This is a genomic window from Citrobacter sp. Cpa228, from assembly GCF_030333085.1.
Lineage (GTDB): Bacteria > Pseudomonadota > Gammaproteobacteria > Enterobacterales > Enterobacteriaceae > Citrobacter > Citrobacter pasteurii.
Map to the genome: position 1 here is coordinate 115344 of NZ_JAOWGQ010000055.1, position 57058 is coordinate 172401.

The 57058-nt window shown below is 54.9% G+C and carries 56 protein-coding genes and 1 pseudogene (2 of these 57 only partly in view); 44 read left to right on the forward strand and 13 right to left on the reverse strand.

Translation table 11 applies throughout. From position 1 onward, the window contains the following. Positions 1–120, forward strand: the 3' portion of a protein-coding gene (gene uraA, locus OGX91_RS19080) for a uracil permease (protein ID WP_003037932.1). 1170 nt of this gene lie to the left of the window's left edge; 120 of the gene's 1290 nt are visible here — the last part of the coding sequence; the start codon falls outside the window, past its left edge; it ends in the stop codon at positions 118–120. A 95-nt stretch (positions 121–215) separates the two neighbouring features. Beyond that, entirely contained in the window at positions 216–917 is a 702-nt protein-coding gene (locus OGX91_RS19085; RefSeq protein WP_211924219.1) for a DnaA inactivator Hda, read from the forward strand. Between the two features lie 34 nt (positions 918–951). On the opposite strand, the gene arsC is transcribed toward OGX91_RS19085, so the two are convergent. Both arsC and bepA read right to left on the reverse strand, forming a co-directional pair. Beyond that, positions 952–1311, reverse strand: coding sequence for an arsenate reductase (glutaredoxin) (gene arsC, locus OGX91_RS19090; protein WP_005121875.1), 360 nt, complete (start codon positions 1309–1311; stop codon positions 952–954). A gap of 122 nt (positions 1312–1433) precedes the next feature. Continuing rightward, positions 1434–2897, reverse strand: a complete 1464-nt coding sequence (gene bepA / locus OGX91_RS19095) for a beta-barrel assembly-enhancing protease (protein ID WP_040233490.1) — start codon at positions 2895–2897, stop codon at positions 1434–1436. 226 nt (positions 2898–3123) lie between these two features. Between bepA and OGX91_RS19100 the strand changes: the two genes are divergently transcribed. From OGX91_RS19100 to iadA, 4 genes are all read left to right on the forward strand, one after another. Continuing rightward, on the forward strand, positions 3124–4188 hold the full coding sequence (locus OGX91_RS19100; protein ID WP_005121878.1) for an AI-2E family transporter: 1065 nt from the start codon (positions 3124–3126) through the stop codon (positions 4186–4188). A 166-nt stretch (positions 4189–4354) separates the two neighbouring features. After that, positions 4355–5014: a nucleoside recognition domain-containing protein gene (locus tag OGX91_RS19105; protein WP_040233492.1), complete on the forward strand. Its 660-nt coding sequence runs from the start codon at positions 4355–4357 to the stop codon at positions 5012–5014. A gap of 1 nt (position 5015) precedes the next feature. Further along, positions 5016–5477: a YjiG family protein gene (locus OGX91_RS19110; protein WP_003037948.1), complete on the forward strand. Its 462-nt coding sequence runs from the start codon at positions 5016–5018 to the stop codon at positions 5475–5477. A gap of 11 nt (positions 5478–5488) precedes the next feature. Further along, entirely contained in the window at positions 5489–6652 is a 1164-nt protein-coding gene (gene iadA / locus OGX91_RS19115; protein ID WP_286627200.1) for a beta-aspartyl-peptidase, read from the forward strand. A 153-nt stretch (positions 6653–6805) separates the two neighbouring features. Here the strand turns inward: iadA and bcp are convergent, their stop codons facing one another. Continuing rightward, positions 6806–7276 carry a thioredoxin-dependent thiol peroxidase gene (bcp, locus tag OGX91_RS19120; protein WP_005121883.1) on the reverse strand — a complete coding sequence of 157 codons (471 nt, stop codon included), beginning with the start codon at positions 7274–7276 and terminating at the stop codon, positions 6806–6808. Next, a complete protein-coding gene (locus tag OGX91_RS19125; protein WP_005121884.1) occupies positions 7276–7848 on the reverse strand; it encodes a glycine cleavage system transcriptional repressor in 573 nt (190 codons plus the stop codon). Before OGX91_RS19125 ends, bcp begins: the two co-directional genes overlap by 1 nt. Before the next feature lie 145 nt (positions 7849–7993). On the opposite strand from OGX91_RS19125, the gene dapA reads away from it, so the two are divergent. The 6 genes and pseudogenes from dapA to ypfH all read left to right on the forward strand — a co-directional run bounded on the left by dapA (position 7994) and on the right by ypfH (position 14547). Beyond that, complete coding sequence (dapA, locus tag OGX91_RS19130) at positions 7994–8872, forward strand: 4-hydroxy-tetrahydrodipicolinate synthase (protein WP_005121885.1); 879 nt, start codon at positions 7994–7996, stop codon at positions 8870–8872. A 16-nt stretch (positions 8873–8888) separates the two neighbouring features. Next, positions 8889–9923, forward strand: coding sequence for an outer membrane protein assembly factor BamC (gene bamC, locus OGX91_RS19135; protein ID WP_149692243.1), 1035 nt, complete (start codon positions 8889–8891; stop codon positions 9921–9923). Positions 9924–10034: 111 nt separating this feature from the next. Then, positions 10035–10748 carry a phosphoribosylaminoimidazolesuccinocarboxamide synthase gene (purC, locus tag OGX91_RS19140; RefSeq protein ID WP_003835086.1) on the forward strand — a complete coding sequence of 238 codons (714 nt, stop codon included), beginning with the start codon at positions 10035–10037 and terminating at the stop codon, positions 10746–10748. 129 nt (positions 10749–10877) lie between these two features. Further along, positions 10878–11744: pseudogene (gene ypfJ / locus OGX91_RS19145) on the forward strand (KPN_02809 family neutral zinc metallopeptidase). Between the two features lie 15 nt (positions 11745–11759). Then, positions 11760–13775: a tRNA(Met) cytidine acetyltransferase TmcA gene (locus OGX91_RS19150; RefSeq protein ID WP_286627201.1), complete on the forward strand. Its 2016-nt coding sequence runs from the start codon at positions 11760–11762 to the stop codon at positions 13773–13775. Positions 13776–13848: 73 nt separating this feature from the next. Continuing rightward, positions 13849–14547: an esterase gene (gene ypfH, locus OGX91_RS19155; RefSeq protein WP_005121890.1), complete on the forward strand. Its 699-nt coding sequence runs from the start codon at positions 13849–13851 to the stop codon at positions 14545–14547. A gap of 103 nt (positions 14548–14650) precedes the next feature. On the opposite strand, the gene OGX91_RS19160 is transcribed toward ypfH, so the two are convergent. From OGX91_RS19160 to OGX91_RS19170, 3 genes are read right to left on the reverse strand one after another with little or no spacing between them, the layout of a single operon-like run. Further along, a complete protein-coding gene (locus tag OGX91_RS19160; RefSeq protein WP_003037974.1) occupies positions 14651–14851 on the reverse strand; it encodes a membrane protein in 201 nt (66 codons plus the stop codon). A gap of 27 nt (positions 14852–14878) precedes the next feature. Beyond that, complete coding sequence (gene dapE, locus OGX91_RS19165; RefSeq protein WP_286627202.1) at positions 14879–16006, reverse strand: succinyl-diaminopimelate desuccinylase; 1128 nt, start codon at positions 16004–16006, stop codon at positions 14879–14881. A gap of 3 nt (positions 16007–16009) precedes the next feature. Further along, entirely contained in the window at positions 16010–16366 is a 357-nt protein-coding gene (locus tag OGX91_RS19170; RefSeq protein ID WP_005121894.1) for an ArsC family reductase, read from the reverse strand. Positions 16367–16752: 386 nt separating this feature from the next. On the opposite strand from OGX91_RS19170, the gene ypfM reads away from it, so the two are divergent. Beyond that, positions 16753–16812, forward strand: coding sequence for a protein YpfM (ypfM, locus tag OGX91_RS19175; RefSeq protein WP_001386977.1), 60 nt, complete (start codon positions 16753–16755; stop codon positions 16810–16812). 75 nt (positions 16813–16887) lie between these two features. Here the strand turns inward: ypfM and acrD are convergent, their stop codons facing one another. Together acrD and narQ are read right to left on the reverse strand one after the other, a co-directional pair. Next, on the reverse strand, positions 16888–20001 hold the full coding sequence (acrD, locus tag OGX91_RS19180) for a multidrug efflux RND transporter permease AcrD (protein ID WP_155021405.1): 3114 nt from the start codon (positions 19999–20001) through the stop codon (positions 16888–16890). Between the two features lie 184 nt (positions 20002–20185). Continuing rightward, on the reverse strand, positions 20186–21883 hold the full coding sequence (gene narQ, locus OGX91_RS19185; RefSeq protein WP_005121896.1) for a nitrate/nitrite two-component system sensor histidine kinase NarQ: 1698 nt from the start codon (positions 21881–21883) through the stop codon (positions 20186–20188). 263 nt (positions 21884–22146) lie between these two features. On the opposite strand from narQ, the gene aegA reads away from it, so the two are divergent. From aegA to OGX91_RS19200, 3 genes are all read left to right on the forward strand, one after another. Then, positions 22147–24126 carry a formate-dependent uric acid utilization protein AegA gene (gene aegA, locus OGX91_RS19190; protein WP_286627203.1) on the forward strand — a complete coding sequence of 660 codons (1980 nt, stop codon included), beginning with the start codon at positions 22147–22149 and terminating at the stop codon, positions 24124–24126. Between the two features lie 164 nt (positions 24127–24290). Next, positions 24291–24866 carry a GDP-mannose pyrophosphatase NudK gene (gene nudK / locus OGX91_RS19195; RefSeq protein ID WP_005121900.1) on the forward strand — a complete coding sequence of 192 codons (576 nt, stop codon included), beginning with the start codon at positions 24291–24293 and terminating at the stop codon, positions 24864–24866. 124 nt (positions 24867–24990) lie between these two features. After that, entirely contained in the window at positions 24991–26034 is a 1044-nt protein-coding gene (locus OGX91_RS19200) for a DUF1176 domain-containing protein (protein WP_286627204.1), read from the forward strand. Positions 26035–26116: 82 nt separating this feature from the next. Here the strand turns inward: OGX91_RS19200 and tkt are convergent, their stop codons facing one another. Next, positions 26117–28111 (reverse strand): transketolase, encoded by a 1995-nt coding sequence (tkt, locus tag OGX91_RS19205; RefSeq protein ID WP_286627205.1) that lies wholly within the window; start codon positions 28109–28111, stop codon positions 26117–26119. Positions 28112–28390: 279 nt separating this feature from the next. Between tkt and maeB the strand changes: the two genes are divergently transcribed. From maeB to eutR, 18 genes are all read left to right on the forward strand, one after another. Continuing rightward, positions 28391–30670 carry an NADP-dependent oxaloacetate-decarboxylating malate dehydrogenase gene (gene maeB, locus OGX91_RS19210; protein WP_005121903.1) on the forward strand — a complete coding sequence of 760 codons (2280 nt, stop codon included), beginning with the start codon at positions 28391–28393 and terminating at the stop codon, positions 30668–30670. Positions 30671–30829: 159 nt separating this feature from the next. Then, positions 30830–31165 carry an ethanolamine utilization microcompartment protein EutS gene (gene eutS / locus OGX91_RS19215; protein WP_003037995.1) on the forward strand — a complete coding sequence of 112 codons (336 nt, stop codon included), beginning with the start codon at positions 30830–30832 and terminating at the stop codon, positions 31163–31165. Between the two features lie 12 nt (positions 31166–31177). Continuing rightward, on the forward strand, positions 31178–31657 hold the full coding sequence (eutP, locus tag OGX91_RS19220) for an ethanolamine utilization acetate kinase EutP (protein WP_005121904.1): 480 nt from the start codon (positions 31178–31180) through the stop codon (positions 31655–31657). Beyond that, on the forward strand, positions 31635–32348 hold the full coding sequence (gene eutQ / locus OGX91_RS19225) for an ethanolamine utilization acetate kinase EutQ (RefSeq protein ID WP_005121905.1): 714 nt from the start codon (positions 31635–31637) through the stop codon (positions 32346–32348). Before eutP ends, eutQ begins: the two co-directional genes overlap by 23 nt. Positions 32349–32357: 9 nt before the next feature. Continuing rightward, positions 32358–33161: an ethanolamine utilization cob(I)yrinic acid a,c-diamide adenosyltransferase EutT gene (gene eutT, locus OGX91_RS19230; protein WP_005121906.1), complete on the forward strand. Its 804-nt coding sequence runs from the start codon at positions 32358–32360 to the stop codon at positions 33159–33161. Further along, positions 33158–34174 (forward strand): phosphate acetyltransferase, encoded by a 1017-nt coding sequence (gene pta / locus OGX91_RS19235; RefSeq protein WP_005121907.1) that lies wholly within the window; start codon positions 33158–33160, stop codon positions 34172–34174. Before eutT ends, pta begins: the two co-directional genes overlap by 4 nt. 41 nt (positions 34175–34215) lie before the next feature. Beyond that, a complete protein-coding gene (eutM, locus tag OGX91_RS19240) occupies positions 34216–34509 on the forward strand; it encodes an ethanolamine utilization microcompartment protein EutM (RefSeq protein WP_005121908.1) in 294 nt (97 codons plus the stop codon). Positions 34510–34630: 121 nt separating this feature from the next. Beyond that, the gene (gene eutN / locus OGX91_RS19245) at positions 34631–34918 is read left to right on the forward strand and encodes an ethanolamine utilization microcompartment protein EutN (RefSeq protein WP_005121909.1); all 288 of its coding nucleotides are present in this window, start codon (positions 34631–34633) and stop codon (positions 34916–34918) included. Positions 34919–34929: 11 nt separating this feature from the next. Beyond that, on the forward strand, positions 34930–36333 hold the full coding sequence (locus tag OGX91_RS19250) for an aldehyde dehydrogenase family protein (RefSeq protein WP_005121910.1): 1404 nt from the start codon (positions 34930–34932) through the stop codon (positions 36331–36333). 12 nt (positions 36334–36345) lie between these two features. Beyond that, positions 36346–37185, forward strand: coding sequence for an ethanolamine utilization protein EutJ (gene eutJ / locus OGX91_RS19255; protein ID WP_286627206.1), 840 nt, complete (start codon positions 36346–36348; stop codon positions 37183–37185). Beyond that, entirely contained in the window at positions 37175–38362 is a 1188-nt protein-coding gene (eutG, locus tag OGX91_RS19260; protein WP_005121912.1) for an ethanolamine utilization ethanol dehydrogenase EutG, read from the forward strand. Before eutJ ends, eutG begins: the two co-directional genes overlap by 11 nt. 119 nt (positions 38363–38481) lie before the next feature. Then, positions 38482–39714, forward strand: coding sequence for an ethanolamine utilization protein EutH (eutH, locus tag OGX91_RS19265; protein ID WP_003038023.1), 1233 nt, complete (start codon positions 38482–38484; stop codon positions 39712–39714). Continuing rightward, positions 39711–41114 carry an ethanolamine ammonia-lyase reactivating factor EutA gene (gene eutA / locus OGX91_RS19270; RefSeq protein ID WP_005121913.1) on the forward strand — a complete coding sequence of 468 codons (1404 nt, stop codon included), beginning with the start codon at positions 39711–39713 and terminating at the stop codon, positions 41112–41114. Before eutH ends, eutA begins: the two co-directional genes overlap by 4 nt. An 11-nt stretch (positions 41115–41125) precedes the next feature. Next, the gene (eutB, locus tag OGX91_RS19275; RefSeq protein WP_286627207.1) at positions 41126–42487 is read left to right on the forward strand and encodes an ethanolamine ammonia-lyase subunit alpha; all 1362 of its coding nucleotides are present in this window, start codon (positions 41126–41128) and stop codon (positions 42485–42487) included. A 20-nt stretch (positions 42488–42507) separates the two neighbouring features. After that, on the forward strand, positions 42508–43404 hold the full coding sequence (eutC, locus tag OGX91_RS19280; RefSeq protein WP_005121916.1) for an ethanolamine ammonia-lyase subunit EutC: 897 nt from the start codon (positions 42508–42510) through the stop codon (positions 43402–43404). A gap of 9 nt (positions 43405–43413) precedes the next feature. Further along, a complete protein-coding gene (eutL, locus tag OGX91_RS19285) occupies positions 43414–44073 on the forward strand; it encodes an ethanolamine utilization microcompartment protein EutL (RefSeq protein ID WP_286627208.1) in 660 nt (219 codons plus the stop codon). Positions 44074–44084: 11 nt separating this feature from the next. Then, positions 44085–44630: an ethanolamine utilization microcompartment protein EutK gene (locus OGX91_RS19290; protein ID WP_005121919.1), complete on the forward strand. Its 546-nt coding sequence runs from the start codon at positions 44085–44087 to the stop codon at positions 44628–44630. Between the two features lie 48 nt (positions 44631–44678). Then, positions 44679–45731 (forward strand): HTH-type transcriptional regulator EutR, encoded by a 1053-nt coding sequence (eutR, locus tag OGX91_RS19295; RefSeq protein ID WP_005121920.1) that lies wholly within the window; start codon positions 44679–44681, stop codon positions 45729–45731. A gap of 122 nt (positions 45732–45853) precedes the next feature. Here the strand turns inward: eutR and hemF are convergent, their stop codons facing one another. Both hemF and amiA read right to left on the reverse strand, forming a co-directional pair. After that, complete coding sequence (gene hemF, locus OGX91_RS19300) at positions 45854–46753, reverse strand: oxygen-dependent coproporphyrinogen oxidase (RefSeq protein WP_149692248.1); 900 nt, start codon at positions 46751–46753, stop codon at positions 45854–45856. A 2-nt stretch (positions 46754–46755) separates the two neighbouring features. After that, entirely contained in the window at positions 46756–47625 is an 870-nt protein-coding gene (gene amiA, locus OGX91_RS19305) for an N-acetylmuramoyl-L-alanine amidase AmiA (protein ID WP_005121924.1), read from the reverse strand. Positions 47626–47836: 211 nt separating this feature from the next. Between amiA and OGX91_RS19310 the strand changes: the two genes are divergently transcribed. The 10 genes from OGX91_RS19310 (at position 47837) to cysM (ending at position 56326) form a co-directional block, all read left to right on the forward strand. Next, positions 47837–48262 (forward strand): GNAT family acetyltransferase, encoded by a 426-nt coding sequence (locus tag OGX91_RS19310; protein WP_149692249.1) that lies wholly within the window; start codon positions 47837–47839, stop codon positions 48260–48262. Continuing rightward, positions 48249–48698 carry a DUF2919 domain-containing protein gene (locus OGX91_RS19315; protein ID WP_182290142.1) on the forward strand — a complete coding sequence of 150 codons (450 nt, stop codon included), beginning with the start codon at positions 48249–48251 and terminating at the stop codon, positions 48696–48698. The genes OGX91_RS19310 and OGX91_RS19315 overlap by 14 nt, the downstream gene beginning before the upstream one ends. Positions 48699–48757: 59 nt before the next feature. Then, entirely contained in the window at positions 48758–49333 is a 576-nt protein-coding gene (locus OGX91_RS19320) for an RpoE-regulated lipoprotein (RefSeq protein WP_016150735.1), read from the forward strand. A gap of 93 nt (positions 49334–49426) precedes the next feature. Next, complete coding sequence (yfeX, locus tag OGX91_RS19325) at positions 49427–50326, forward strand: porphyrinogen peroxidase (protein WP_003838547.1); 900 nt, start codon at positions 49427–49429, stop codon at positions 50324–50326. 205 nt (positions 50327–50531) lie between these two features. Beyond that, positions 50532–51323 (forward strand): SDR family oxidoreductase UcpA, encoded by a 792-nt coding sequence (gene ucpA, locus OGX91_RS19330; protein WP_005121934.1) that lies wholly within the window; start codon positions 50532–50534, stop codon positions 51321–51323. 159 nt (positions 51324–51482) lie between these two features. Beyond that, positions 51483–52499 (forward strand): thiosulfate/sulfate ABC transporter substrate-binding protein CysP, encoded by a 1017-nt coding sequence (gene cysP, locus OGX91_RS19335; RefSeq protein ID WP_005121936.1) that lies wholly within the window; start codon positions 51483–51485, stop codon positions 52497–52499. Continuing rightward, on the forward strand, positions 52500–53333 hold the full coding sequence (cysT, locus tag OGX91_RS19340) for a sulfate/thiosulfate ABC transporter permease CysT (RefSeq protein ID WP_003038061.1): 834 nt from the start codon (positions 52500–52502) through the stop codon (positions 53331–53333). Then, positions 53333–54208, forward strand: a complete 876-nt coding sequence (gene cysW, locus OGX91_RS19345) for a sulfate/thiosulfate ABC transporter permease CysW (protein ID WP_005121938.1) — start codon at positions 53333–53335, stop codon at positions 54206–54208. The genes cysT and cysW overlap by 1 nt, the downstream gene beginning before the upstream one ends. Continuing rightward, positions 54198–55295 carry a sulfate/thiosulfate ABC transporter ATP-binding protein CysA gene (gene cysA / locus OGX91_RS19350; protein WP_005121940.1) on the forward strand — a complete coding sequence of 366 codons (1098 nt, stop codon included), beginning with the start codon at positions 54198–54200 and terminating at the stop codon, positions 55293–55295. Before cysW ends, cysA begins: the two co-directional genes overlap by 11 nt. 119 nt (positions 55296–55414) lie before the next feature. Continuing rightward, complete coding sequence (gene cysM / locus OGX91_RS19355) at positions 55415–56326, forward strand: cysteine synthase CysM (protein ID WP_040233513.1); 912 nt, start codon at positions 55415–55417, stop codon at positions 56324–56326. Between the two features lie 72 nt (positions 56327–56398). Here cysM and OGX91_RS19360 read toward each other — a convergent pair whose 3' ends face one another. Beyond that, a protein-coding gene (locus tag OGX91_RS19360; protein ID WP_040233515.1) for a type 1 glutamine amidotransferase crosses the window boundary here: on the reverse strand, positions 56399–57058 show its 3' portion. Its footprint extends 75 nt past the window's final position; 660 of the gene's 735 nt are visible here — the last part of the coding sequence; the start codon falls outside the window, past its right edge — the gene reads right to left on this strand; the stop codon is at positions 56399–56401.

Below are 57058 nucleotides of genomic sequence, written 5' to 3' on the forward strand. Positions count from 1 at the left end.
GGCATGGCGCTGGCGACCATTGTGGGTGTCTGTCTGAGCCTGATTTTCAAAGTTATCAGCCTGCTGCGTCCAGAAGAAGTGGTGCTCGACGCCAAAGATGCCGACACTGAGCAACAGTAAACCTTTGACCGGGCGGCGATGCTGCCCGGTTCTATCGCGACGCATTTCTGTGTTAAACTCAACGCGATTCTATGAAATCCTGGGTTGAGGTATCTCTGAACACACCGGCACAGCTCTCTTTGCCACTTTATCTTCCTGACGACGAAACTTTCGCAAGTTTCTGGCCGGGGGATAACTCCTCTTTACTGGCTGCACTGCAAAACGTGCTGCGTCAGGAACATAGCGGGTATATTTATCTCTGGTCGCGTGAAGGCGCTGGCCGTAGTCATTTGCTGCATGCAGCCTGTGCGGAACTGTCCGCGCGCGGCGATGCGGTAGGCTACGTGCCGCTCGACAAACGCACCTGGTTCGTCCCCGAGGTGCTCGACGGGATGGAGCATTTATCGCTGGTATGCATCGATAACATCGAATGTGTGGCCGGTGATTCGCTGTGGGAAATGGCGATCTTTGATCTCTACAACCGTATCCTGGAGTCGGGGAAAACACGCCTGCTGATCACCGGCGATCGTCCACCAAGACAGCTGAATCTGGGATTGCCAGATCTCGCTTCGCGTCTGGACTGGGGACAAATCTACAAGCTACAGCCGCTTTCTGATGAAGATAAACTGCAGGCGTTGCAATTACGCGCCAGGCTACGTGGGTTTGAACTGCCGGAAGATGTGGGCCGCTTCCTGCTTAAGCGTCTGGATCGGGAAATGCGTACGCTGTTTATGACGCTGGATCAGCTTGATCACGCATCGATCACCGCCCAGCGTAAGCTGACCATTCCGTTCGTAAAAGAGATACTGAAGCTGTAAGTGCCGCAGCCGAAAAACTGCGGCAGTCTTAAGGTTAACCAATAATTTCCAGCACTTGCTCAGGTGGGCGACCAATCCGTGCCTGACTTTTCGCTACCACAATCGGGCGCTCCATCAGTTTTGGGTTTTCTACCATTGCCTGAATCAGCGCATCTTCGCTCAGATTTTTGTCCGCCAGGTTAAGCGACTTATAGAGATCTTCTTTCTGGCGCATTAGCTCACGCGCGCTGGACATACCCAGCATCTGCAGAAGTTCACGCAGGGTTGCTGCATCAGCCGGCGTTTCCAGATACAACACCACTTCCGGGTCCACGCCGTTGGACTTCAGTAATTCCAGCGTTTCACGGCTCTTGGAGCAGCGTGGGTTATGGTAGATTTTAATCGCGTCTGACATGACTTCTCCTTGCATAACAATACTGCCGGATGGCGGCCTAAAGGCCTTATCCGGCCTACAATCGCGTCTGATGTAGGCCGGATAAGACGCTACAGCGTCGCCATCCGGCAAGGGTTCGATAATTACATCTTGGTGTACGGTTTAAAGCGCTCTTGCAGTTGGCGCAGTTGGTCGATACGGGCATCGTATCTGGCCTGCTGCTGGCTGCCTAGTTTCACCTGAGCACTGGCGTTGCTGAGCATCGAGATCGCCTGATCAAGACGTCCGGCGAGGGCATACCCTTCCGCGCGCGCCGCCAGTTCCTGATCGCGGTTATTCAGATTGGCTTCCGTTTGGGCTAACAGATCCCAGCCGTTGGTGTCATCTTTATGATTAAACGTATAGCGATTCAGGATGGTTGCCGCCTCTTTGGCTTGTCCGCCCTGTAAATAGGCATTCGCCAGGTTGAGCTGCAGTACCGGATTGGTACGCAGGTCACGGGCGTTTTTCAGGCGATTAATGGCATCGCTGGTTTTCTTCTGGCCGAGATCGATATCTGTTGCCAGGTCGAGATACCAGGCATTATTCGGATCTGCCGCGAGCAGCGGCTGTAGCGCTTTACGTGCTTCGTCGTATTTGCTGGCTTCCATCGCTTGCAGCGCCCGGCCATACTGCGCAGCACGCTGTTCGCGCACGTTACCTTTCGACCAGTTATCCAGTAGATCGCTGGTTAACTGGTTGCGGCCTGAATTGTACATGCCCAGGGTGCGCGCTTTGGCCAAATAGAAATCTTCTGAAGATTGTACTACGACCGGGCGCATCTGGTTGGCGCGGTTACGGGCATCCGACAGGCGGCTTTCAGGCAGGGGGTGAGTCAGCAAAATTTCCGGCGGACGCGAAGAGTAACGGGCCTGATCGAGCAGTTTTTCGAGGAACGTCGGCATGGCCTGGGGATCGAATCCCGAACGTTGCAGCACCTGAATACCGATGCGATCTGCTTCCTGTTCGTTCTGCTGTGTAAAGCTAATCATTCCCTGGCGCGTACCCGCCAGCGTACCGGTTAGCGCCGCCATCCCTGCCTGCGGGCTGGCCATCGCTAATAAAATCGAGCCTAATGCGCCAACCCATGTCAGCGGTGCGCTACGTTTCTGATCTTCCATCGCGCGCGCCAGGTGGCGCTGCGTGACGTGAGAAATTTCGTGCGCCATTACCGACGCCAGTTGGCTTTCGTTATCGGAATAGCGGAACAGTGCGGAGTGCAATACAACGTTGCCGCCAAAAAAAGCGAAGGCGTTTATTTCATCGTTGTTAATTAAAAAGAAAGTGAAGGGCGTTTTTACCGAATCTGCATGCGAAACCAGGCGCATCCCCAGAGCATTAATGTATTGGGTCAGCAACGGATCGTTAATTAACGGCGCACTACCGCGCAGCTGGCGAACGTAATAATCGCCCATCTGCATTTCTTGTCCAATTGAAAGCGTACTGCCTGCCGACGTTCCCATATCAGGCAGGGTGTCCGCAGTATCAGCAAATGCGGGCGCAACCTGACCGACGGTCAGTGCAGCAATGAGGGTAGCAACCAGGTTTTTTTTCAACTGCCTGAACATAACCTCTGTCCTGTATTCTTTTTTGAGATAGCCATTTGACCAATGCCGTGAAGTATCGTTCACACTCCGCAAGCTTAGCGAGTGTAACTGCGAAACCTGACGATGAACACCCAGGAAAAATGTCTTTTCACTTTGCGTAATCAGCCATAAAAAGCGAAGTCTTTTTTGTGACATTTCGATACAATTCGGGATCGCAATCCCGCTATTGAGGTTCAGGGAAGGTTTTATGCTCGAAATGTTGACGCAATGGTATCGCCGCCGCTTTAGCGACCCTGAGGCTATTGCCTTGCTGATTATTCTGGTTGCCGGTTTTGGCATCCTGTTCTTCTTTAGTGGTCTGTTAGCGCCGCTGCTGGTCGCGATTGTGCTGGCTTATCTGCTGGAATGGCCTACCGCCCGGCTGGAAAATATCGGTTGCTCGCGGCGTTGGGCGACGTCAATTGTGCTGGTGGTGTTTGTCGGCATTTTACTGCTGATGGCGTTTGTGGTAATGCCGGTCGCATGGCAGCAAGGCATCTATCTGATCCGCGATATGCCTGGCATGCTCAACAAGTTGTCTGACTTTGCCGCTACCTTACCGCGACGTTATCCGGCGCTGATGGATGCGGGCATCATTGATGCGATGGCGGAGAATATGCGCTCGCGAATGCTCACCATGGGCGATTCGGTGGTGAAATATTCGCTGGCTTCACTGGTCGGTTTACTGACGCTGGCGGTGTATCTGGTGCTTGTCCCACTGATGGTATTCTTTTTGGTGAAGGATAAGAGCCAGATGTTGAATGCTGTGCGCCGGGTGCTGCCGCGAAATCGTGGACTGGCAGGACAAGTCTGGAAAGAAATGAACCAGCAAATCACCAACTATATCCGCGGTAAAGTGCTGGAGATGGTGGTGGTCGGTGTTGCAACCTGGCTGGGCTTCCTGATGTTTGGCCTTAACTACTCTCTGCTGCTGGCGGTGCTGGTGGGGTTCTCTGTGCTAATCCCGTACATCGGCGCGTTTGTGGTAACGATTCCGGTTGTTGGTGTGGCGTTGTTTCAGTTTGGACTCGGAACGGAGTTCTGGAGCTGTTTCGCCGTGTACCTGATAATCCAGGCGTTGGACGGCAATCTGCTGGTTCCCGTACTCTTCTCCGAAGCCGTAAACCTGCACCCACTGGTGATTATTCTGTCGGTTGTTATTTTCGGCGGTCTGTGGGGATTCTGGGGGGTATTCTTTGCCATTCCGCTGGCGACGCTAATCAAAGCCGTGGTGCATGCCTGGCCGGATGGTCAGACGGTTGACGATCGCTAATCCATCAGTTCCGATGGCGCCATGCCGTCGGAACTGAACTTGTCTGACCTCTATCCTCACTTTCTGAATAATTTCCTCCGGTATCGTTTTTCTCCGTGTTTGTCTTTAATTTGGCCCTCGTGATGTTTTTTCGTCACGCAAGGAATAAGGCCAACAGGAGAACAACATGGGTCACAACACACACACGCAGCAAAAGGCGGGATGGGGCGGTTATCTCGCTTTTTTTATTACGATTATTCTTTTTTCCGGCATGTTTGCGAAAAGTACCGAATGGTGGCGAGTTTTTGACTTCACCGTCCTCAACGGCGCGTTTGGGTCGATTAATGCCGCAGGCGATACGGCGGTCTCTTTTCGCGGCTCTGGAGGGATGGGGGCCAAAGACGGCTTCTTATTCGCGCTTGAGCTGGCACCTTCCGTCATTCTTTCTCTCGGGATAATCTCCGTCACTGAAGGGCTGGGCGGTTTGCGCGCGGCGCAACAGTTGATGACGCCGGTCCTGCGCCCGTTACTCGGTATTCCGGGTGTTTGTTCGCTGGCGCTGATTGCGAATTTGCAAAATACCGATGCTGCAGCAGGGATGACCAAAGAGATGGCGGAAGAGGGCATTATTACTGAACAGGAACGCGCCATATTTGCCTGCTGGCAAACCAGCGGCAGCGCGTGTATTACCAACTATTTTTCCTCGGGTGCTGCGCTGTTTACGATGGTTACCGTGCCGGTGATTACGCCGCTGGCGGTGATCCTTGTCTTCAAATTTGTGGGGGCGAATCTGCTGCGTCTGTGGATAGCGCAGCTTGAAAACCGCCGTCTGCAGCAGGAGGTCTGAGATGACAACGCAGGTACGTAAAAACGTCATGGATATGTTTATCGATGGCGCACGGCGCGGGTTTACTATTGCAACTACCAGCCTGTTACCAAACGTGGTGATGGCGTTTGTGATTATTCAGGCGCTGAAGGTGACGGGCTTGCTCGAGATTGTCGGGCGGGTGTGCGAACCGGTGATGGCGCTGTGGGGGCTACCGGGGGAATCTGCCACCGTGCTGCTGGCGGCGGTGATGAGTATGGGAGGCGGCGTCGGCGTTTGTGCCAGTCTGGTTGTTGCTGGTACGCTTTCGGGACATGATGCGACTGTATTGCTGCCGGCTATCTACCTGATGGGTAATCCGGTGCAAAATGTGGGACGCTGTCTGGGGACTGCGGGGGTTCATCCTCGTTATTACCCGCTGATTATTGCGGTATGCGTCATTAATGCGCTGCTCTCTATTTGGGTTATGCAGGTAATTGCCTGACAAGGAAGGTTATGAACTGTTCCATTCTTAATTTGACGTTGTTCCAGCAGGGACACGTGTACGCGCCGGAAGATTTAGGCCGCCAGGATATTCTGGTGTCTGGCAGTACAATTGTTGCCATCGCGCCGTCGATTTCGCCTGAAGACTTCCCCGGCTGCGAGTGCATCCATCTTGACGGTGCGATTGTGTGCCCGGGGTTTATCGATCAGCACGTCCATCTGATTGGCGGCGGCGGAGAGGCAGGGCCACATACCCGTACGCCTGAAGTGCGCTTGTCGCGACTGGTTGAAGCCGGTATCACTTCCGTCGTGGGATTATTGGGAACGGACGGGATTACCCGTCATCCTGAGTCGTTGCTGGCGAAAACACGTGCGCTGGAGTTTGAAGGCATCAGCGCATGGATGCTGACCGGGGCCTATTCTCTGCCATCTCCGACCATCACCGGCAGTATCGATCGCGACGTGGCGCTGATCGATAAAGTTATTGGCGTGAAATGTGCGGTTTCGGACCATCGTTCCCCTGCCCCGGACACCTCGGCGCTGGCGAACATGGCGGCGCAGTCGCGGGTTGGTGGATTGTTAGGGCGCAAGCCGGGGATCAGCGTTTTCCACATGGGTGACAGCCCGCGCATGCTGGAGCCGTTGTACAACATCCTCGAGTGCTGTGATGTCCCGATTACCAAACTGTTGCCGACACACGTTAACCGTGCACAACCGTTGTTCCAGGCGGCGCTGGAGTATGCCCGCCAGGGCGGTTATATCGATATTACCAGCAGCATTGATGAGCCAGTCGATCCGGCCATGGCCATTGCCACGGCGCTGCGCCAGAATGTGCCATTGTCACGCATTACCCTGAGTTCGGACGGCAACGGAAGTCAGCCGGAATTTGATACGTTTGGTAATCTCACCGGCATTGGTGTCGCAGGGTTTGAATCTCTGGCTGAAACGGTGCGCCAGTTAGTGAAGGTGCATGCTGTGCCGCTGGAACAGGCGCTGTGTCCGCTGACGCGTACGGTCGCAGAATTTTTGGGGCTCGAACATAAGGGGCGTCTGGCGGCGGGATGCGATGCGGACATTCTGGTGCTTAACGATGCGCTGGAGGTTAATCACCTGTGGGCGAAGGGAAAAGCTGTGGTCAGAGAGAAGAAAGCCTGCGTAAAAGGGACGTTTGAATAAACGCTTATGCGGATGTCAGCCTGAAAAAGTACAGATTCATGTTTATGCCGGGTGGCGGCTACGCCTTACCCGGCCTACAAGTTTCGCAATATTAATAAACTGCCCAGGCCTGATAAGCGAAGCGCCATCAGGCTTTTTCCAGCAAAACGTAAATCAGGCGTTCTCTTTCAGCCAGTTCAGTACCACGTCGTGGTGATTACTGGTTTTGAAATCATCAAACACATGTTCAATTTTGCCTTCGGCATTAATCAGGAAGCTGATGCGGTGGATGCCATCGTAGGTCTTACCCATAAATGACTTTTCACCCCAGACGCCAAACTGCTCGCAAACCTGATGATCTTCATCAGACAGGAGCGTGAAGTTAAGCACTTCTTTCTCCGCAAATCGGGAAAGCTTTTCTGGTTTATCGGTGCTTATACCCAGCACTTCAACACCGGCTTTTTTTAACTGATCCATGTTATCGCGCAAGCCACAGGCCTGTACAGTACAGCCGGGCGTCATGGCTTTCGGGTAGAAATAAACCAGAACACGCTGTCCCTGGAAGTCGGTTAAATTTACTTGTTCTCCGTCTTGATCCGGCAAGCTAAATTTCGGTGCGATATCACCGGCTTTCAGTGGGTTCATTACTTAACTCCATCCTGTTCATCATGCTGTGAGTAATTGACGACGTTAATACTGCCTTGCGCATTGAGTTCTGTACAGAGTGCTTTAAACGCATCCTCAATATTTGCCGAATCATGTGACGCAGGACTATGTGCGGTAATTTGAATAAACAACTGTGCAGCCTTGCCGTTTTCAGCCGGCTGTGTGCGCGAAACCAGTTCCGCAATATTCATTTGGTGGCTGTCAAACAGGGCGGTAAAGCGCTCAATCAAATGAGGCGAGTCGGGGACATCGACCTGTACCCATACCGTGGCGGGCATCGCCGGGCGGGGACGCGCGGTCGTACGCTTCATCACAATCAATAAATCCAGCTCTGCGCCTTTCAAAGGCAAGGTTGATTCAATCAGGGTGATGGCATTCCAGGTTCCGGATAACAGCATGATAAACGTAAACTCGTCACCCAGCATGGCCAGTCGGCTGTCTTCGATATTACAGCCACAACTGCTGACATGACGGGTGATAGTGTTCACAATTCCCGGGCGGTCAGCACCCAGCGCAGTAATGACCAGATAGTGTTGCGATGGCGATGTCAAACCTGTTCTTCCTTTGAGCGGTGAGGTAATCATAAGGAAAGCATAAAAAAAACATGCATACAACAATCAGAAGGGCTATGGTCGCTTGCTTTTATTGTCGTACCAAACGTACCATTGAGACACTTGTTTGCACAGAGGATGGCCCATGTTCACGGGAAGTATTGTCGCGCTTATTACGCCGATGGATGAGAAAGGTAAAGTCTGCCGGTCGAGCCTGAAAAAACTGATTGATTATCATGTCGCCAGTGGCACCTCGGCGATCGTTTCGGTTGGCACCACCGGTGAGTCCGCTACCCTGAGTCATGATGAACATGGCGATGTGGTAATGATGACGCTGGAGCTGGCCGATGGGCGTATTCCGGTTATTGCCGGAACGGGCGCCAATGCGACCGCAGAAGGCATTAGTCTGACGCAGCGTTTTAACGACAGCGGTGTTGTCGGCTGCCTGACGGTGACGCCTTATTACAACCGCCCAACTCAGGAAGGTTTGTTCCAGCATTTCAAAGCCATCGCGGAACATACTGACCTGCCGCAAATTCTGTATAATGTGCCGTCCCGTACTGGCTGCGATATGCTGCCGGAAACCGTGGGTCGCCTGGCGAAGGTAAAAAATATTGTCGCTATCAAAGAGGCCACAGGGAACTTAAGTCGTGTTCACCAGATCAAAGAGCTGGTTTCAGACGATTTTATTCTGCTTAGCGGTGATGATGCGACCGGACTGGACTTCATGCAGCTTGGTGGTCATGGCGTGATTTCCGTAACGGCTAACGTTGCGGCACGTGATATGGCCGAAATGTGCAAACTGGCGGCAGAAGGGCATTTTGCCGAGGCGCGGGTGATCAACCAACGTCTGATGCCGTTACACAACAAACTATTTGTCGAACCCAATCCTATCCCAGTGAAATGGGCATGTAAGGAGTTGGGACTTGTGGCGACCGATACGCTACGTTTGCCGATGACGCCAATCACGGACAATGCTCGTGATATCGTCAAAGCGGCGCTTAAGCATGCCGGTTTGCTGTAAAGTTTAGGGAGATTTGATGGCTTACTCAGTACAAAAGTCGCGCCTGGCCAAGGTTGCGGGTGTTTCGCTTGTTATGTTGCTCGCGGCCTGTAGTTCTGACTCGCGCTATAAGCGCCAGGTGAGCGGTGATGAATCCTATCTGGAGGCCGCACCGCTTGCTGAGCTTCACGCGCCAGCTGGGATGATTCTACCGGTTATGTCGGGTGATTATAACATCCCGGTAACCAACGGCAGCGGTGCCGTGGGTAAAACGTTGGATATTCGCCCACCGGCTCAGCCGTTAGCATTAGTTACTGGCGCCCGTACTCAGATCGCGGGCGATACAGCGACATTGTTGGTCGAAAATGGTCGTGGCAACACGCTGTGGCCGCAGGTCGTGAGCGTTGTTCAGTCTAAAAACTACACCATCGCGAAACGTGATGATGCCAGCCAAACGCTGACCACCGATTGGGTTGACTGGAACCGTCTGGATGAAGACGAACAGTACCGTGGACGTTATCAAATCTCGGTTAAACCGCAGGGCTATCAGCAGGCGGTGACGGTGAAGCTGATTAACCTCGAGCAGGCGGGTAAACCGGTAGCCGATGCGGCATCAATGCAGCGTTACAGCGCTGAGATGATGAACGTTATCTCTGCGGGTCTGGATAAGAACGCCACTGACGCCGCGAATGCCGCGCAGAACCGTTCTGCCGCGACTATGGACGTTCAGAGCGCCGCCGATGACACCGGTTTACCGATGCTGGTGGTACGTGGACCGTTCAACGTGGTATGGCAGCGTCTGCCGGCAGCGCTGGAAAAAGTGGGCATGAAAGTGACCGACAGCACCCGTTCTCAGGGCAGCATCGCTGTGACTTACAAACCACTGTCAGACAGTAACTGGCAGGAGCTGGGCGCAAGCGATCCGGGCCTGGTATCCGGCGACTACAAACTGCAGGTCGGTGATTTAGACAACCGCAGTAGTTTGCAGTTTATCGATCCGAAGGGGCATACCCTGACGCAAAGCCAGAACGACGCGCTGGTCGCCGTCTTCCAGGCAGCGTTCAGTAAGTAAAAAAAAAGGGCTGGATAACTCCAGCCCTTTTTTTCTGATATGATACGCAAACGTGTGCGTCGGCAGAAAAACGCAATATTTATCGTTAATTCACACCCAGGAGTAATAAAGATGCAAAAGCAAGCTGAGTTGTATCGTGGTAAAGCGAAGACCGTATACAGCACGGAAAACCCGGACCTGTTGGTGCTCGAATTCCGCAATGATACGTCAGCAGGGGATGGCGCGCGCATTGAACAGTTTGACCGTAAAGGCATGGTGAACAACAAGTTCAACCATTTCATTATGACTAAACTGCAAGAAGCGGGCATTCCTACCCAGATGGAGCGACTGCTTTCTGATACCGAATGTCTGGTGAAAAAACTGGAGATGGTACCGGTTGAATGTGTGGTACGTAACCGCGCGGCAGGCTCACTGGTTAAGCGTTTAGGCGTTGAGGAAGGTATTGAACTGAATCCGCCGCTGTTTGATCTGTTCCTGAAAAACGATGCTATGCACGATCCAATGATTAACGATTCCTATTGCGAAACCTTTGGTTGGGTGAGCAAAGAGAATCTGGCGCGTATGAAAGAGCTGACCTACAAAGCTAACGACGTGCTGAAAAAAATGTTTGATGACGCAGGTCTGATTCTGGTCGACTTCAAACTTGAGTTTGGTTTGTATAAAGGTGAAGTGGTGCTGGGTGATGAATTCTCACCGGACGGCAGCCGTCTGTGGGACAAAGAAACGCTGGATAAAATGGACAAAGATCGCTTCCGCCAGAGCTTGGGCGGGTTGATCGAAGCCTATGAAGCCGTCGCGCATCGTCTGGGTGTGAAGTTAGACTAATCCTCCCTCTGAGCCGGCGATCGCTCTCCGGCTCATCAATCCCGCTGATTTTGATTACTGTTTCTTATGGTAATCCTGTTCCGAACCGCCTACGATCATCATCATAATGAATAAAAAGTTGAGGTGATTATGCGCTGGCAAGGGCGTCGTGAAAGTGACAATGTGGAAGACAGATGAAACAGCTCCGGCGGTGGCCCCTCTATGGGCGGCCCTGGTTTTCGTTTGCCCAGTGGTAAAGGCGGCATCATCCTGCTAATCGTGGTGCTTGTCGCAGGTTATTATGGCGTGGATCTTACCGGATTAATGACCGGCCAGCCGGTCTCCCAACAACAATCATCACGCTCCATCAGCCCAAACGATGATGAAGCGGCAAAATTTACCTCGGTGATTCTGGCCACCACGGAAGATACCTGGGGGCAGCAGTTTGAAAAAATGGGGCGCACCTACCAACAACCGAAGCTGGTGATGTATCGCGGAGCAACGCGAACCGGCTGCGGCGCGGGCCAGTCCGTGATGGGACCGTTTTATTGCCCGGCAGATGGCACGGTATATATCGACCTCTCATTCTATGATGACATGAAAAACAAACTGGGTGCCGATGGTGATTTTGCTCAGGGTTATGTTATCGCCCATGAAGTGGGTCACCATGTGCAGAAACTGCTGGGTATTGAACCGAAAGTTCGCCAGATGCAGCAGAATGCCTCACAGGCTGAGGTAAATCGTCTTTCCGTGCGTATGGAACTGCAGGCGGACTGCTTTGCCGGCGTCTGGGGCCACAGCATGCAGCAGCAGGGCGTGCTGGAGTCTGGTGACCTGGAAGAAGCGCTGAACGCCGCTCAGGCCATTGGCGATGATCGCCTGCAGCAGCAAGGGCAAGGGCGCGTTGTACCAGACAGCTTTACCCACGGTACTTCTGAACAGCGTTTTACCTGGTTCAAGCGCGGCTTTGACAGCGGCGATCCGGGACAATGTAATACGTTTGGTAAAGGCATTTAAGATACTGGGGCAGGGATGTCTGATAACACAGCACTGAGCGCGTTAACCGAACAGATGGCTCGCGAGGGGATCCGTCGTCTGCTGATTATTAGCGGCGAGGAGAACTGGTGTCAGGGGCAGGCGTTAGCACTACGCGACATATTACCCGGCGACTGGTTGTGGGTAGGGGCGCATGCCCCTGCTGAACCGAACTGTACGCCACAGGCGCTGCAAACGTTACTGGGGCGCGAGTTTCATCATGCGGTTTTCGACGCCGGGCAGGGATTTGACGCTGCGGCGTTTGCCGCCTTAAGCGGTACGCTGATCGCCGGGAGCTGGCTGGTGTTGCTGACTCCGTCGTGGCATACCTGGCACACGCATCCTGATGCAGACTCACTGCGCTGGAGCGACTGTGCAGAACCCATTCCTACACCGCACTTTGTTGAACACCTCAAACGGGTGATTTCCCTCGATAGACAGGCTCTACACTGGCAGCAGCATCAGCCGGTTTCCTGTCCGCACTTTCCTGCTCGCGCAGCCTGGCTCGCGGCAACCGGCGAACCCCAACCAGAACAGGCGATGATATTAAATTATTTGCTGGCTATGCCTCCCGGTGTGGTTGCGGTGACGGCCGCACGGGGTCGGGGCAAATCCGCGCTGGCCGGGCAGTTGATTTCTCGTATGACGGGGACGGCTATCGTTACCGCTCCGGCGAAAGTGGCAACCGATGTACTGGCGCAATTTGCTGGGGAACGCTACTGCTTTATGGCGCCGGACGCGCTGTTAGCCAGTGCTGAAACGGCTGACTGGCTCGTTGTTGATGAAGCCGCCGCGATACCCGCGCCGCTGCTGCTACAACTGGTGGCGCGTTTTCCCCGCACGCTGTTAACGACAACCGTTCAGGGCTATGAAGGAACCGGCAGAGGGTTTTTGCTGAAATTCTGCGCCCGCTTTCCCAATTTGCGACGCTATGAGTTGCAACAGCCCGTGCGCTGGGCGCAGGGATGTCCGCTGGAGCAAATTGTCAGCGATGCACTGGTGTTTGATGACGAAACGTTTACGCATGCCCCATCGGGGGGGTTGCACTTCCCGGCGTTTGAGCAACACGCCTGGCATACAAACCCGGCGCTGCCGTTAGCGGTATATCAGCTGCTTTCCGGGGCGCATTACCGTACCTCACCGCTGGATCTGCGACGCATGATGGACGCGCCGGGGCAGCATTTTCTGCAGGCTTCGGCTGTTGATTCGGTCGCGGGAGCCGTCTGGCTGGTCGATGAAGGGGGATTATCCGCAGAATTAAGCCAGGCCGTCTGGGCCGGATATCGCCGACCCAGAGGTAATCTTGTTGCGCAGTCGCTGGCGGCGCACGGCGGTGACCCCCTGGCGGCGACGCTCGTCGGGCGACGGGTCAGTCGAATTGCGGTTCACCCCGCGCGACAACGGGAAGGTATTGGGCAACAGCTGATTATGCAGGCCCGGCGCTATTGCACGCAGTGTGACTATCTGTCCGTCAGTTTTGGTTATACGGCTGAACTTTGGCGTTTCTGGCAACGCTGTGGTTTTGTGCTGGTGCGGATGGGCAACCATCGCGAAGCCAGCAGCGGTTGTTATACCGCCATGGCGTTGCTACCCATCAGCGAAGCGGGAAAGCGCCTCGCCGGGCGAGAGCATCAGCGTTTGCGCCGGGATGCGGAAATCCTGGCGCAGTGGATCGATGAGCGCATCCCGCTTACCCCGCTGAAAGAGACTACGCTTAATGAGGATGACTGGGATGAGCTGGCTGGGTTTGCCTTCGCGCATCGACCACTATTAACATCACTGGGCTGTCTGAGCCGTCTGCTTGAGTACAGCGAGTTACCCCTTCCGGCATTGCGCGGACGTATACAGGCTAAACGCAGCGATGCCGAATTGTGCCAACAGCTGAAGGTCTCAGGTCGTAAAGCACTGCTGGTCGTTCAGCGCGCTGAAGCGGCACAGGCCTTAAATCAGTTGGATGCTGAGCGTGAACAGCGGCTACATAATCGCATTATGCAATGGCAATTTTTTCACTAACTTCTTCAATTTCCTGGCATGGTCATTGCGGTTAAGTGGCGTAGAATGATTCTCATCAGTTAAGGAGATCGCCATGAAACATGACCATTTTGTTGTTCAAAGTCCCGATAAACCCGCTCAACAGCTATTGTTGCTGTTTCATGGCGTCGGCGATAACCCGGTTGCCATGGGCGAAATTGGCTCCTGGTTTGCGCCGCTGTTTCCGGATGCGCTAATCGTCAGCATTGGCGGGGCAGAGCCTTACGGTACGACTTCCGGACGTCAGTGGTTTTCGGTACAGGGCGTAACGGAAGAGAACCGCCAGGCGCGTATTGACGCGATTATGCCGGTGTTTATCGAAACCGTTCGTTACTGGCAAAAACAAAGCGGCGTTTCACCGCAGGCTACCGCGCTGATTGGCTTTTCTCAGGGTTCGATTATGTCGCTTGAGAGCATCAAAGCCGAGCCGGGGCTGGCATCGCGGGTCATTGCCTTCAATGGTCGCTATGCCACCTTACCGCAGGTTGCAACTACCGCAACGACGGTGCATTTGATTCACGGTGGTGAAGACCGGGTGATAGAACTCTCCCATGCCGTTGCCGCGCAGGAAGCATTAATTGCTGCGGGTGGGGATGTGACGCTGGATATCGTCGAAAACCTGGGGCACGCCATTGATGAACGCAGCATGCAGTTTGCGCTCGATCATCTGCGTTTTACCGTACCGAAGCATTATTTTGATGAAGCGCTGAGCGGCGGTAAGCCTCATGATGATGATGTGATTCAGATGATCTGATTGATAACCGTAGGCCGGATAAAACGCGAAGCGTTGCCATCCGGCACTTAATGCCCGGTGGCGCTAACGCTTACCGGGCCTACGGGACTTATTGGCCTGGAAATTATTTCTTCGGTTGATCCTTGTTCGGCCAATCGTCATCATCGTCCCATTTATCGTTAAAGTCGCGATGCGGGGGAAGCTCCGGCTTGTTGGCCAGATATTTCTTTGGATCGACGCGCTTGAGATCTTTGATAACGTTAAGCAACACGCCTACCAAAAACACCAACACTAAAATCCACCAATATTTTGCTAGCCAGTCCATGCATTTTTCCTCTTGCAGGAGTACTCATCAGGCGACGAGTTGCTCCATGATACGTTGATACATACGGGCAAGCAGCTGCAGGTCGGCGGCATTAACACATTCATTTATTTTATGAATGGTGGCGTTGACCGGCCCAAGCTCGACGACCTGTGCCCCCATGCGGGCAATAAAGCGCCCGTCGGACGTCCCGCCTGTAGTCAGTAACTGCGGTTTAATCTCATTATAGTGCTCAATGGCGTTCACTACTGCATCCACCAGTTTACCGCGTTCGGTCAGGAACGGCTGACCGGAAAGCCACCAGTCGACGGTATAACGCAACTGATGTTTTTCCAGCAGCGCGTGAACCCGTGCTTTAATCATCTCATCGGTCAGCTCTGTGCTGAAACGGAAGTTGAACTGGATAAACAGTTCGCCGGGGATAACGTTGTTGCTGCCAGTGCCAGCCTGAATATTGGCAATCTGCATGCTGGTCGCCGGGAAGAATTCGTTCCCCTGGTCCCACTCAATCGCCACCAGTTCGTTGAGCATTGGCGCTGCCCGGTGTACCGGATTATCGGCCAGATGTGGGTAGGCTACGTGGCCCTGCACACCGTGAATGGTCAGGTTGCAGGTCAGTGAACCACGACGTCCATTCTTGACCACGTCGCCAACGATTTCGGTGCTGGACGGTTCGCCGACCAGGCAATAATCCAGTCGTTCGTTACGCGCCATCAGCGCTTCAACCACCTTCACGGTGCCGTTTTTGGCGCTGGCTTCTTCGTCAGAGGTTATCAAAAACGCCAGACGGCCCTGATGGTTTGGATGCTGGGCGACAAAACGCTCTGCGGCCACGACCATCGCTGCCAGCGAGCCTTTCATATCGGCAGCGCCACGCCCGAACAACATGCCATCGCGAATGGTCGGTTCAAACGGCGGATTGATCCAGCGATCAACATCGCCTGCGGGCACTACGTCAGTGTGACCGGCAAATGCCAGGGTCTCACCTGTACCGCGCCATGCCCAAAAATTCTGTGTGTCACCAAAATCCATACGCTCAACGGTAAAACCTACCGCGCGCAGACGTTCGATCATCAACGTCTGGCACCCGGCATCATCCGGGCTCAGAGAAGGACGGCGAATAAGCTGCTGTGTCAGCTCAATAACCGGGCACGACATAGATTACACCTCATTAAAAAACAGAGTATAACTGGATTCACTGAAACCAAGCAGCATAGGCTTACCCGGCGCGCAGAGCAATGGGCGTTTGATAATTGCAGGCATTTCAATCATCAACGCGGCGGCGGAAGTCGCATCGGTGATTTGACTGCGAGTGGATTCATCCAGTTTACGCCAGGTCGTGCCACGCGTATTGAGCAGCGCCTCCCAACCTAACTCGCTGATAAAATTGTGTAATAGCGTGTTGTCCAGACCATCGACGCGATAATCATGAAAGCGGTAGTCGACCCCATTTTCTTCCAGCCAGCGTCGGGCCTTTTTAATTGTATCGCAATTCTTAATGCCGTAGAGGGTGATCATGTGAATCCTTATTGACGTATTTTGAATACTTATTCTTGTATTCTCGTGTTTCTGATAATACATATTGTCATTCATTCGTTATAGAAAAATATAACATTGTTGAACAACGGTGAATAATGATTCCTGAAAGTTCCAAAATTTCACGTCGATCGGTATTTCAGAATTGACCTGTTTGCATCAGCCTGTTTTTCAATCAGAATTAGCAAAGTAGTAGATAGTGTATGAATATTTCAAAATATTGCAGTAAGTCACATAAAATTTATGGGTATGGCGCATGATTACATAAACCCCGAACACGGGAGGGTGTAATCACAACCATCGGTTAAATGTTCTTTTTTTGATGATGATGATTTTGTAGAATGCTCATAATAATAAGAGAGGTTGTTATGATTGAACGTGAACTGGGGAACTGGAAAGACTTTATCGAAGTGATGCTTCGTAAATAATTTTCTGGAAGAAATTCATATCCTGCAAAGGATAAAAAAAGGCGACTCAACGTAAGTCGCCTTTTTTGTGCCCGATTATTCCGGGCGTGGTTTCAACGGGAAGCGTCTGCGTACCAGCACAAAGAACAGGGGCACGAAGTAAATCGCCAGGATAGTGGCTGAAATCATCCCGCCCATTACGCCAGTCCCCACCGCATGTTGACCGCCGGAGCCCGCGCCACTGCTGATGGTCATCGGCAGGACCCCGAAGATAAACGCCAGCGACGTCATCAGAATTGGACGCAAGCGCTGGCGACAGGCATGCAGCGTGGCGTCGAGCAGATCGTGTCCTTTCTCGTTCATCTCATTGGCGAATTCAACAATCAATATCGCGTTCTTTGCCGACAGCCCGATAACGGTGAGTAACCCGACCTGGAAATACACATCGTTTTCCAGACCACGCATCCAGGTGGCGAGCAGCGCGCCAATGACCCCCAGCGGTACGACCAGCATAACGGAGAAGGGAACCGACCAGCTCTCGTACAGCGCAGCCAGACAAAGGAACACCACCAGCAGTGAAATAGCGTACAGGGCAGGAGCCTGAGATCCCGACAGCCGTTCCTGATAAGACATCGCCGTCCATTCAAGGCCAAACCCGGTTGGTAACTGGCGAACCAACGATTCCATGATGTCCATCGCCGTACCGGTACTGACGCCGGACGCGGCTTCACCAACAATCTCGACGGCGGAGTAGCCGTTATAGCGTTCCAGACGCGGTGAACCGGTTTCCCAACGCGATGTGGCAAAGGCCGAGAAAGGCACCATGCCGCCGTTATTGTTGCGCACATACCACAGGTTGATATCGTCAGGGAGCATGCGATATTTTGCCGCCGCCTGCACGTAGACCTTCTTCACGCGACCCCGGTCCATAAAGTCATTAACGTAACTGGAGCCCCAGGCCGTTTGCAATGTGTCGTTGATATCGTCAATGGAAACGCCCAGTGCCTGGGCTTTGCGCTGATCGATATCAATTTGCAGCTGCGGACTGTCGTCCAGACCGTTATGACGAACGCGGGTCAGGGATGCGTCCTTCCCGGCCAGCTCAATCAGCTTGTCGCGCGCGGCCATTAACGCGTCATGACCGGCACCAGCGTGATCCTGCAGTTCCATATCGAAACCGGCAGAGCTTCCGAGGCCGCTAATCGCCGGAGGACTGCTGGCGAAGACGCGGGCCTCTTTAATCTTATTAAAGGCTTTAGTCGCACGTTCGATGATAGCGAAAGAGGTTCCGGTGGTAGTGTCGCGCTCATCCCAGTCTTTTAAGCGGACAAACATACGCGCTACGTTTTGACCGTTCCCGCCCGGGCCGGAACCGACCGTGGAAAAGACCGACATAATGTTGTCTTTCTCATGGGTGAAGTAATACTTCTCCACTTCCTGCACCACCTTCAACGTTTGCTGCTGCGTGGAGCCGCTGGGCAACTGTACCGAGGTGGTAAACATGCCGCGATCTTCCAGCGGCAGGAAGGAGGTGGGCAGGCGCAGGAACAGGAACACCATACCGCCGAGCAGCAGGCCGTAGATCAGGATCCAGCGCAGACTACGGTGCAAAATTTTGGCGACGCCTTTTTCGTAGCGCTCGGCGTTGCGATTAAACATCCGGTTAAACCAGCCGAAGAAACCCGTTTGTCCGTGATGTTCACCCTTATGCAGGGGTTTGAGCAAGGTGGCGCACAGGGCGGGGGTGAGGATCATCGCCACCAGAACGGACAACACCATCGCGGAGACGATGGTAATTGAGAACTGGCGGTAAATAGCCCCTGTCGTGCCGCCGAAGAAGGCCATCGGAATAAACACCGCCGACAGTACCATAGCGATACCGACCAGCGCGCCCTGAATTTGCCCCATCGATTTCCGCGTTGCCTGACGCGGCGTGAGCCCTTCCTCACTCATAATGCGCTCGACGTTTTCCACCACCACAATGGCGTCATCGACCAGCAGACCGATTGCCAGCACCATGGCAAACATTGTTAAGGTGTTAACGCTGTAGCCAAAGGCGTAAAGCACGGAGAAGGTGCCCATTAACACCACCGGGACGGCGATGGTCGGGATAAGCGTGGCGCGGAAGTTTTGCAGGAACAGGTACATCACGAGGAATACCAGCGCGATGGCTTCCAGCAGCGTTTTCACCACGTCGATAATTGAGGCTTTAACAAAGGAGGTGGTTTCATACGCGACCTTGTATTCCAGCCCGTGCGGGAAATACTGTGACAGTTCGTCAAGACGGTTAAGCACCAGCTCTGCCGTTGCCATTTCATTGGCGCCGGAGGCCAGTTTCACTCCCAGGCCGGAAGCCGGGTTACCGTTAAAACGGCTGAGGTAGTCATACTTTTCTGCACCCATTTCAACCGTGGCGACGTCGCCCAGTTTAACTTCTGAACCGTCCTGGTTGACGCGAAGTGTAATCGCACGGAATTCATCCGGGGTCTGCAGCAGGGACTGGGCGTTGATCGTCGCATTTAGCGCCTGTTTGTCCACCGAAGGCGTACCGCCAAGCTGTCCGACGGCTATCTGCGCATTTTGTGACTCGATAGCATCGGTCACGTCTTTGGCGGTCATCTGGAAGCTGTTGAGTTTGGCCGGATCGAGCCAGATACGCATCGAGTACTGTGAACCGTAAGCATCAATATCCCCTACACCGTTAATACGGCTAAGCGGGTCCTGAATATTACTCGCCACATAGTCGGCGATGTCCTGCTTATCCATTGAGCCATCGGTGGAGACGAAGGCGATGGTCAGAATATTGGTATCCCCGGTTTTTCGCACCGTGACCCCCTGATCCTGTACCGCCTGCGGCAGTTTACGCATTGCCGATTGCAGCTGGTTTTGCACCTGCTGGACGGCTTCGTCAGGATCGGTTCCGGCGACAAAGCTCAGCGTCACCGTCGCCTGGCCCGTCCCGCTGCTTTGGGATGACATATACATCAGATTATCGAGACCGGTCATGTTCTGCTCGATAACCTGGGTAACGGTATTTTCCAGCGTTTGTGCAGATGCGCCAGGATAGTTTGCGGTTACCCGCACGTTGGGTGGCGCCAGGTCGGGATATTGCTCAACGGGCAGCGAAAAAATAGCCAGGGCTCCTGTCAGGCACAACAGGATAGCTAACACCCAGGCAAAAATGGGGCGATCGATGAAAAAATTCGCCATTAAAAGGGGACCTCGTGTTTCTGCGTATATTTATGCGTATGACTTGCTTCACTGTAGCGGCAAGGTACGGGGCAAACGTGGAGAAAAAAAGAAGATAATGTAAATTATCATGCCCGTTTACAGCGTACCTTTTGTGCCAACGCCGTCAGGCCTGGAGTCAGACCCAACGGCGCTTTGCGGTTCTTTACGTTAGCCCGCTGTCGGTCTCTGCCGAACGAAAACTGATGCTCACCAGCGTGCCTCCTCCGGAGGGTTGCGAGAAGGTCAACGTGCCGCTGAGTCTCTCTGCACGCTCACGCATGATATTCAGACCGTAGTGCCCCGTAGGCTCATGAGGCTCACCGATACCGACACCGTTATCACGGATATAAACGGTATGATTACCATCCGGCGCGGTGACGCAGCTGACGGCAATTTCGCTGGCATTGGCATGCTTAATGGCATTCAGCACCGCTTCACGGACGATCTGTAACAGATGCACCTGCATTTGCGCGTCCAGCGCCAGCGTAGGTAACCGGCAGTCGAGCGTCAGTTTAGCCGACGTCTGATTTTGCAGCGTTTCCAGCATTTCATGCAAAGCTGAGGGCAGATCGGCCTGCTGTAAGGTCAGGCGGAAGGTGGTGAGCAGTTCGCGCAACTGACGGTAGGCATCGTTCAGCGCCTGAGAAAAATCGGCCATAATACTTTGTGCCGGGGCGTTATCTTCCGGGATCGAGCGCTTCAGCAACGTAAGCTGAATGCGTAAATAAGAGAGCACCTGCGCCAGCGAGTCGTGCAGCTCGCGCGCAATCGTCGCCCGCTCCTCCATTAACAACAACTGCTGAAAATGTTTTTGCGCCTGATTGAAGTACAACCCGCGTCCCAGCATTGAGGAAACGCTGTTGAGCAGTGGTGTGGAAGCATTCACATTCGGGCTTTGCCAGTGCAGTTCACCGTAAACGGTCTCCTGCATCGTGACCGGCAGGATCTGCATCGGCAGATCGGGGCTTTTCGTCCCTTCGCTGATACGCCAGTTATCGCCGACGGTCAGTTCCAGGAAATATGCGGCGTCATGTTCGCGGACAATCTGTAAAATGTGGCGGAAGCAGTACACGTCAATTTGGCTGGTATTCAGCGCCTGAGAACACTGATACAGCACCTCCAGGCGACGATTAGCTTCGTGGAGATCGTGCGTTTTCTCCGCAACGGAGGCTTCCAGCGAGCGATAAAGCTTATGCAACTCACTCGACATCTGGCTAAAGGTCTTGCCCAGCAACCCTAGTTCATTGGGTAAACCGGTATCCAGCGACGGGATATCAAACTGACCGTGTTCAATGTGCTGGCTGGCCATCACCAGCTTATTCAGTGGGCGTACCACCTGCTGGCGAATACGCCGCAAGGTAAAGAAGACGAGAGTGAATATGCCGATCCCGCCTGCCAGCGAAATACCGAAAACTAACATCACTTTGCGTTCGGCATAATGCTGCAGCGCCAGTACGAAGAGATCGATTTGATCGACATAACTATTGATATTGGCCTGGTACCATTTTAAATCGCCATCGATCAGACGGGCGTTCATTTCCAGCCAGTTGGCATGCAGATGTCCATAGCGGCTTTTTACCGCTTGCGGAACATACCACGCGTTCAGATTTTGCAATGCGGGTGAGTTTAACGCCTGCTGGAAAAGCTGGCGGTGAGCGTTGAGCTGTGGGCTTTGGCTTTGCAGATCGTACCCCAAACGGTAGCTTTGCATGCGCAATGAGCCCGCAACGTTGATGGCTTCAGCATCCCGCAAGCTGCTGGTCAGCGTGAGCAGCGCAATACCCGTTGAGAGAATCGACAGCAACACTATGTAGAAAAAAGCTTTAGCCAGACTGGCCGAGACCGGACGCTTTACCGTCACTTGTGCATCCTCACACAATACACGTCGCGCCTTAAAACAGCGTGAACGATACGGTGTATTTGATAAATGTTAATAAAACGCCATGAAACTGAATGGTAACTGAAACACAATTTCATATGCGATGAAATAAATTGATCTGCCACAGGTTCTGGATAAATAGTTGTGCTTCCTGGGCAAATGAACATTGCCGCTTCCTTCCGTGTCGGTTAATAACAACACTCATATAAAGAATAAGGTTTTTGCAACCAAAAAAGAAGGAAGCCATGAATCGTTTTGTTATGGTCAATAGCCAGCAGTGCCTGGGATGCCACGCCTGTGAGGTCGCCTGCGTCATGGCTCACAATGGCGAACAGCATGTCCTGAGCCAACGGCATTTTCAGCCCCGAATTACCGTCATCAAGCATCAGCAGCAGCGCAGCGCGGTGACCTGCCATCACTGTGAAGATGCGCCCTGCGCCCGAAGTTGCCCGAACGGGGCAATCAGCCATGAAAATGACAGCGTCCAGGTTAACCCGCAAAAGTGCATTGGCTGTAAATCGTGCGTTGTGGCCTGTCCTTTCGGCACCATGCAGATCGTACTCACGCCCGTCGCTAAAGGAAAGGTCAAAGCGACCGCGCACAAATGTGATTTGTGTCAGGGACGTGAACAGGGACCGGCCTGCGTAGAGAACTGTCCGGCGCAGGCGCTACAACTGGTGACGGAAAATTCGCTTACCGGCCTGTCAAAAGCGCGCAGGTTGCGTACCGCCAGTCTGGAAAGCCAGCCCTGGCATGCCAGCGCTACCGATTTCGTGCCACATGTCACCACCAAACGTGAACAAATGCAGGCGACGCCTGCGCGTGGCGAGCCGGATAAACTGCCGATTGAGGCGCGTAAAACCAGTTTTGAAGAGATCTATCTGCCGTTTCGCACAGTGCAGGCGAAACGGGAAGCGTCCCGCTGCCTGAAATGCGGCGACCACAGTATTTGCGAATGGACCTGTCCACTGCATAACCATATTCCGCAGTGGATTGAACTGGTCAAAGCCGGGAATATTGACGCGGCGGTTGAGCTTTCTCACCAGACCAACTGCTTGCCGGAAGTGACCGGGCGCGTGTGCCCGCAGGACCGACTCTGTGAAGGGGCCTGTACCGTTCGTAACGAGCATGGCGCGGTGACTATCGGCAATATTGAGCGTTACATCTCCGATCGGGCGCTAAGCAAAGGATGGCGACCGGACTTAAGCCATGTGCAGAAAGTGGACAAACGTGTTGCCATCATCGGCGCAGGTCCGGCGGGTCTGGCCTGCGCGGATGTGCTGGCGCGCAGCGGTATCAGCGCAACCGTGTACGATCGCCACCCTGAAATCGGCGGTTTGCTGACGTTCGGCATTCCGGCCTTCAAGCTGGACAAATCGCTGTTGACGCGTCGCCGTGAAATCTTCAGCGCCATGGGTATTCATTTCGAACTTAACTGTGAAGTGGGTAGGGATGTCGCGCTTGAAAAGCTGCTGGAGGATTACGATGCAGTGTTCGTGGGCGTGGGAACCTACCGCTCCATGAAGGCGGATCTGCCGAATGAAGACGCGCCTGGCGTGTATGACGCGCTGCCATTCCTGATTGCCAACACCAAACAGGTGATGGGGCTGGAAGAGCTGCCTGACGAGCCGTTTATCGACACCGCCGGGCTGAACGTGGTCGTCCTGGGCGGGGGCGACACGGCCATGGACTGCGTACGTACTGCGCTGCGTCACGGCGCAAGCCAGGTGACCTGCGCCTATCGTCGTGATGAGGCCAACATGCCGGGTTCGAAAAAAGAGGTGAAGAATGCCCGGGAAGAGGGGGCAAACTTTGAATTTAACGTCCAGCCGGTGGAGCTGGTGCTGAATGCCGACGGTCGCGTCAGCGGTGTGCGTTTCTTACGTACCCAACTCGGTGAGCCTGATGCGCAGGGGCGTCGTCGCCCGGTTCCCATCGCCGGGAGTGAGTTTGTCATGCCAGCAGATGCGGTGATCATGGCGTTTGGTTTTCATCCGCACGGCATGCCGTGGCTTGAGAAGCATGGTGTTAAGGTCGATAACTGGGGGCGTATTGCCGCCGATGTTGAAAGCGCATACCGTTATCAAACCAGCAACCCGAAAATCTTTGCCGGTGGCGATGCGGTTCGTGGTGCGGACCTGGTGGTCACGGCGATGGCGGAAGGGCGACATGCCGCACAGGGGATCGTTGACTGGCTGGGCGTAAAATCAGCCAAATCTCACTAGCCTGAGCTCAATCGAGTAGGCCGGATAAAACGCGTTAGCGTTGCCATCCGGCAATGTGCCGCATGAATGCCTGATGGCGCTTTGCTTATCAGGCCTACATTGCTCCAGGACAAACCCGGTTTCACGGCGTAGTATTATTTCTCACTTCTTGCTGTGGAGCCGGTATGTCACAAAAAATCACCCTCATCAAAGATAAAGTCCTCTCCGATAACTACTTCATCCTGCGCAACATCACCTATGATCTGACCCGTAGCAACGGTGAGGTGATTCGTCACAAACGCGAGGTTTACGATCGCGGCAACGGTGCCACTATCCTGTTGTATAATCCGGAGAAGAAAACCGTCGTGCTGACTCGTCAGTTTCGTATTGCGACCTGGGTTAACGGCAATGAAAGTGGACAACTGATTGAAGCCTGCGCCGGGTTGCTGGACAACGATGAGCCGGAAGTTTGCATTCGCAAAGAGGCCATTGAAGAAACCGGCTTTGAAGTGGGCGAGGTGCGTAAACTGTTTGAGTTATACATGTCGCCGGGGGGCGTAACGGAGCTTATCCATTTTTTTATCGCACAATACAGTGACAGCCAACGGGCAAATGCGGGTGGCGGTATTGAAGATGAGGATATTGAAGTACTGGAATTGCCTTTTGAACAGGCACTATCGATGATCAAAACGGGCGAGATTCGCGACGGGAAAACGGTGCTATTACTTAACTACCTGCAATCGTCGCATCTTATGGATTAGCGGTCAGGGTTTATATTTCTTTACAAAGATACAGGCCAATCCGACGATTCTTATTGAGCCTCATCAGTCGCGCAAGGAAGATACCGCCTGGGCTGTGTGTTTTGATTTTGGGGTTGTACCGTCCATGCGCTATCGCATTATTTTCGTGTTCCTGCTCGGCCTGCTACCGGCCCGCTTGCTGTGGGCGGCGCCTGCGCAGCAGGCATTTTCTGATTGGCAGGTGACCTGCAACAATCAAAATTTTTGCGTAGCGCGCAATACCGGAGATCATCACGGTCTGGTGATGACCCTGAGCCGCAGTGCCGGGGCGCATACCGATGCTGTGTTGCGTATTGAACTTGGCGGTATGGATTCTCCTGATGTCAAAGAGGCTGATATTGCGCCGCGCTTGCTGCTGGACGGCGCGCCACTCCCACTGGCCGGTGAACACTGGCGTATTACCCTCTGGCAACTGATGACCGATGATCCGGCCACCATCAGTGCATTTTTACAGACTGTACAGGATGCGAAGGCGATAACCCTGCAAAAAGGGACGCAAACCCTGTCACTGGTTGGGCTAAAAGCTGCGCTATTGTTTATCGACGCCCAGCAAAAACGGGTCGGTAACGAAACCGCATGGATCGAAAAAGGCGACGAGCCACCGCTCAGCGTACCGCCGGCTCCCGCTTTAAAAGGCGTGGCTGTCATTAACCCAACGCCAACGCCTCTCACGCAGCAAGAGCGCAGTGAACTGCTGGACTACGGAAACTGGCGGATCAACGGTATTCGCTGCTCGATCGATCCGCTGCGTCGCGAGATACGCGTCACGGCCTTAACGGATGATAAAGCGCTGCTGATGATCGGTTGTGAGGCCGGGGCGTATAACACTATCGATCTGGCATGGATTGTTTCTCGCGCCACACCGTTTACCTCTCGCGTTGTACGTCTGAGCCTGCCATTTAAAACCGATGCTGACAGTACCGACATGGAGCTGACCAACGCTACGTTTGACGAGAAGTCGCGGGAGTTGGTCACTCTCGCCAAAGGGCGAGGTTTATCGGACTGCGGGATCCAGACACGCTGGCGGTTTGACGGCCAGCGTTTTCGTCTGGTGCGTTATGCCCAGGAGCCAAGCTGCGATAACTGGCATGGGCCAGATGCCTGGCCCACGCTGTGGATCACGCGTTAATTTAATGCCGGATGCGACTGCGCCTTATACGGCCTGATGGTGATAGATGTCGTAGGCCTGATAAGACGCGTGAGCGTCGCCATCAGGCGTTCAGCACCTTATGCGCTTTATTGACGATGTTCTCCACCGTAAAGCCGAAGAACGGGAACAGCTTGTCTGCAGGGGCGGATTCCCCGTAGCCGGTCATACCGACAATTGCGCCTTTCAGCCCGACGTATTTGTACCAGTAGTCGGCAATACCGGCTTCTACCGCCACGCGTGCGCTGACGTTTGCCGGCAGGACCGACTCCCGGTACGCCTCATCCTGGGCGTCGAAGATATCGGTTGAGGGCAGAGAGACTACCCGTACGTTACGGCCTTCACCGGTCAGTTTTTCCGCCGCCAGCAGCGTGATTTCTATTTCTGACCCGGTGGCAATCAGGATCACATCCGGCTTACCGCCGCCATCTTTCAGCACGTAGCCGCCGCGAGAAATCTCTTTTACCTGCTCTGGTGTGCGTTCAACCTGCGCCAGATTCTGCCTGGAGAGGATCAGCGCCGTAGGGCCGTTATGCCGCTCGACTGCCAGCTTCCAACCCACCGCCGCCTCAACCTGATCGCACGGACGCCAGGTGCTGAAATTCGGCGTCAGTCGCAGGCTGGCGAGCTGTTCGACGGCCTGGTGCGTGGGACCATCTTCTCCCAGACCAATCGAGTCGTGGGTATAGACCATGATCTGGCGGGCCTTCATCAGCGCCGCCATGCGCGCGGCGTTACGGGCGTATTCGACAAACATCAGGAACGTGGCGGTATACGGCACGAAGCCACCGTGGTGGGCGATACCGTTGGCAATGGCGGTCATGCCAAATTCACGCACGCCGTAGTGAATATAGTTGCCTGCCGGGTCGTCTTTCAGGGACGTTGATCCTTTCCAGATGGTCAGGTTGCTGGGCGCCAGATCCGCAGAACCGCCAAGCAGTTCGGGCAGTATCGGCCCGTAGGCGTTCAGGGTATTTTGCGAGGCCTTACGGGTGGCGATTTTGGCCGGGTTGGCCTGCAGGTTGGTAATATATTTCTGGGTCGTTCCTTCCCATGCTTCCGGCAGTTCTCCGCTCATCCGGCGGGTAAACTCTGCCGCCAGTTCCGGATGCGCTTGTCGATACGCCGCGAATTTCTCATTCCAGCCCTGTTGCGCTTTTTCGCCTTTCTCACGCGCGTCCCACGCCCGATAAATCTCTTTGGGGATCTCAAAAGCTGGATGATGCCAGCCCAGTTTCTGTCGGGCCAGCGCCACTTCTTCTTCACCTAACGGCGCACCGTGCGCTTCCTCTTTCCCGGCTTTATTCGGCGATCCAAAACCTATCACCGTGCGGCAGATAATCAGCGACGGCTTGTCGGTAACGCTTTGCGCTTCCTGAATCGCTTTTTTCACCGCTTCAGGATCATGACCGTCAATGTCGTGTATCACATGCCAGTGATAGGCCTCGAAGCGTTTCGCAGTATCGTCGGTAAACCAGCCGTCGGTTTCGCCATCAATTGAGATGCCGTTGTGATCGTAGAAGCCGATGAGTTTGCCAAGCCCCAGCGTGCCCGCCAGCGAACAGACTTCGTGGGAAATCCCCTCCATCAGACAACCGTCGCCCATAAAAACCCAGGTGAAGTGGTCGACAATCTCATGGTCCGGCTGGTTAAACTGCGCCGCCAGTGTGCGTTCGGCAATCGCCATTCCGACAGCGTTGGCTAAACCCTGGCCCAGCGGCCCGGTGGTGGTTTCCACGCCCGGCGTGTAGCCAAGCTCCGGGTGGCCGGGCGTTTTTGAATGCAGCTGGCGGAAGTTCTTTAATTCTTCCAGCGGCAGGTCATAGCCGGAAAGATGCAGCAGGCTGTAAAGCAGCATTGAGGCATGGCCGTTGGACAAAACAAACCGATCGCGATCGTACCAGTGAGGATCGCTCGGATTATGGCGGAGAAAATCGTTCCACAGCACTTCGGCGATATCAGCCATCCCCATCGGTGCGCCGGGATGGCCTGAGTTGGCTTTTTGGACGGCATCCATACTCAGCGCACGAATGGCATTGGCAAGCTCTTTACGGGTCATAGGAAATACTCCTTGAAAAGTAAAGCGTTAGAGCGTGTGTTAATTCACACTTTTGGAGAATTTGCAGGCGTTGTCAGCAAAAAGCATAGCAGACAGGCATGGTATTGCTGGCTTAAGCAGGTAACATGGTTGTTATAAATTGATAACAAATTCTTTCTTTGAGTAGTGAGAGTTTGGGGGCCTTCAAAGTTTGCGCCGCTGACAGAGGTGATAATGTGCGGCTCAATAGAAGGGTTACCTGCGACACTTTTTTGATCGATACGTGAAAGGAACAACAAGATGGATGACCAGTTAAAACAAAGCGCCCTCGATTTCCACGAATTTCCAGTACCAGGTAAAATTCAGGTTTCTCCGACCAAACCGCTTGCCACTCAACGTGACCTTGCGCTGGCCTATTCACCCGGTGTTGCAGCTCCGTGTCTGGAAATTGAAAAAGACCCGCTGGCCGCCTACAAATACACCGCGCGCGGTAATCTGGTTGCGGTTATTTCCAACGGTACGGCGGTGCTGGGGCTGGGCAACATTGGCGCGCTGGCTGGCAAGCCGGTGATGGAAGGGAAAGGCGTTCTGTTTAAGAAATTCGCCGGGATTGACGTGTTTGACATCGAAGTTGATGAACTCGATCCGGATAAATTTATCAACGTAGTCGCGGCTCTTGAGCCGACGTTTGGCGGCATCAACCTCGAAGATATCAAAGCGCCGGAATGCTTCTACATTGAGCAAAAGCTGCGTGAGCGCATGAATATTCCGGTTTTCCACGACGATCAGCACGGCACGGCAATCATCAGTACCGCCGCAATTCTTAACGGTCTGCGGGTGGTGGAGAAAAATATCTCTGATGTGCGCATGGTGGTGTCCGGCGCAGGCGCAGCGGCGATTGCCTGTATGAACCTGCTGGTGGCGTTGGGGATGCAGAAACACAACATTGTGGTCTGCGACTCCAAAGGCGTGATTTATAAAGATCGTGAACCGAATATGGCCGAAACCAAAGCGGCCTACGCGGTGGTGGATGACGGTAAGCGCACGCTGGACGACGTGATTGATGGCGCAGACATTTTCCTCGGTTGCTCCGGCCCGAAAGTGCTGACCCAGGAAATGGTCAAGAAAATGGCGCGTGCGCCGATGATCCTGGCGCTGGCGAACCCGGAACCGGAAATCCTGCCGCCGCTGGCAAAAGAGGTGCGTCCCGACGCCATCATCTGTACCGGCCGCTCCGACTATCCTAACCAGGTTAATAACGTACTGTGCTTCCCGTTCATCTTCCGCGGCGCGCTGGACGTCGGTGCAACCGCCATCAACGAAGAGATGAAGCTGGCTGCGGTACATGCCATTGCGGAGCTGGCGCATGCCGAGCAGAGCGAAGTTGTGGCCTCTGCCTATGGCGATCAGGACCTGAGCTTTGGCCCGGAATACATTATTCCTAAGCCGTTCGACCCGCGCCTGATTGTCAAAATTGCGCCTGCGGTGGCGAAGGCGGCGATGGACTCTGGCGTGGCGACGCGCCCGATTGCCGACTTTGATGCTTACATCGATAAGCTGAGTGAGTTCGTCTACAAAACTAACCTGTTCATGAAGCCGATTTTCTCGCTGGCACGCAAAGCGCCGAAGCGCGTGGTGTTGACGGAAGGGGAAGAGGCGCGCGTGCTGCACGCTACCCAGGAATTGATCACTTTAGGTCTGGCGAAGCCGATCCTGATTGGTCGTCCGAGCGTGATCGAGATGCGCATCCAGAAACTGGGTCTGCAGATCAAAGCGGGCGTTGATTTTGAAATAGTCAACAATGAATCCGATCCGCGCTTTAAAGAGTACTGGAGTGAGTATTACCAGATCATGAAGCGCCGTGGGATCACCCAGGAGCAGGCGCAGCGGGCGGTGATTGCTAATACCACGGTGATCGGCGCGATCATGGTGCAGCGCGGTGAAGCGGATGCGATGATCTGCGGTACGATCGGCGACTACCATGAGCATTTCAGCGTGGTGAACGCGGTATTTGGTCACCGTGAAGGCGTCCATACGGCAGGGGCAATGAACGCGCTGCTGCTGCCAAGCGGTAATACCTTTATCGCCGATACCTACGTCAACGACGACCCGACGCCGGATCAACTGGCTGAAATCGCCATTATGGCGGCAGAGACCGTGCGTCGCTTTGGTATCGAACCGAAGGTGGCGCTGCTGTCGCACTCCAATTTTGGCTCATCTAACTGCCCGTCGGCCAGCAAAATGCGTGAAGCGCTGGCGCTGATTAAGGCGCGTGCGCCAGAACTGATGATTGACGGTGAAATGCACGGTGACGCCGCGCTGGTGGAAAGTATTCGTAATGATCGGATGCCGGACAGCCCGCTGAAAGGCTCCGCCAATATTCTGGTGATGCCGAATATGGAAGCCGCGCGTATTAGTTACAACTTACTCCGCGTTTCAAGTTCCGAAGGCGTAACGGTCGGCCCGGTGCTGATGGGCGTAGCGAAACCGGTTCACGTATTAACGCCGATCGCCTCTGTTCGTCGTATCGTGAATATGGTGGCGCTGGCGGTTGTAGAAGCACAGACTCAGCCGCTGTAATTTCACTTTAATTAATTCCGGCGCGGGTTTCTCCCGCGCCTTTTTATTTCTCTTTTCTTAGTGATCCACTTCACCTTTTAAACCTGGTTGCCGAATTTTGTTATTTACTCTGACAAAAAATTGCCACGATGAGGGCAGTTTTAGCGGAGGCGGTGAGCAATGGAAAAAGAACGCATTATTCAGGAATTTGTGCCGGGGAAACAGGTCACGCTGGCGCATCTCATTGCGCACCCCGGTGAGGAACTGGCGAAAAAGATCGGCGTTCCCGAAGCGGGCGCCATCGGCATTATGACGCTGACGCCAGGTGAAACCGCGATGATTGCCGGTGACTTAGCGATGAAAGCGGCGGATGTACACATCGGCTTTCTCGATAGATTCAGCGGCGCGCTGGTGATCTACGGCTCGGTAGGCGCGGTTGAAGAAGCGTTGCTCCAGACGGTGAGCGGTCTGGGCCGGTTATTAAATTTCACGTTGTGCAACCTGACAAAAAGTTAATCAGAGGCGGCGATGAAACGTATTGCGTTTGTCGGCACGGTAGGGGCGGGGAAAACAACGCTCTTTAATGCGCTACAGGGGAATTACTCCCTCGCCAGAAAAACACAGGCCGTGGAGTTTAATGAAAACGGCGATATCGATACGCCAGGAGAATATTTTAGCCATCCGCGCTGGTATCACGCCTTAATTACCACGCTGCAGGATGTCGATACGTTGATTTATATACATGCGGCAAATGATCTAGAAAGTCGCTTACCTGCCGGGCTGTTGGATATCGGCGCCAGTAAACGACAAATCGCCGTTATCAGCAAAACGGATGTGCCGGATGCCGATGTCGCCGCAACGCGACAATTACTTCGCGGGATAGGGTTTCAGGAGCCGATTTTTGAGCTCAATAGCCACGACCCAAGCAGTGTGCAGCACCTGGTGGATTATCTGACTGAGCTCAGCCAAAAGGAGGAAAGGGCAGGTGAAAAAACTCATCACAGCTAACGATATTCGTGCGGCCCACGCACGCGGCGAACAGGACATATCGGTTGTTCTGCGCGCCAGCATCATCACCCCGGAGGCGCGCGAAGTTGCGGCGCTGCTCGGCGTCACTATCACTGAATGCGATGAATCCGCTCCGGCCACTATGTCGGCCACAACCGCAGCGCCTGCTGCGATGGATGACGGCAAGACGGAAAGCCAGCGTATTCGCGAAACCATCATTGCACAACTGCCGGAAGGACAGTTTACCGAAAGCCTGGTCGCGCAGCTGATGGACAAAGTGATGAAGGAAAAGCAGTCGCTGGAGCAGGGCGGAATGCAGCCGAGTTTTAACTCGGTGACCGGCAAAGGCGGTGTGAAAGTCATCGACGGCAGCAGCGTGAAGTTTGGCCGTTTTGATGGCGCGCAACCGCACTGCGTCGGCTTAACCGATCTGGTGACCGACCAGGACGGTAGCAGCATGGCCGCCGGGTTTATGCAGTGGGATAACGCCTTTTTCCCATGGACGCTGAACTACGACGAAATCGACATGATTCTGGAAGGCGAGCTACACGTTCGCCATGAAGGCGAAACCATGATTGCCAAAGCCGGGGACGTGATGTTTATCCCGAAAGGCTCCAGCATCGAATTTGGTACGCCATCAACAGTGAAGTTCCTGTATGTGGCCTGGCCTGCGAACTGGCAGTCCTGCTAAGGCGGATGTATGAAGGATTTCATTACCGAAGCATGGCTCAGAGCGAATCATACGCTCAGCGAAGGGGCTGAAATTCATCTCCCCGCTGATGCCCGCCTGACGCCGTCTGCCCGGGAGTTGCTGGAAAGCCGTCGTCTGCGCATTAAGTATATCGACGAGCAGGGAAGCTTGTTTGTTGACGACGAGGAACAGCAGCCGCAGCCGGTGCATGGTTTAACCAGCAGCGATACACATCCGCAGGCGACCTGTGAACTGTGTCATCAACCGGTGGCGAAGAAACCTGACACGCTGACGCATCTGACGGCGGACAAAATGGTCGCCAAAAGTGACCCCAGACTTGGATTTCGCGCCGCGCTGGACAGCACCATTGGTCTGGCCGTGTGGTTACAAATTGAACTGGCGGAACCCTGGCAGCCGTGGCTGGCGGATATTCGCTCGCGCCTGGGCAACATTATGCGTGCTGATGCTGTGGACGAACCGCTGGCCGCACAAGCTATTGTTGGCTTGAGCGACGAAGATTTACACCGGCTCTCTCATCAGCCGCTGCGTTACCTGGACCACGATCATCTGGTGCCGGAAGCCAGCCACGGACGTGATTGCGCGTTGCTCAATCTGCTGCGCACTAAAGTCCGCGAAACGGAAACGGTGGCCGCTCAGGTGTTTATCACCCGCAGTTTTGAAGTCTTGCGACCGGACATTCTGCAGGCGCTCAACCGTCTTTCAAGCACGGTTTACGTAATGATGATTCTGAGCGTGGCGAAGCATCCGCTAAGCGTCAGCCAAATCCAACAGCGACTGGGGGAGAAGTCATGATCATTGAACGTGCTCGCCAACTCGCTAAACAAAAGCCGGCTCGGGTGGTGTTCCCGGATGCGCTGGATGTACGGGTGCTGAAAGCCGCTAATTACCTGCACCAGCACGGTCTGGCGCGCCCGATTCTCGTCGCCAGCCCGTTTGCGCTACGCCAGTTTGCGCTCAGCCATCGCGTAGCCATGGACGGTATTCAGGTTATTGATCCACAAAGCAATGTACAGATGCGTGAAGAGTTTGCCCTACGCTGGCTGGCCCGCGCGGGCGAAAAAACGCCGCCGGATGCGCGCGAGAAGCTCAACGATCCGCTGATGTTTGCCGCCGCGATGGTCAGTGCGGGTAAAGCCGATGTATGTATTGCGGGCAACCTGTCGTCAACGGCAAACGTACTGCGTGCAGGATTGCGCATTATTGGATTACAGCCTGGCTGCAAAACGCTGTCGTCAATTTTCCTGATGCTGCCGCAGTATCTCGGGCCGTCATTAGGATTTGCAGACTGTAGCGTTGTGCCGCAGCCCACCGCGGCACAGCTGGCGGACATCGCCATCGCCAGCGCTGAAACCTGGAAGGCGATCACAGGTGAAGAGCCGCGCGTGGCCATGCTGTCGTTTTCCAGCAACGGCAGTGCTCGTCATCCCAATGTCGCTAACGTGCAGCAGGCTACGGAGATCGTTCGTGAGCGTGCCCCACAGCTCACCGTGGATGGGGAACTGCAGTTTGATGCTGCCTTTGTGCCGGATGTCGCTGCGCAAAAAGCGCCCGCCAGTCCGTTAAAGGGCAATGCCAATGTGATGGTTTTCCCATCGCTGGAGGCAGGCAATATTGGTTATAAAATCGCCCAGCGTTTGGGAGGTTATCGTGCCGTTGGTCCCTTGATTCAGGGACTTGCCGCACCGCTTCACGACCTCTCTCGCGGCTGTAGCGTACAGGAAATTATCGAACTGGCGTTGGTGGCAGCTGTGCCGCGCCAGACTGACGTGAGCCGTGAAAGCGTCTCGCAAACACTGGTTGAATGAACGGTCCCGTTCTGGACCCCTTTGATTAAGAGGAAAGCACAATGGAAGCATTAGGAATGATTGAAACCCGGGGCCTGGTTGCACTGATTGAGGCTTCTGACGCGATGGTTAAAGCGGCGCGCGTGAAACTGGTTGGCGTGAAGCAAATCGGTGGCGGCCTGTGTACTGCCATGGTTCGTGGTGACGTTGCAGCCTGCAAAGCGGCTACGGATGCCGGCGCTGCTGCCGCGCAGCGTATCGGTGAACTGGTTTCTGTACACGTTATCCCGCGTCCGCATGGCGATCTGGAAGAAGTGTTCCCGATCAGCTTCAAAGGCGACAGCAACGATATGTAAGTCGTCCATGTGACGCCACTGGATCGTTAAGAGAAAGCTGGCGTCACCCTCTCTCCTTTTCACATTACCTTCTGCGGAGGGTAGGGGGAGGTTTTACCTGAAATATGCCACGGAGGCGGGTATGAAACTGGCAATCGTCACAGGACAAATTGTTTGTACCGTTCGCCATCAGGGGCTCGCGCACGACAAGTTACTGATGGTGGAAATGATTGATGCCCAGGGAAATCCCGACGGGCAGTGCGCTGTTGCGATAGACAGCATCGGGGCGGGAACCGGAGAGTGGGTGCTGCTGGTCAGTGGAAGCTCAGCCCGCCAGGCGCACCATAACGACTCATCGCCTGTCGATCTGTGCGTGATTGGCATCGTCGATGAAGTGGTGGCAGGTGGGAAAGTGGTATTTCACAAATAAGGCAGAAAATCATGAATCAACAGGATATTGAACAGGTCGTGAAAGCGGTGCTGCTGAAAATGAAAGACAGCAGTCAACCCGTCAGTGCCGTTCAAGAAATGGGCGTCTTTGCCTCCCTGGATGACGCAGTGGCGGCAGCAAAAGTGGCCCAGCAGGGGCTGAAAAGCGTTGCTATGCGCCAACTGGCCATTCACGCCATTCGTGAAGCGGGTGAAAAACACGCCAGAGAATTAGCGGAATTTGCCGTCAGTGAAACAGGCATGGGACGCGTTGAAGATAAATTTGCCAAAAACGTGGCGCAGGCTCGCGGCACACCGGGTGTGGAATGCCTGTCTCCACAGGTATTGACCGGCGATAACGGCCTGACGCTGATTGAAAACGCACCGTGGGGCGTGGTGGCTTCGGTAACGCCGTCCACCAACCCGGCGGCGACCGTCATTAACAACGCCATCAGCCTGATTGCTGCGGGTAACAGCGTCGTCTTTGCGCCGCATCCGGCAGCAAAAGGCGTTTCTCAGCGCGCGATCGGCCTGCTTAACCAGGCGGTAGTCGCCGCAGGTGGTCCGGCGAACCTGCTGGTTACCGTTGCTAACCCGGATATCGAAACCGCCCAGCGTTTGTTCAAGTACCCGGGCATCGGACTGCTGGTCGTCACCGGTGGTGAAGCGGTGGTGGAGTCTGCGCGTAAGCATACCAACAAGCGTCTGATTGCCGCAGGTGCCGGTAACCCGCCGGTGGTGGTGGATGAAACGGCCGATCTGACTCGCGCCGCGCAGTCCATCGTCAAAGGCGCGTCGTTTGATAACAACATTATCTGTGCCGATGAAAAAGTGCTGATCGTCGTGGATAGCGTTGCTGATGAACTGATGCGTCTGATGGAGGGCCAGCACGCGGTCAAACTGACGACCGCCCAGGCTGAACAGCTACAACCGGTACTGCTGAAAAATGTCGATGAGCGTGGTAAAGGCACAGTCAGCCGTGACTGGGTCGGGCGCGATGCGGCAAAAATCGCCGCGGCGATCGGCCTGAACGTTCCGGAGCAAACCCGCTTGTTGTTCGTCGAAACCTCCGCCACGCATCCGTTTGCTGTGACTGAACTGATGATGCCGGTGCTGCCGGTGGTGCGGGTGGCTAACGTTGACGAAGCCATTGCGCTGGCCGTTACGCTCGAAGGTGGTTGTCACCATACGGCGGCGATGCACTCACGCAACATCGACAACATGAACCGTATGGCTAACGCCATCGACACCAGCATTTTCGTCAAGAACGGACCGTGCATTGCCGGTCTTGGGCTTGGCGGCGAAGGCTGGACGACCATGACCATTACCACGCCAACCGGGGAAGGGGTGACCAGTGCGCGCACGTTTGTACGCCTGCGTCGCTGTGTGCTGGTGGATGCGTTTCGCATCGTATAAGGAGTGAAAGAGATGGCGCATGACGAACAACTGTGGCTCACACCCAGACTGCAAAAAGCGGCATCGCTGTGTAACCAGACGCTTGCCGTAAGCGATTCACCGCTGTGGCTGGGCGTTGATTTGGGAACCTGTGATGTAGTGTCGATGGTTGTCGACAGCGATGGGCAGCCGGTTGCGGTTTGTCTGGACTGGGCTGACGTCGTGCGTGATGGCATCGTCTGGGATTTCTTCGGTGCTGTGACCATTGTTCGTCGCCATCTCGATACGCTCGAGCAACAACTGGGTTGCCGCTTTACTCATGCGGCTACCTCATTCCCGCCGGGCACTGATCCGCGTATCTCCATCAACGTGCTGGAGTCCGCCGGGCTTGAGGTGAGCCATGTGCTGGATGAGCCAACCGCCGTGGCGGATCTGCTGGCGCTTGATAACGCCGGAGTCGTCGATATCGGCGGTGGTACGACCGGTATCGCCATTGTGAAAAAGGGCAAAGTGACTTACTCCGCTGACGAAGCGACCGGTGGGCACCACATTTCCCTGACGCTCGCCGGGAACCGTCGTATTCAACTGGAAGAAGCCGAGCAGTTCAAACGCAGCAATGGCAAAGAAATCTGGCCGGTGGTTAAGCCGGTTTACGAAAAGATGGCGGAAATCGTCGCCCATCATATTGCCGGACAAGGGATTACGGATTTATGGCTGGCCGGTGGGTCCTGTATGCAGCCGGGTGTTGATGAGCTTTTTCGTAAGCGTTTCCCGGAGCTGCAGGTGCATTTACCGCAGCACAGTCTGTTTATGACCCCGCTGGCGATTGCCAATAGCGGAAAAGTAAAAGCGGAAGGAATCTATGCAAGCTGAATTGCAGACCGCGCTCTTTCAGGCATTCGATGCCCTGAATCTGCAACGCGTAAAAACGTTCAGCGTTCCACCGGTCACATTATGCGGACTGGGAGCGCTCAGCACCTGCGGACAGGAAGCGCAAACGCGCGGACTGACGCATATGTTCGTCATGGTTGACAGCTTCCTGCATCAGGCGGGGATGACCGCCGCTCTGGAACGTAGCCTGGCGATGAAAGGCGTGGCAATGACGCTGTGGCCATGTCCGGTCGGCGAGCCGTGTATTACGGACGTCTGCGCGGCGGTCGCGCAACTGCGCGAATCAAAATGTGACGGCGTGGTGGCCTTTGGCGGCGGCTCTGTACTGGATGCCGCTAAAGCAGTGGCGCTGCTGGTGACCAACCCGACGCAAACGCTGGCTGACATGACGGAGCACAGCGTGCTGCGCCCGCGTCTGCCGCTGATTGCCGTGCCAACCACCGCCGGGACCGGGTCAGAAACCACCAACGTTACGGTGATTATCGACGCCGCCACCGGACTTAAAAAAGTGCTGGCGCATGCAACCCTGATGCCGGACGTCGCCATTCTGGATGCTGCGGTAACGGAGGGCGTTCCCGCGCACGTGACGGCAATGACTGGTATTGACGCGCTGACCCATGCCGTTGAAGCGTACAGCGCGCTGAACGCGACGCCGTTTACCGACAGCCTGGCGATTGGCGCGATTGCGATGATTGGTAAATCGCTGCCGAAGGCCGTCGGATACGGCCACGATCTGGCGGCGCGTGAAAGCATGTTACTGGCGTCCTGCATGGCGGGAATGGCGTTTTCCAGCGCGGGGCTGGGCCTGTGTCACGCGATGGCGCACCAACCGGGGGCGACGCTGCATATCCCGCACGGACAGGCTAACGCCATGCTGCTGCCCACGGTAATGGGATTCAACCGCATGGTGTGTCGTGAGCGTTTCAGCCATATCGGCAGGGCGTTAACCAACAAGAAGTCGGACGATCGTGATGCCATCAACGCCGTCAGCGAGCTGATTAGCGAAGTGGGCCAGACCAAACGCCTCTCTGACGTTGGGGCAAAACCCGAGCATTACAGCGCATGGGCACACGCCGCGCTGGAGGATATTTGTATTCGCAGTAACCCACGCACCGCCACGCAGGCACAGATTATCGACCTGTACGCGGCTGCCGGGTAATGCCTGTAGGCCGGATAAGGTGCTCGCACCGCCATCCGGCAATAACACGGCGTTAATGCCGGAGGCGACGTAAACGTCTTATCCGGCCTACAAATCACAAATGACAGGGAGTAGGGGCTATGGGAATTAACGAAATCATCATGTACATCATGATGTTCTTTATGCTGATTGCCGCCGTGGACAGGATCCTGTCGCAGTTCGGCGGTTCGGCGCGCTTCCTCGGTAAGTTCGGTAAGAGCATTGAGGGATCGGGCGGTCAGTTTGAAGAAGGCTTTATGGCAATGGGCGCGCTGGGCCTGGCGATGGTCGGTATGACCGCGCTGGCGCCGGTACTTGCGCATGTGCTCGGGCCGGTGATTATTCCGCTGTACGAAATGTTGGGCGCGAACCCGTCGATGTTTGCCGGAACGCTGCTGGCGTGCGATATGGGCGGCTTCTTCCTGGCGAAAGAACTGGCGGGCGGCGACGTTGCGGCATGGCTGTACTCTGGCCTGATCCTCGGCGCGATGATGGGACCGACGCTGGTGTTCTCCATTCCGGTTGCGCTGGGAATTATTGAACCGTCTGACCGTCGTTATCTGGCGCTGGGCGTGCTGGCCGGTATCGTCACCATTCCGATTGGCTGTATTGCGGGTGGTCTGGTCGCGATGTACTCCGGCGTGGAAATCAACGGTCAGCCGGTGGAGTTCACCTTTGCGTTGATCCTGATGAACATGATCCCGGTGCTGATCGTGGCCGTGTTGGTGGCGCTGGGACTGAAATTCATCCCGGAAAAAATGATCAACGGCTTCCAGATCTTCGCCAAGTTCCTGGTAGCGCTGATCACCCTCGGTCTGGCGGCTGCGGTGATTAAATTCCTGCTCGGCTGGGAGCTGATCCCGGGTCTTGATCCTATTTTCATGGCGCCAGGCGATAAGCCGGGTGAAGTGATGCGCGCCATCGAAGTTATCGGTTCTATCTCCTGTGTGCTGCTGGGTGCCTACCCGATGGTGCTGCTGCTGACCCGCTGGTTTGAAAAACCGCTGATGAGTGTCGGCAACCTGTTGAAAGTTAATAACATTGCGGCTGCGGGTATGGTGGCAACGCTTGCCAACAACATCCCAATGTTCGGCATGATGAAAAACATGGATACCCGCGGCAAAGTGATCAACTGCGCGTTCGCGGTCTCAGCGGCCTTCGCTCTGGGTGACCACTTAGGCTTCGCCGCTGCCAACATGAACGCCATGATCTTCCCGATGATTGTCGGCAAGCTGATCGGCGGCGTGACGGCGATTGGCGTGGCTATGCTGTTAGTACCGAAAGACGAAGATGTTCCGGCACCAGCAGAAACCAATCCGGAGGCGCAATCGTGAACACTCGCCAGCTACTGAGCGTCGGTATCGATATCGGCACCACAACTACTCAGGTGATCTTCTCGCGCCTTGAGCTGGTTAACCGTGCGGCAGTGTCGCAGGTGCCGCGCTACGAATTCATCAAACGCGAAATTAGCTGGCAAAGCCCGGTGTTCTTTACCCCCGTTGATAAGCAGGGCGGGTTGAAAGAGGCCGAACTGAAAGCACTGATCCTCGCCCAGTATCAGGCGGCAGGGATTGCGCCAGAGAGCGTCGATTCCGGCGCGATCATCATTACCGGAGAAAGCGCCAAAACCCGCAATGCTCGTCCGGCGGTGATGACGCTCTCCCAGTCGCTGGGCGACTTCGTGGTGGCAAGCGCTGGCCCACATCTGGAATCGGTGATTGCTGGTCATGGTGCGGGTGCCCAGACTCTGTCAGAGCAGAAGTTGTGCCGTGTACTGAATATCGACATCGGCGGGGGGACGTCGAACTACGTGCTGTTCGACGCGGGAAAAGTCAGCGGCTCGGCCTGTCTGAACGTCGGCGGACGGCTACTGGAAACGGACGGCCAGGGGCGCGTGGTTCACGCGCATCAGCCAGGACAAATGATTGTTGATGACGTATTTGGTCCAGGCACTGATGCCCGAACTCTCAATGCGGCGCAGCTTGTTCAGGTGGCGCGACGGATGGCGGCGCTGATTGTGGAGGTGATTGACGGCACGCTTTCACCGCTGGCGCAGGCGCTGATGCAAACCGGTCTGCTGCCCGTTGGCGTGAAGCCTGAAGTGATTACGTTGTCCGGCGGGGTGGGTGAGTGCTACCGCAACCAACCTGCCGATCCGTTCTGTTTTTCCGACATTGGGCCGCTGTTAGCAACGGCGCTGCATGAACATCCGCGCCTGCGTGAGATGAACGTGCAGTTTCCGGCGCAAACCGTGCGCGCCACGGTGATTGGCGCCGGGGCGCATACGCTGTCGCTTTCGGGCAGCACTATCTGGCTGGAGGGTGTGGCGCTTCCGCTGCGCAATCTGCCGGTGGCGATTCCGGTTGATGAGGCTGATCTGGTGGCGGCCTGGCAGCAGGCGCTGCTGCAGCTCGACCTTGACCCGAAAACCGACGCCTACGTGCTGGCGCTGCCAGGTTCGTTACCGGTGCGCTACGCCGCGCTGTTAACGGTGATTGATGCGCTGCTGGCCTTTGTCGCGCGCTATCCGAATCCGCATCCCCTGCTGGTGGTAGCCGAGCAGGATTTTGGTAAAGCCCTGGGCATGCTGTTACGCCCACAGTTACAGCAACACCCGCTGGCGGTCATCGATGAGGTGGTTGTCCGGGCGGGGGACTATATCGACATTGGTACGCCTCTTTTTGGCGGATCGGTTGTGCCGGTGACGGTGAAATCACTCGCATTTCCTTCCTGAGGGAACGACTTATGAAACTAAAGACCACATTGTTCGGCAATGTTTATCAGTTTAAGGATGTAAAAGAGGTGCTGGCAAAAGCCAACGAACTGCGTTCGGGGGATGTGCTGGCAGGGGTAGCTGCAACCAGTTCGCAGGAGCGCGTGGCGGCCAAACAGGTGTTGTCGGAAATGACGGTGGCGGATATTCGCAATAACCCGGTGATTTCCTATGAAGAGGACTGCGTCACGCGTCTGATTCAGGATGACGTCAACGAAACGGCCTATAACCGCATCAAAAACTGGAGCATCAGTGAGCTGCGCGAGTACGTGTTGAGTGATGAAACCTCTGTCGATGACATTGCGTTTATGCGCAAAGGGTTAACGTCAGAAGTGGTCGCAGGCGTGGCTAAAATTTGCTCCAACGCGGATCTGATCTACGGTGGCAAAAAAATGCCGGTGATGAAAAAAGCCAACACCACCATTGGCTTGCCGGGCACCTTCAGCTGCCGTTTGCAGCCGAACGATACCCGTGACGACGTGCAGAGTATTGCCGCGCAAATCTACGAAGGGTTGTCCTTCGGTGCAGGTGATGCGGTGATCGGCGTTAACCCGGTAACGGATGACGTGGAAAACTTAAGCCGCGTGCTCGATACCGTGTATGGCGTTATCGACAAGTTCAATATTCCGACCCAGGGCTGCGTACTGGCGCACGTCACCACCCAGATCGAAGCAATTCGTCGCGGTGCGCCGGGCGGGCTGATTTTCCAGAGTATCTGCGGCAGTGAGAAAGGCTTAAAAGAGTTTGGCGTTGAGCTGGCGATGCTGGATGAGGCGCGTGCAGTGGGCGCGGAGTTCAATCGTATCGCCGGGGAAAACTGCCTGTACTTTGAAACCGGGCAAGGGTCTGCGCTCTCCGCTGGCGCTAACTTCGGCGCCGATCAGGTGACGATGGAAGCGCGTAACTACGGGCTGGCGCGTCACTACGATCCGTTCCTGGTGAACACCGTGGTGGGCTTTATCGGGCCGGAATATCTCTACAACGACCGTCAGATTATTCGCGCGGGCTTAGAAGATCACTTCATGGGCAAGCTGAGCGGCATCTCAATGGGCTGCGACTGCTGTTACACCAACCATGCTGATGCTGACCAGAACCTCAACGAAAACCTGATGATTCTGCTCGCCACCGCTGGCTGCAACTACATCATGGGCATGCCGCTCGGTGACGACATCATGCTCAACTACCAGACCACCGCCTTCCACGACACCGCGACCGTGCGCCAGTTGCTGAACCTGCGTCCGTCACCGGAGTTTGAACGCTGGCTGGAAACCATGGGCATTATGGCAAACGGTCGCCTGACCAAACGGGCGGGCGATCCGTCACTGTTCTTCTGATGACGCGGGGATGACATACGATGGATCAAAAACAGATTGAAGAAATTGTACGCAGTGTAATGGCGTCAATGGGGGAGTCACAGCCGCAGGCTCAAGCGCCGTCACCAGAAACGAAATGCAGCACTACGCAGTGCGCCGCACCAACGGGTGAAAGCTGTGCGATGGACTTAGGTTCAGCCGAAGCGAAAGCGTGGATTGGCGTTGAGAACCCGCATCGCGCAGAAGTGCTGACCGAGCTGCGCCGCAGCACCGCCGCGCGTGTATGTACCGGTCGTGCCGGTCCGCGTCCGCGCACTCAGGCGCTGCTGCGCTTCCTGGCTGACCACTCGCGTTCAAAAGATACAGTGTTGAAAGAAGTACCGGAAGAGTGGGTGAAAGCGCAAGGCTTGCTGGAAGTACGCTCAGAAATCAGCGACAAAAATCTGTATCTGACGCGCCCGGACATGGGGCGTCGTCTGAGCGCAGAAGCCATTGAAGCGCTGAAATCACAGTGTGTAATGAACCCGGATGTGCAGGTGATTATCTCTGATGGTCTGTCTACCGACGCCATCACCGCTAACTACGAAGAGATCCTGCCGCCGCTGTTGTCAGGCTTAAAACAGGCCGGATTAAAAGTCGGGACACCGTTCTTTGTTCGCTATGGCCGCGTGAAAATCGAAGATCAGATCGGTGAACTGCTCGGCGCGAAAGCAGTGATCCTGCTGGTTGGGGAACGTCCGGGCCTCGGCCAGTCGGAAAGTCTGTCCTGCTATGCCGTCTATTCGCCACGCGTGGCGACGACCGTTGAAGCTGATCGTACCTGTATCTCCAATATTCACCAGGGCGGTACGCCACCGGTTGAAGCGGCGGCGGTGATCGTGGATTTGGCCAAGCGCATGCTGGAGCAAAAAGCGTCCGGCATCAATATGACCCGTTAAGGAGGCATCATGCCAGCATTAGATTTGATTAGACCTTCAGTCACCGCAATGCGCGTGATTGCCTCGGTAAATGACGGTTTTGCCCGTGAACTTAAATTACCGCCACATATACGTAGTCTCGGACTCATCACAGCAGATTCTGATGACGTGGCGTATATTGCCGCAGACGAAGCGACAAAACAGGCGATGGTGGAAGTGGTTTATGGCCGCTCGCTGTATGCCGGCGCGGCGCACAGTCCCTCTCCAACCTCGGGCGAAGTGCTGATCATGCTCGGCGGGCCGAACCCGGCCGAAGTTCGCGCCGGCCTGGACGCCATGGTCGCCAATATCGAAAGCGGCGCGACGTTCCAGTGGGCCAATGACGCAGAAGATACCGCCTTCCTTGCGCACGTGGTTTCGCGTACTGGTTCGTATCTCTCGGCGACCGCAGGATGCCGACTTGGCGATCCGATGGCGTATCTGGTGGCACCGCCGCTGGAGGCAACATTTGGTATTGATGCTGCGCTTAAATCTGCCGATGTACAGATTGTCACCTATGTGCCGCCGCCGTCAGAAACCAACTACTCAGCGGCGTTTTTAACCGGTAGCCAGGCTGCCTGTAAAGCTGCCTGTAATGCTTTCGCTGATGCTGTTCTGGATATTGCCCGTAATCCTGTCCAGCGCGCGTAAGAGAGGTTGCAATGATCAATGCACTGGGATTACTGGAAGTGGATGGCATGGTGGCTGCCGTAGACGCGGCGGATGCCATGCTGAAAGCCGCGAACGTGCGTCTGCTCAGTCACCAGGTGTTGGATCCTGGCAGGCTGACTCTGGTGGTGGAAGGCGATCTGGCCGCGTGTCGTGCAGCGCTGGATGCCGGAAGCGCAGCCGCAGCGCGTACAGGACGTGTTGTCAGCCGCAAGGAGATAGGGCGGCCGGATGATGACACCCAGTGGCTGATCGGCGGTTTTACGCGCCAGCCGAAGAAACCAGAACCGAAGAAACCAGAGCAGAAGCCTGAAGTGAAGTCAGATGAGGCCCCAGAGAAGACGCAGGAAGCATCTGTGTCATCTGAATCCTCTGATGAATTGCTGGCGCTGTTAACATCGGTCCGTCAGGGAGTGACGGCAGGGGAAGTGGCTGCCCACTTTGGCTGGTCACTTGATGAAGCCAGAAAGGCGCTGGAACAGCTCTTTTCTGACGGAGCGTTGCGTAAACGCAGTAGTCGCTATCGCTTAAAAAATTAACCTGTCGGAGGGCCGGGGGCTTCGTTGAAGCTTCCGGCTTAAAAGATCATGAAAAAGACCCGTACTGCAAACCTGCACCATCTTTATCATGAAGCATTACCCGAAGACGTTAAACTTACGCCGAAAGTGGAGGTGGACAACGTTCACCAGCGGCGAACAACGGATGTGTATGAGCATGCGCTGACGATTACCGCCTGGCAGCAGATCTACGACCAATTGCATCCGGGAAAATTTCATGGCGAGTTCACGGAAATCCTGCTCGACGATATTCAGGTGTTCCGTGAATACACCGGTCTGGCGCTGCGTCAGTCGTGTCTGGTCTGGCCGAACTCGTTCTGGTTTGGTATTCCGGCCACCCGCGGCGAACAGGGATTTATTGGTACCCAGTGTCTGGGTAGCGCTGAAATCGCTACCCGTCCAGGTGGGACAGAGTTTGAACTGAGTACGCCGGACGATTACACCATTCTGGGTGTCGTTATTTCGGAAGAGGCGATTGCTCGTCAGGCTAACTTCCTGCATAACCCGGAAAGGGTGCTGCATATGCTGCGCAACCAGTCGGCGCTGGAGGTGAAAGAACAACATAAAGCTGCCCTTTGGGGCTTTGTGCAGCAGGCGCTGGCAACGTTCAGCGAAAATCCGGCGAATCTTCATCAGCCTGCGGTGCGCAAAGTGTTGGGCGATAACCTGCTGCTGGCGATGGGCACCATGCTGGAGGAAGCGCAGCCGATAATCACGGCTGAGAGCATCAGCCATCAGAGCTATCGCCGCCTGCTGTCGCGGGCGCGCGAATACGTGCTGGAAAATATGTCAGAACCGCTGACCGTGCTCGACCTGTGTAACCAGCTGCACGTCAGCCGCCGGACGTTGCAAAACGCTTTTCACGCAATCCTCGGCATTGGACCGAATGCCTGGTTAAAACGCATTCGCCTGAACGCCGTGCGTCGCGAGCTGATAAGCCCGTGGTCGCAAAGTACCACGGTGAAAGACGCTGCCATGCAGTGGGGATTCTGGCATTTAGGGCAGTTTGCGACCGACTACCAGCAGTTGTTTGCGGAGAAACCGTCGCTGACGCTGCATCAGCGCATGCGCCAGTGGGCGTGATGGTATAGCTTGAGTAGGCCTGATAAGGCGTTCGCCGCCATCAGGCAATTGTGGTTGCTGCGCTGCCGGATGGCGACGCCTTGCGTCTTATCCGGCCTACGAATTGTTCCGCCATCAGGCCATTACACCCAGTCGCGCACCTGAATAAACTCGCTAAGGGCGGCTTCCGGACTGCCGTCATCCGGGTGGTAATCATATTCCCAACGCACCAGCGGCGGCATCGACATCAAAATCGATTCCGTGCGCCCGCCGGTTTGTAAGCCAAACAGCGTGCCGCGATCCCACACCAGGTTGAACTCCACGTAGCGCCCACGGCGATAAAGCTGGAAGTTACGCTCGCGCTCACCCCATATCATCGCTTTGCGGCGTTCGACGATCGGCAGATATGCGTCGGTGTAGCCTGCGCCAACCGCCTGCATAAAGGCGAAGCAGTGATCGAAATCCGGCGTATTTAAGTCATCGAAAAACAGCCCGCCGATGCCGCGCTGCTCGTTACGGTGCTTGAGAAAGAAGTAGTCATCGCACCATTTTTTGTAACGCGGGTACACGTCATCACCGAACGGCTGGCACAGATCACGCGCCGTGCGGTGCCAGTGCACCGCATCCTCATCAAAGCCGTAGTAGGGTGTTAAGTCAAAGCCGCCGCCAAACCACCACACCGGCTCGGCGTCCGGTTTTTCCGCGATAAAAAAACGCACGTTGGCATGGCTGGTCGGAATGTAAGGATTCTGAGGATGCACCACCAGCGAGACGCCCATGGCCTCAAAACTGCGCCCGGCAAGCTCCGGGCGATGGGCGGTAGCCGAGGCCGGCATTGCATCGCCGTAGACGTGGGAGAAGTTGACGCCCGCTTGCTCGAAAATACCACCGTTACGCAGCACCCGGCTGCGCCCGCCGCCGCCCGCTTCGCGCTGCCAGTTATCTTCAACGAACCCGGCGCCATCTACGGCGGATAACTGCTGACAAATATCATCCTGCAGGCTGAGCAGGAACTGTTTTACGCGCTGTACATCGGGCTTCATGATTAACGTTTCTTCGAGTGTGCTTTCTGGTTATCAAACCAGTGGAAATAGCTAATGATGCCATTGGCGATAGCGGTAGCGATTTTTTGACGAAATGCCGTCGTGCCGAGCAGTCGCTCTTCTTCCGGATTGGTAATGAACGAGGTTTCGACCAGTACCGACGGAATCGAAGGTGATTTTAGCACCACGAAGGCGGCCTGTTCAGTGCTACGACTGTGCAGACGGTGTACCGGCTTAATCTTTTTGAGAATATGCGACCCTAAGGTCAGGCTGTTTTTAATGGTGTCGGTTTGCACCAGATCGAACAGTACCTGCTGCAGCAAATGGTCTTTATCAGTGGTCTTCTTTCCGGCCACTTCATCGGCCCGGTTTTCACGATCGGACAGATATTTCGCCATGGCGCTACTGGCGCCGCGATTAGACAGCGCAAAGACCGATGCCCCTGCCGCACTCGGATTGGTGAAGCCGTCGGCGTGAATTGACATAAACAGATCGGCGCCATGCTTGTGGGCTATCTCGACGCGATCGTACAGCGGAATAAACGTATCGCCGGAGCGGGTCAGGCGCGCATCAATGCCCTGGTTGCGTAGAATCGAGCGCACGTTTTTGGCAATCGCCAGCACCACGTGCTTCTCCTTCGAACCGTTGCGACCAATTGCGCCGGTATCAATCCCGCCGTGACCCGGATCGAGGACAACTACGCGCTTAGCGCCGGCTTTTTTCGCTTTCGGTTTGCTGTGCCCATTGCTGGTCTTAAGCGCTTCTTCTTTAGCGATGGCTTGCGACATGCCTGACAGCGTCAGGGCGGCCAGCCCGGCTTTCAACACCTGGCGGCGCGATGTGAGTGTTTTTAGTGGTTTAAAAGTGCTCATACGGCCTGAGTTGTAAAAAAAGGTTCTAAACGTTATATCGTATCGCGTTGTCCGTTGCGACGGATCGGGATAAGAATTGTTTTACTTTTCATTTCAATACGTGACAATTCCGTATTATGCCATTTTTTCCGCCGCTTCGCGTCAGATATTGGCTAAATCAGTGGTTCGCGCCATAATCGCTTTTTAACGTCCTGAAAAGGTAACCAATACCATGGAAATACGCGTTTTTCGCCAGGAAGATTTCGAAGAGGTGATCACCCTCTGGGAGCGCTGTGATTTGCTGCGTCCATGGAATGACCCGGAAATGGACATTGAACGCAAAGTCAATCATGACGTCAGCTTGTTTCTGGTCGCAGAAGTGAACGGTGAAGTTGTCGGCACAGTGATGGGCGGCTACGACGGACATCGCGGTTCGGCCTATTATCTCGGCGTGCACCCTGAGTTTCGCGGTCGCGGCATCGCTAATGCGCTGCTTAACCGACTGGAGAAAAAGCTCATTGCCCGCGGTTGTCCGAAGATTCAAATTATGGTGCGGGAAGATAACGACGTGGTGCTGGGTATGTATGAACGTCTGGGCTATGAACATGCGGATGTACTCAATCTGGGCAAGCGTTTGATTGAAGATGAAGAGTACTGAGTTCCATCCGGCCGACTATGACGTTCACGGGTGCCTGCGTCTGCCATTTCTGTTCTGGTGCGTACTGCTGCTGCAGGCGCGCACCTGGGTGCTGTTTGTGATTGCGGGATCTTCGCGCGAGCAGGGCAACACGTTGCTGAACCTGTTTTATCCCGATCATGACGCATTCTGGCTGGGTTTGCTCCCCGGCGTTCCGGCCGTACTGGCGTTTTTACTCAGCGGGCGGCGTTTTGCGTTCCCCGTTTTGTGGCACAGGCTGCGCGGATTATTGATTCTCGCTCAACTGGTGCTGCTGTGCTGGCAGCCGGTGATGTGGCTGGCAGGCGATCCGCTCAACGGTGTCGGGCTGGCGCTGCTGGTGGCGGATATCGTCGCACTGGTCTGGCTGTTAACCAATCAACGTTTGCGTGCCTGTTTTTCCCTTGAGAAAGAATAACGGCACTTTTTGGGGAAACCGGACTCCAAGCAACGTTGATAAATAAGGAAGGAAGTGAAATGAAATCACTGCGTTTGACTTTATGCGCGATGCCGCTGCTACTGGCCGGGTGTTCAACGTTGTCCTCGGTGAACTGGTCTGCCGCCAATCCGTGGAACTGGTTTGGTTCTTCAACGCAGGTCACAGAGCAGGGCGTCGGAGCGTTAACGGGCGCGACACCGCTGGATGAAAAAGCCATTGCTGATGCGCTGGACGGTGATTACCGCCTGCGTAGCGGGATGAAGACTGATAACGGAAATGTGGTGCGCTTCTATGAAGCGATGAAAGACGACAAGCTGGCGATAGTCATCAATGGTAGCCAGGGAACCATTAGTCGTATTGATGTGTTAGACCACGATATTTCGTCAGTCGCGGGTGTCGAAATCGGTACACCGTTTAGCGACCTTTACACTAAAGCTTTCGGTAATTGCCAAAAGGCAACCGGCGATGACAGCGCGGGCGTTGAGTGTAAAGCTGAAGGAAGTCAACATATTAGCTATATTTTTTCCGGTGAATGGAGCGGGCCTGAGGATATAATGCCGTCTGACGACACGCTGAAAGCGTGGAAAGTAAGCAAAATTATCTGGCGGCGTTAATTTGCGTCTGAACAAATCGGCTTGTTAAAAAAACAGGTAGAATATCGCCCATCAATGCCACGGTGTCGTGGCATCTATTTTTCAGGAGGAACAATGTCTCAGGTTCAGAGTGGCATTTTGCCAGAACATTGCCGTGCGGCGATTTGGATTGAAGCCAATGTTAAAGGCGACGTTGAGGCCCTGCGTGCGGCCAGCAAAACCTTCGCCGATAAGCTGGCGACCTTTGAAGCTAAGTTCCCGGATGCGCATCTGGGCGCGGTTGTCGCTTTTGGCAACAACACCTGGCGTGCATTGAGCGGCGGCGTCGGTGCTGAAGAGTTAAAAGACTTTATCCCTTATGGTAAAGGTCTGGCACCAGCAACCCAATATGACGTGTTGATCCATATTCTCTCTTTGCGTCATGACGTGAATTTCTCCGTTGCGCAGGCGGCAATGGAAGCATTTGGCGACTGTATTGAAGTCAAAGAAGAAATCCACGGTTTCCGTTGGGTCGAAGAGCGTGACCTCAGCGGCTTTGTTGACGGTACGGAAAACCCGGCAGGCGAAGAAACGCGCCGTGAAGTCGCCGTTATCAAAGATGGTGTGGATGCCGGTGGCAGCTATGTGTTTGTGCAGCGTTGGGAACATAACCTGAAGCAGCTTAATCGCATGAGCATCCATGACCAGGAAATGATGATTGGCCGCACCAAGGAAGCCAACGAAGAGATCGATGGTGACGATCGTCCGGTAACATCCCACCTGAGCCGTGTTGACCTCAAAGAAGACGGTAAAGGGCTGAAAATTGTACGCCAGAGCCTGCCATACGGCACTGCCAGCGGCACGCATGGTCTCTATTTCTGCGCCTACTGCGCCCGTCTGCACAACATTGAACAACAGTTGCTGAGCATGTTTGGCGATACCGACGGCAAACGTGATGCAATGCTGCGCTTCACCAAACCGGTCACCGGTGGCTATTACTTTGCACCGTCGCTGGATCGACTGATGGCGCTGTAACCCCAGTGTTGCCTGGTTGCGCTCACGCTTACCAGGCCTACCGCGTTCTTATCTGTCATGAAATTGAAAATCCCCGCCCCGACGGGGATTTTTTTTACCTGAAATTAACCTGATTTAGTGAGCTATTCCTCAGCATGAATTTGTTAATGCTGTATCTTCTGCGTGAATGAAGTGAAGGCTTCATATTCAAAAGGAGAATATTGAAATGGGAAAACTCACGGGCAAAACAGCATTGATTACGGGCGCATCTCAGGGTATTGGCGAGGGGATCGCCAGAACGTTTGCCCGCCATGGCGCGAACTTAATCCTGCTGGATATCTCCGATGAGATTGAAAAGCTGGCGGATGAACTGGCTGGGCGCGGGCATCGCTGCACAGCGGTTCACGCAGACGTCAGAGATTTTGCGTCGGTCACGGAAGCGGTAAAACGCGCGAAGAAAATTGAAGGCAAAATCGACATTCTGGTCAACAATGCAGGTGTATGTCGCCTTGGCAACTTCCTTGAAATGAGCGATGAAGATCGCGACTTCCACATTGATGTCAACATTAAAGGCGTCTGGAACGTGACGAAGGCCGTTCTGCCGGAGATGATTGCGCGCAAAGACGGGCGCATCGTGATGATGTCATCGGTAACAGGCGATATGGTAGCCGACCCGGGCGAAACGGCGTATGCGCTGTCGAAAGCCGCTATTATCGGCTTAACCAAGTCCCTGGCGGTTGAATACGCGCAGTCCGGCATTCGCGTAAATGCCATTTGCCCGGGCTACGTTCGTACGCCGATGGCAGAGAATATCGCGCGTCAGTCTAACCCGGACGATCCTGAATCCGTATTAGTCGACATGGCGAAAGCGATCCCGATGCGTCGTCTGGCCTGTCCGCTTGAAGTGGGTGAACTGGCGGCGTTCCTGGCGTCGGATGAGTCCAGCTATTTAACTGGCACGCAAAACGTGATTGATGGCGGCAGCACCCTGCCTGAAAGCATCAGCGTCGGCATCTGATTGATGCCTGTCTCCTCCCCGGTGAACCTGGGGAGGGGTTTCCCCTTATTCTCTTTTCAACTTTCAAATCATCAAACGGTATATAAAACCGTTACTCCTTTAGTGCCGGTTATAAATATGATGGCCATAAGAAAGTCATTAAATTTATAAGGGTGCGCAATGGCCGTTAACTTACTGAAAAAAAGAACCCTGACGCTTGCTGCAATGTTGTTGCTGGTGGGTCAGGCGCAGGCAACGGAACTGCTGAACAGTTCATATGATGTTTCACGTGAGCTGTTTGCCGCCCTTAATCCGCCGTTTGAACAGCAATGGGCGAAGGATAACGGCGGTGACAAACTGACGATTAAACAATCTCATGCCGGGTCATCAAAACAGGCACTGGCGATTCTGCAAGGGCTGAAAGCCGATGTGGTGACCTATAACCAGGTCACCGATGTGCAGATCCTGCATGACAAAGGCAAGCTGATCCCGGCCGACTGGCAAAGTCGTCTGCCGAATAACAGCTCGCCGTTCTATTCCACCATGGGCTTCCTGGTGCGTAAGGGGAACCCGAAGAATATTCATGACTGGAATGACCTTGTGCGTTCTGATGTGAAACTGATTTTCCCGAACCCAAAAACCTCCGGTAACGCGCGCTATACCTATCTGGCGGCGTGGGGTGCTGCGGATAAAGCTGACGGTGGCGATAAAGCCAAAACTGAACAGTTCATGACCCAGTTTCTGAAAAACGTCGAAGTGTTTGATACCGGCGGCCGCGGTGCTACCACCACCTTTGCAGAGCGCGGCCTGGGCGATGTGCTGATCAGCTTCGAATCAGAAGTGAACAACATTCGCAAACAGTATGAAGCGCAGGGTTTTGAAGTGGTTATCCCGAAAACCAATATCCTCGCCGAATTCCCGGTAGCCTGGGTAGATAAAAACGTGCAGGCCAACGGGACTGAAAAAGCGGCTAAAGCGTATCTGAACTGGCTGTACAGCCCGCAGGCGCAAACCATCATTACCGATTTCTACTACCGCGTGAATAACCCGCAGGTGATGGACAAACAGCAAGATAAATTCCCGCAGACTGAATTGTTCCGCGTAGAAGACAAGTTCGGCTCCTGGCCTGAAGTGATGAAGACACACTTTGTCAGCGGTGGTGAGCTGGACAAGCTGTTGGCGGCGGGGCGCAAGTAAATGTTTGCTGTTTCTTCCCGACGCGTGTTGCCCGGCTTCACCTTAAGCCTGGGCACCAGCCTACTGTTTGTCTGCCTGATATTGCTGCTGCCGCTTAGCGCGCTGGTGATGCAACTGGCGCAAATGAGCTGGGCGCAATACTGGGATGTGATTACCAACCCGCAGGTGGTGGCGGCGTATAAAGTGACGCTGCTGTCGGCGTTTGTGGCATCGATTTTTAACGGCGTGTTTGGCCTGCTGATGGCGTGGATCTTAACCCGCTATCGTTTTCCGGGTCGGACGCTGCTGGATGCGCTGATGGATCTGCCATTCGCGCTGCCTACGGCGGTGGCGGGTCTGACGCTGGCGTCGCTGTTTTCGGTCAACGGTTTCTACGGCGAGTGGCTGGCGAAGCTGGATATTAAGGTGACTTACACCTGGCTCGGTATCGCGGTGGCGATGGCGTTTACCAGTATTCCGTTTGTGGTGCGAACTGTGCAGCCGGTGCTGGAAGAGTTAGGCCCGGAATATGAAGAAGCGGCGGAAACGCTCGGTGCCACGCGCTGGCAGAGCTTTCGTAAAGTGGTGTTACCGGAGCTGTCTCCCGCGCTGGTGGCGGGGGTTGCGCTTTCGTTTACCCGCAGCCTCGGTGAGTTTGGTGCCGTTATCTTTATCGCCGGAAATATCGCATGGAAAACGGAAGTGACCTCGTTGATGATTTTTGTTCGCTTGCAGGAGTTTGACTATCCGGCTGCCAGTGCGATTGCCTCTGTGATCCTCGGGGCGTCGCTGTTGCTGCTGTTTTCAATTAACACCCTGCAAAGTCGCTTTGGTCGACGCGTGGTAGGTCACTGATGGCAGAGATTACCCAATTGAAACGCTATGGCGCGCCCCGTATTAACTGGGGGAAATGGTTTCTGATCGGCACAGGCATGCTGGTGTCCGCGTTTATTTTGCTGGTGCCGATGATTTACATCTTCGTGCAGGCGTTCAGCAAGGGATTAATGCCGGTATTACAGAACCTGGCCGACCCGGACATGCTGCACGCTATCTGGTTAACGGTGCTGATTGCGCTGATTGCGGTGCCGGTGAATCTGGTGTTTGGCGTGATGCTGGCCTGGCTGGTGACCCGTTTTAACTTCCCTGGACGCCAGCTGTTGCTGACCTTACTGGATATTCCGTTTGCCGTCTCACCGGTGGTCGCCGGCCTGGTGTATCTGCTGTTTTACGGCTCTAACGGTCCGCTGGGTGGATGGCTGGATGAACACAATCTGCAAATTATGTTTGCCTGGCCGGGAATGGTGCTGGTCACGGTGTTCGTGACCTGCCCGTTTGTGGTGCGCGAACTGGTGCCGGTGATGTTGAGTCAGGGCAGTAACGAAGACGAAGCGGCGGTTCTGCTTGGCGCATCCGGCTGGCAGATGTTCCGCCGTGTGACGCTGCCGAATATTCGTTGGGCGTTGCTGTACGGCGTGGTGCTGACTAATGCCCGTGCGATTGGCGAATTTGGCGCGGTGTCGGTGGTTTCCGGCTCGATTCGCGGCGAAACCTTGTCTCTGCCGCTACAAATTGAATTACTGGAGCAAGACTACAACACGGTCGGCTCCTTTACCGCCGCGGCGCTGTTAACGCTGATGGCGATTATTACCCTGTTTTTGAAGAGCATGTTGCAATGGCGTCTGGAGAACCAGGAGAAACGCGCGCAGCAGGAGGAAAATCATGAGCATTGAGATTGCCAATATTAAGAAGTCTTTTGGTCGCACCCAGGTGCTGAACGATATCTCGCTGGATATTCCTTCAGGTCAGATGGTCGCGTTGCTGGGGCCATCTGGCTCGGGCAAAACCACGCTGCTGCGCATTATTGCCGGGCTGGAACATCAGTCCAGCGGGCATATTCGCTTTCATGGTACTGACGTCAGTCGCTTACATGCGCGTGATCGTAAAGTTGGCTTCGTATTTCAGCACTACGCGCTGTTTCGCCATATGACCGTTTTCGACAACATCGCCTTTGGCCTGACGGTGTTACCGCGTCGCGAGCGTCCAAATGCGGTGACCATCAAAGCGAAAGTCACCAAATTGCTGGAGATGGTGCAGCTTGCCCATCTGGCGGATCGCTTTCCGGCGCAACTTTCCGGTGGGCAAAAACAGCGCGTGGCGCTGGCACGAGCGTTAGCGGTGGAACCGCAGATCCTGCTGCTCGATGAGCCGTTTGGCGCGCTCGATGCTCAGGTGCGTAAAGAGCTGCGTCGCTGGCTGCGTCAACTGCATGAAGAGCTGAAGTTCACCAGCGTATTTGTTACCCACGATCAGGAAGAAGCGACAGAAGTCGCAGACCGCGTGGTGGTGATGAGCCAGGGCCATATCGAACAGGCCGATGCGCCCGATCAGGTATGGCGCGAACCGGCTACCCGCTTTGTGCTGGAGTTTATGGGTGAGGTTAACCGACTGCAAGGGACGATTCGCGGTGGACAATTCCACGTCGGCGCACACCGCTGGCCGCTGGGCTATACGCCAGGCTATCAGGGACCGGTGGATCTGTTCCTGCGTCCGTGGGAAGTGGACGTCAGCCGCCGTACCAGCCTGGATTCACCGCTGCCTGTTCAGGTACTGGAAGCCAGTCCGAAAGGTCACTACACCCAATTAGTTGTGCAGCCGCTGGGGTGGTATAACGAGCCGCTGACGGTGGTAATGCAGGGCGATAATCCCCCGAGTCGCGGTGAGCGCCTGTTTGTTGGGCTGCAAAATGCACGTCTGTATAACGGCGAACAGCGCATTGAAACGCGCGAAGCGGAGCTTGCTCTGGCGGAATCTGCCTGATAGGTTAATTTGCTGGTTTATCGCCCGGTGGCGCTATGCTTACCGGGCCTACCGCATATGCCGTGATTTTGTAGGCCGGGTAAGCGCAGCGCCACCCGGCTTTTTATTGGACAGCACTCATGAACACATTAGAACAAACGATTGGCAATACGCCTCTGGTGAAATTACAACGTCTGACGCCGGATAACGGTAGTGAAATTTGGGTCAAGCTGGAAGGCAATAATCCTGCGGGTTCGGTGAAAGACCGCGCCGCGCTGTCGATGATCGTCGAAGCGGAAAAGCGTGGAGAAATTCAGCCGGGTGATGTGCTGATCGAGGCAACCAGCGGCAACACCGGGATTGCGCTGGCGATGATCGCCGCGCTGAAAGGCTATCGCATGAAGCTGTTAATGCCGGACAACATGAGTCAGGAACGCCGTGCGGCGATGCGTGCCTACGGGGCTGAACTGGTTCTGGTGACCAAAGAGCAGGGGATGGAAGGAGCGCGTGATTTAGCTCTGGAAATGGCGCAACGCGGCGAAGGAAAACTTCTGGACCAGTTCAACAACCCGGATAACCCGTACGCGCATTACACCACAACCGGCCCGGAAATCTGGCAGCAGACGTCAGGCCGCGTTACCCATTTCGTTTCCAGTATGGGAACAACAGGCACCATTACCGGCGTGTCGCGTTTTCTGCGTGAACAGGAAAAATCGGTCACAATCGTGGGTCTGCAGCCGGAAGAGGGCAGCAGTATTCCGGGAATTCGCCGCTGGCCAGCGGAGTATATGCCAGGCATTTTTAACGCCTCGCTGGTGGATGAAGTGCTGGATATTCATCAGAACGATGCGGAAAATACGATGCGTGAGCTGGCCGTTCGTGAAGGCATTTTCTGCGGTGTCAGCTCTGGCGGCGCGGTGGCGGGGGCGTTACGCGTGGCACGTGCTACACCTGGAGCCGTGGTGGTGGCGATCATCTGCGATCGCGGCGATCGCTACCTTTCGACCGGCGTTTTTGGCGAGGAGCACTTTAACCAGGGCGCAGGGATCTAATTTGTTTGCCTGATAAGCGTAGCGCCATCAGGCAAACATACGACACGATCACCGGATAAGACGTTACGTGTTTTATCCGGCCTTCAATGATGAATCGTTACGGTTCTCTACCAGTTTATCCAGGAACTGCCACAGTTTTTCATTCATCTGCTGGTAATCCCATTCGCGCATTTCAGCGACAGAGCGGATAAAACGTTTTCCTTTGGCCTCTGCTAACTCTTGTTCTGAATGCTGAATCAGCCCCTCGATTGCTTCGGCGGTGAATTCCATATGACACTGAAAACCATAAACGAAATTACCGTATTGTACGATTTGTCGCGGGCAGCCCTCGCTGGCGGCAAGAATTGTCGCCTGATCGGTTAATCCCGGCATATCGTTGTGCCAGTGACCGACGGTAAGCGGTGAACCAAAATGGCTGAACAACGGATGCTGTTGGCCTGCTTCGGTCAGAGCGATCGGGTAGTGGCCAATCTCTTTTTCCGGGCTCTGGCATACTTTCGCACCCAGCGCTTCACCGATTAACTGCGACCCCAAACAGATCCCCACCACAATTTTGCGTGCTGAAATCGCCTGATTGATCAGGTGCTGTTCAGCCTGAGAGTCAAAATACGGGCACTCTGCCAGCGTGGTGCGTGGAGACTGCGGACCGCCAAAGACGACCAGCATATCGAAGCCATCGGCATTGGCGGGAACCGATTCTCCGGCGTAAACCTGTGACCAACTGATGGTATA

Bases quoted from the DNA above. Each gene is read 5' to 3' on its own strand.
- OGX91_RS19105 (WP_040233492.1), top strand. From the start codon at position 4,355: ATGGGTCACAACACACACACGCAGCAAAAGGCGGGATGGGGCGGTTAT.
- dapA (WP_005121885.1), top strand. From the start codon at position 7,994: ATGTTCACGGGAAGTATTGTCGCGCTTATTACGCCGATGGATGAGAAA.
- eutB (WP_286627207.1), top strand. From the start codon at position 41,126: ATGAAACTAAAGACCACATTGTTCGGCAATGTTTATCAGTTTAAGGAT.
- ypfH (WP_005121890.1), top strand. From the start codon at position 13,849: ATGAAACATGACCATTTTGTTGTTCAAAGTCCCGATAAACCCGCTCAA.
- eutR (WP_005121920.1), top strand. From the start codon at position 44,679: ATGAAAAAGACCCGTACTGCAAACCTGCACCATCTTTATCATGAAGCA.
- eutJ (WP_286627206.1), top strand. From the start codon at position 36,346: ATGGCGCATGACGAACAACTGTGGCTCACACCCAGACTGCAAAAAGCG.
- pta (WP_005121907.1), top strand. From the start codon at position 33,158: ATGATCATTGAACGTGCTCGCCAACTCGCTAAACAAAAGCCGGCTCGG.
- bepA (WP_040233490.1), bottom strand. From the start codon at position 2,897: ATGTTCAGGCAGTTGAAAAAAAACCTGGTTGCTACCCTCATTGCTGCA.
- maeB (WP_005121903.1), top strand. From the start codon at position 28,391: ATGGATGACCAGTTAAAACAAAGCGCCCTCGATTTCCACGAATTTCCA.
- tkt (WP_286627205.1), bottom strand. From the start codon at position 28,111: ATGACCCGTAAAGAGCTTGCCAATGCCATTCGTGCGCTGAGTATGGAT.
- iadA (WP_286627200.1), top strand. From the start codon at position 5,489: ATGAACTGTTCCATTCTTAATTTGACGTTGTTCCAGCAGGGACACGTG.
- OGX91_RS19110 (WP_003037948.1), top strand. From the start codon at position 5,016: ATGACAACGCAGGTACGTAAAAACGTCATGGATATGTTTATCGATGGC.
- bamC (WP_149692243.1), top strand. From the start codon at position 8,889: ATGGCTTACTCAGTACAAAAGTCGCGCCTGGCCAAGGTTGCGGGTGTT.
- eutL (WP_286627208.1), top strand. From the start codon at position 43,414: ATGCCAGCATTAGATTTGATTAGACCTTCAGTCACCGCAATGCGCGTG.
- cysW (WP_005121938.1), top strand. From the start codon at position 53,333: ATGGCAGAGATTACCCAATTGAAACGCTATGGCGCGCCCCGTATTAAC.
- hemF (WP_149692248.1), bottom strand. From the start codon at position 46,753: ATGAAGCCCGATGTACAGCGCGTAAAACAGTTCCTGCTCAGCCTGCAG.
- cysP (WP_005121936.1), top strand. From the start codon at position 51,483: ATGGCCGTTAACTTACTGAAAAAAAGAACCCTGACGCTTGCTGCAATG.
- nudK (WP_005121900.1), top strand. From the start codon at position 24,291: ATGTCACAAAAAATCACCCTCATCAAAGATAAAGTCCTCTCCGATAAC.
- eutP (WP_005121904.1), top strand. From the start codon at position 31,178: ATGAAACGTATTGCGTTTGTCGGCACGGTAGGGGCGGGGAAAACAACG.
- OGX91_RS19290 (WP_005121919.1), top strand. From the start codon at position 44,085: ATGATCAATGCACTGGGATTACTGGAAGTGGATGGCATGGTGGCTGCC.
- cysA (WP_005121940.1), top strand. From the start codon at position 54,198: ATGAGCATTGAGATTGCCAATATTAAGAAGTCTTTTGGTCGCACCCAG.
- eutT (WP_005121906.1), top strand. From the start codon at position 32,358: ATGAAGGATTTCATTACCGAAGCATGGCTCAGAGCGAATCATACGCTC.
- eutM (WP_005121908.1), top strand. From the start codon at position 34,216: ATGGAAGCATTAGGAATGATTGAAACCCGGGGCCTGGTTGCACTGATT.
- eutN (WP_005121909.1), top strand. From the start codon at position 34,631: ATGAAACTGGCAATCGTCACAGGACAAATTGTTTGTACCGTTCGCCAT.
- OGX91_RS19320 (WP_016150735.1), top strand. From the start codon at position 48,758: ATGAAATCACTGCGTTTGACTTTATGCGCGATGCCGCTGCTACTGGCC.
- arsC (WP_005121875.1), bottom strand. From the start codon at position 1,311: ATGTCAGACGCGATTAAAATCTACCATAACCCACGCTGCTCCAAGAGC.
- acrD (WP_155021405.1), bottom strand. From the start codon at position 20,001: ATGGCGAATTTTTTCATCGATCGCCCCATTTTTGCCTGGGTGTTAGCT.
- ucpA (WP_005121934.1), top strand. From the start codon at position 50,532: ATGGGAAAACTCACGGGCAAAACAGCATTGATTACGGGCGCATCTCAG.
- eutS (WP_003037995.1), top strand. From the start codon at position 30,830: ATGGAAAAAGAACGCATTATTCAGGAATTTGTGCCGGGGAAACAGGTC.
- OGX91_RS19160 (WP_003037974.1), bottom strand. From the start codon at position 14,851: ATGGACTGGCTAGCAAAATATTGGTGGATTTTAGTGTTGGTGTTTTTG.
- cysM (WP_040233513.1), top strand. From the start codon at position 55,415: ATGAACACATTAGAACAAACGATTGGCAATACGCCTCTGGTGAAATTA.
- cysT (WP_003038061.1), top strand. From the start codon at position 52,500: ATGTTTGCTGTTTCTTCCCGACGCGTGTTGCCCGGCTTCACCTTAAGC.
- OGX91_RS19150 (WP_286627201.1), top strand. From the start codon at position 11,760: ATGTCTGATAACACAGCACTGAGCGCGTTAACCGAACAGATGGCTCGC.
- aegA (WP_286627203.1), top strand. From the start codon at position 22,147: ATGAATCGTTTTGTTATGGTCAATAGCCAGCAGTGCCTGGGATGCCAC.
- OGX91_RS19250 (WP_005121910.1), top strand. From the start codon at position 34,930: ATGAATCAACAGGATATTGAACAGGTCGTGAAAGCGGTGCTGCTGAAA.
- eutC (WP_005121916.1), top strand. From the start codon at position 42,508: ATGGATCAAAAACAGATTGAAGAAATTGTACGCAGTGTAATGGCGTCA.
- OGX91_RS19315 (WP_182290142.1), top strand. From the start codon at position 48,249: ATGAAGAGTACTGAGTTCCATCCGGCCGACTATGACGTTCACGGGTGC.
- OGX91_RS19200 (WP_286627204.1), top strand. From the start codon at position 24,991: ATGCGCTATCGCATTATTTTCGTGTTCCTGCTCGGCCTGCTACCGGCC.
- yfeX (WP_003838547.1), top strand. From the start codon at position 49,427: ATGTCTCAGGTTCAGAGTGGCATTTTGCCAGAACATTGCCGTGCGGCG.
- dapE (WP_286627202.1), bottom strand. From the start codon at position 16,006: ATGTCGTGCCCGGTTATTGAGCTGACACAGCAGCTTATTCGCCGTCCT.
- eutG (WP_005121912.1), top strand. From the start codon at position 37,175: ATGCAAGCTGAATTGCAGACCGCGCTCTTTCAGGCATTCGATGCCCTG.
- OGX91_RS19310 (WP_149692249.1), top strand. From the start codon at position 47,837: ATGGAAATACGCGTTTTTCGCCAGGAAGATTTCGAAGAGGTGATCACC.
- bcp (WP_005121883.1), bottom strand. From the start codon at position 7,276: ATGAACCCACTGAAAGCCGGTGATATCGCACCGAAATTTAGCTTGCCG.
- OGX91_RS19170 (WP_005121894.1), bottom strand. From the start codon at position 16,366: ATGATCACCCTCTACGGCATTAAGAATTGCGATACAATTAAAAAGGCC.
- amiA (WP_005121924.1), bottom strand. From the start codon at position 47,625: ATGAGCACTTTTAAACCACTAAAAACACTCACATCGCGCCGCCAGGTG.
- OGX91_RS19100 (WP_005121878.1), top strand. From the start codon at position 3,124: ATGCTCGAAATGTTGACGCAATGGTATCGCCGCCGCTTTAGCGACCCT.
- eutH (WP_003038023.1), top strand. From the start codon at position 38,482: ATGGGAATTAACGAAATCATCATGTACATCATGATGTTCTTTATGCTG.
- purC (WP_003835086.1), top strand. From the start codon at position 10,035: ATGCAAAAGCAAGCTGAGTTGTATCGTGGTAAAGCGAAGACCGTATAC.